At 69.4% G+C, this 57,466-nt stretch carries 48 protein-coding genes (2 of these 48 cut by a window edge); 20 read left to right on the top strand and 28 right to left on the bottom strand.

Going from position 1 to position 57,466, the window contains the following annotated elements; genetic code table 11:
• The 4 genes from MNOD_RS01420 to ruvC all read left to right on the top strand — a co-directional run.
• A protein-coding gene (locus tag MNOD_RS01420) for an AMP-binding protein (protein WP_015927044.1) crosses the window boundary here: on the top strand, positions 1-851 show its 3' portion. The gene continues 844 nt to the left of window position 1, outside the view; 851 of the gene's 1,695 nt are visible here — the last part of the coding sequence; its start codon lies off the left edge, out of view; it ends in the stop codon at positions 849-851.
• A 223-nt stretch (positions 852-1,074) separates the two neighbouring features.
• A complete protein-coding gene (locus MNOD_RS01415; protein ID WP_015927043.1) occupies positions 1,075-4,560 on the top strand; it encodes an indolepyruvate ferredoxin oxidoreductase family protein in 3,486 nt (1,161 codons plus the stop codon).
• 334 nt (positions 4,561-4,894) lie between these two features.
• Positions 4,895-7,255: an Orn/Lys/Arg family decarboxylase gene (locus MNOD_RS01410; protein WP_015927042.1), complete on the top strand. Its 2,361-nt coding sequence runs from the start codon at positions 4,895-4,897 to the stop codon at positions 7,253-7,255.
• A gap of 170 nt (positions 7,256-7,425) precedes the next feature.
• Positions 7,426-7,995, top strand: coding sequence for a crossover junction endodeoxyribonuclease RuvC (ruvC, locus tag MNOD_RS01405; RefSeq protein WP_015927041.1), 570 nt, complete (start codon positions 7,426-7,428; stop codon positions 7,993-7,995).
• A 302-nt stretch (positions 7,996-8,297) separates the two neighbouring features.
• Here the strand turns inward: ruvC and MNOD_RS01400 are convergent, their stop codons facing one another.
• The 3 genes from MNOD_RS01400 to MNOD_RS01390 form a co-directional block, all read right to left on the bottom strand.
• Complete coding sequence (locus MNOD_RS01400; RefSeq protein ID WP_015927040.1) at positions 8,298-8,618, bottom strand: hypothetical protein; 321 nt, start codon at positions 8,616-8,618, stop codon at positions 8,298-8,300.
• 76 nt (positions 8,619-8,694) lie between these two features.
• Positions 8,695-9,345 carry an acyl-homoserine-lactone synthase gene (locus MNOD_RS01395; protein ID WP_015927039.1) on the bottom strand — a complete coding sequence of 217 codons (651 nt, stop codon included), beginning with the start codon at positions 9,343-9,345 and terminating at the stop codon, positions 8,695-8,697.
• A 275-nt stretch (positions 9,346-9,620) separates the two neighbouring features.
• Positions 9,621-10,361 carry a helix-turn-helix transcriptional regulator gene (locus MNOD_RS01390; RefSeq protein ID WP_015927038.1) on the bottom strand — a complete coding sequence of 247 codons (741 nt, stop codon included), beginning with the start codon at positions 10,359-10,361 and terminating at the stop codon, positions 9,621-9,623.
• A 240-nt stretch (positions 10,362-10,601) separates the two neighbouring features.
• On the opposite strand from MNOD_RS01390, the gene MNOD_RS49840 reads away from it, so the two are divergent.
• Positions 10,602-12,662 (top strand): calcium-binding protein, encoded by a 2,061-nt coding sequence (locus tag MNOD_RS49840; protein ID WP_015927037.1) that lies wholly within the window; start codon positions 10,602-10,604, stop codon positions 12,660-12,662.
• Positions 12,663-12,770: 108 nt separating this feature from the next.
• Here MNOD_RS49840 and MNOD_RS01375 read toward each other — a convergent pair whose 3' ends face one another.
• Positions 12,771-13,001 (bottom strand): DUF1127 domain-containing protein, encoded by a 231-nt coding sequence (locus MNOD_RS01375; RefSeq protein WP_015927036.1) that lies wholly within the window; start codon positions 12,999-13,001, stop codon positions 12,771-12,773.
• Positions 13,002-13,109: 108 nt separating this feature from the next.
• Between MNOD_RS01375 and gcvA the strand changes: the two genes are divergently transcribed.
• The 3 genes from gcvA to MNOD_RS01360 are packed head-to-tail and all read left to right on the top strand — an operon-like array spanning position 13,110 to position 15,738.
• Positions 13,110-14,036, top strand: a complete 927-nt coding sequence (gcvA, locus tag MNOD_RS01370; RefSeq protein WP_015927035.1) for a transcriptional regulator GcvA — start codon at positions 13,110-13,112, stop codon at positions 14,034-14,036.
• A gap of 53 nt (positions 14,037-14,089) precedes the next feature.
• Entirely contained in the window at positions 14,090-14,734 is a 645-nt protein-coding gene (locus MNOD_RS01365) for a DUF1007 family protein (RefSeq protein WP_015927034.1), read from the top strand.
• Positions 14,725-15,738, top strand: coding sequence for a nickel/cobalt transporter (locus MNOD_RS01360; RefSeq protein ID WP_015927033.1), 1,014 nt, complete (start codon positions 14,725-14,727; stop codon positions 15,736-15,738). The genes MNOD_RS01365 and MNOD_RS01360 overlap by 10 nt, the downstream gene beginning before the upstream one ends.
• 130 nt (positions 15,739-15,868) lie before the next feature.
• On the opposite strand, the gene MNOD_RS01355 is transcribed toward MNOD_RS01360, so the two are convergent.
• From MNOD_RS01355 to MNOD_RS01340, 4 genes are all read right to left on the bottom strand, one after another.
• A complete protein-coding gene (locus tag MNOD_RS01355; protein WP_043747813.1) occupies positions 15,869-16,747 on the bottom strand; it encodes an MBL fold metallo-hydrolase in 879 nt (292 codons plus the stop codon).
• Positions 16,748-16,895: 148 nt separating this feature from the next.
• Positions 16,896-19,601, bottom strand: coding sequence for an ATP-binding cassette domain-containing protein (locus MNOD_RS01350; RefSeq protein ID WP_015927031.1), 2,706 nt, complete (start codon positions 19,599-19,601; stop codon positions 16,896-16,898).
• A gap of 78 nt (positions 19,602-19,679) precedes the next feature.
• The gene (locus MNOD_RS01345; RefSeq protein WP_015927030.1) at positions 19,680-20,645 is read right to left on the bottom strand and encodes a ferredoxin reductase domain-containing protein; all 966 of its coding nucleotides are present in this window, start codon (positions 20,643-20,645) and stop codon (positions 19,680-19,682) included.
• A 43-nt stretch (positions 20,646-20,688) separates the two neighbouring features.
• Entirely contained in the window at positions 20,689-21,030 is a 342-nt protein-coding gene (locus tag MNOD_RS01340; RefSeq protein ID WP_015927029.1) for a hypothetical protein, read from the bottom strand.
• Positions 21,031-21,284: 254 nt separating this feature from the next.
• Here MNOD_RS01340 and MNOD_RS01335 point away from each other — a divergent pair, with 254 nt between their 5' ends.
• Both MNOD_RS01335 and MNOD_RS01330 read left to right on the top strand, forming a co-directional pair.
• Positions 21,285-21,671, top strand: a complete 387-nt coding sequence (locus MNOD_RS01335) for a response regulator (RefSeq protein ID WP_015927028.1) — start codon at positions 21,285-21,287, stop codon at positions 21,669-21,671.
• A 550-nt stretch (positions 21,672-22,221) separates the two neighbouring features.
• On the top strand, positions 22,222-23,202 hold the full coding sequence (locus MNOD_RS01330; protein WP_012631021.1) for an IS110-like element ISMno29 family transposase: 981 nt from the start codon (positions 22,222-22,224) through the stop codon (positions 23,200-23,202).
• 204 nt (positions 23,203-23,406) lie between these two features.
• Here MNOD_RS01330 and MNOD_RS01325 read toward each other — a convergent pair whose 3' ends face one another.
• From MNOD_RS01325 to coxB, 11 genes are all read right to left on the bottom strand, one after another.
• Positions 23,407-26,286, bottom strand: a complete 2,880-nt coding sequence (locus MNOD_RS01325; protein WP_015927027.1) for a sensor domain-containing phosphodiesterase — start codon at positions 26,284-26,286, stop codon at positions 23,407-23,409.
• 234 nt (positions 26,287-26,520) lie between these two features.
• Positions 26,521-27,816, bottom strand: coding sequence for a M16 family metallopeptidase (locus tag MNOD_RS01320; RefSeq protein WP_015927026.1), 1,296 nt, complete (start codon positions 27,814-27,816; stop codon positions 26,521-26,523).
• Positions 27,813-29,228: a threonine synthase gene (gene thrC, locus MNOD_RS01315; RefSeq protein ID WP_015927025.1), complete on the bottom strand. Its 1,416-nt coding sequence runs from the start codon at positions 29,226-29,228 to the stop codon at positions 27,813-27,815. Before thrC ends, MNOD_RS01320 begins: the two co-directional genes overlap by 4 nt.
• A gap of 336 nt (positions 29,229-29,564) precedes the next feature.
• Positions 29,565-30,326, bottom strand: a complete 762-nt coding sequence (locus MNOD_RS01310; RefSeq protein ID WP_015927024.1) for an SURF1 family protein — start codon at positions 30,324-30,326, stop codon at positions 29,565-29,567.
• Positions 30,326-30,694 (bottom strand): DUF983 domain-containing protein, encoded by a 369-nt coding sequence (locus MNOD_RS01305; RefSeq protein ID WP_015927023.1) that lies wholly within the window; start codon positions 30,692-30,694, stop codon positions 30,326-30,328. The genes MNOD_RS01310 and MNOD_RS01305 overlap by 1 nt, the downstream gene beginning before the upstream one ends.
• Positions 30,695-30,978: 284 nt before the next feature.
• Entirely contained in the window at positions 30,979-31,845 is an 867-nt protein-coding gene (locus MNOD_RS01300) for a cytochrome c oxidase subunit 3 (RefSeq protein WP_015927022.1), read from the bottom strand.
• A gap of 160 nt (positions 31,846-32,005) precedes the next feature.
• Entirely contained in the window at positions 32,006-32,617 is a 612-nt protein-coding gene (locus MNOD_RS01295; protein ID WP_015927021.1) for a cytochrome c oxidase assembly protein, read from the bottom strand.
• Between the two features lie 16 nt (positions 32,618-32,633).
• Entirely contained in the window at positions 32,634-32,786 is a 153-nt protein-coding gene (locus tag MNOD_RS47870) for a hypothetical protein (RefSeq protein WP_015927020.1), read from the bottom strand.
• Entirely contained in the window at positions 32,783-33,736 is a 954-nt protein-coding gene (locus MNOD_RS01285; protein WP_015927019.1) for a heme o synthase, read from the bottom strand. The genes MNOD_RS47870 and MNOD_RS01285 overlap by 4 nt, the downstream gene beginning before the upstream one ends.
• Before the next feature lie 131 nt (positions 33,737-33,867).
• Positions 33,868-35,496 (bottom strand): cytochrome c oxidase subunit I, encoded by a 1,629-nt coding sequence (ctaD, locus tag MNOD_RS01280; RefSeq protein WP_015927018.1) that lies wholly within the window; start codon positions 35,494-35,496, stop codon positions 33,868-33,870.
• A gap of 70 nt (positions 35,497-35,566) precedes the next feature.
• Entirely contained in the window at positions 35,567-36,433 is an 867-nt protein-coding gene (coxB, locus tag MNOD_RS01275) for a cytochrome c oxidase subunit II (RefSeq protein ID WP_015927017.1), read from the bottom strand.
• A gap of 342 nt (positions 36,434-36,775) precedes the next feature.
• On the opposite strand from coxB, the gene MNOD_RS01270 reads away from it, so the two are divergent.
• Positions 36,776-37,684, top strand: a complete 909-nt coding sequence (locus MNOD_RS01270) for a LysR family transcriptional regulator (protein ID WP_015927016.1) — start codon at positions 36,776-36,778, stop codon at positions 37,682-37,684.
• A gap of 134 nt (positions 37,685-37,818) precedes the next feature.
• On the opposite strand, the gene MNOD_RS01265 is transcribed toward MNOD_RS01270, so the two are convergent.
• The gene (locus MNOD_RS01265) at positions 37,819-38,217 is read right to left on the bottom strand and encodes a GFA family protein (RefSeq protein ID WP_015927015.1); all 399 of its coding nucleotides are present in this window, start codon (positions 38,215-38,217) and stop codon (positions 37,819-37,821) included.
• 289 nt (positions 38,218-38,506) lie between these two features.
• Between MNOD_RS01265 and MNOD_RS01260 the strand changes: the two genes are divergently transcribed.
• Genes MNOD_RS01260 through MNOD_RS01240 form a run of 5 tightly spaced genes read left to right on the top strand, consistent with a single transcriptional unit; the run spans position 38,507 to position 44,488 of the window.
• On the top strand, positions 38,507-38,980 hold the full coding sequence (locus tag MNOD_RS01260; protein ID WP_015927014.1) for a formate dehydrogenase subunit gamma: 474 nt from the start codon (positions 38,507-38,509) through the stop codon (positions 38,978-38,980).
• Positions 38,977-40,536 (top strand): formate dehydrogenase beta subunit, encoded by a 1,560-nt coding sequence (locus MNOD_RS01255; RefSeq protein ID WP_015927013.1) that lies wholly within the window; start codon positions 38,977-38,979, stop codon positions 40,534-40,536. Before MNOD_RS01260 ends, MNOD_RS01255 begins: the two co-directional genes overlap by 4 nt.
• Positions 40,537-40,546: 10 nt before the next feature.
• Positions 40,547-43,405, top strand: coding sequence for a formate dehydrogenase subunit alpha (fdhF, locus tag MNOD_RS01250; protein ID WP_015927012.1), 2,859 nt, complete (start codon positions 40,547-40,549; stop codon positions 43,403-43,405).
• Positions 43,392-44,249 (top strand): formate dehydrogenase accessory sulfurtransferase FdhD, encoded by an 858-nt coding sequence (fdhD, locus tag MNOD_RS01245; RefSeq protein WP_043747809.1) that lies wholly within the window; start codon positions 43,392-43,394, stop codon positions 44,247-44,249. Before fdhF ends, fdhD begins: the two co-directional genes overlap by 14 nt.
• Positions 44,246-44,488 (top strand): formate dehydrogenase subunit delta, encoded by a 243-nt coding sequence (locus MNOD_RS01240; protein ID WP_015927010.1) that lies wholly within the window; start codon positions 44,246-44,248, stop codon positions 44,486-44,488. The genes fdhD and MNOD_RS01240 overlap by 4 nt, the downstream gene beginning before the upstream one ends.
• A 464-nt stretch (positions 44,489-44,952) precedes the next feature.
• Here the strand turns inward: MNOD_RS01240 and MNOD_RS01235 are convergent, their stop codons facing one another.
• Together MNOD_RS01235 and MNOD_RS01230 are read right to left on the bottom strand one after the other, a co-directional pair.
• The gene (locus MNOD_RS01235; RefSeq protein ID WP_015927009.1) at positions 44,953-45,495 is read right to left on the bottom strand and encodes a cytochrome b; all 543 of its coding nucleotides are present in this window, start codon (positions 45,493-45,495) and stop codon (positions 44,953-44,955) included.
• A 19-nt stretch (positions 45,496-45,514) separates the two neighbouring features.
• On the bottom strand, positions 45,515-46,141 hold the full coding sequence (locus tag MNOD_RS01230) for a RibD family protein (RefSeq protein WP_244424639.1): 627 nt from the start codon (positions 46,139-46,141) through the stop codon (positions 45,515-45,517).
• Positions 46,142-46,333: 192 nt separating this feature from the next.
• On the opposite strand from MNOD_RS01230, the gene ribA reads away from it, so the two are divergent.
• Positions 46,334-47,446: a GTP cyclohydrolase II RibA gene (ribA, locus tag MNOD_RS01225; RefSeq protein WP_015927007.1), complete on the top strand. Its 1,113-nt coding sequence runs from the start codon at positions 46,334-46,336 to the stop codon at positions 47,444-47,446.
• A 160-nt stretch (positions 47,447-47,606) separates the two neighbouring features.
• Here ribA and MNOD_RS01220 read toward each other — a convergent pair whose 3' ends face one another.
• Entirely contained in the window at positions 47,607-48,389 is a 783-nt protein-coding gene (locus MNOD_RS01220; RefSeq protein ID WP_015927006.1) for a class I SAM-dependent methyltransferase, read from the bottom strand.
• Between the two features lie 81 nt (positions 48,390-48,470).
• On the opposite strand from MNOD_RS01220, the gene MNOD_RS01215 reads away from it, so the two are divergent.
• Entirely contained in the window at positions 48,471-49,298 is an 828-nt protein-coding gene (locus MNOD_RS01215; protein ID WP_015927005.1) for an MmyB family transcriptional regulator, read from the top strand.
• 319 nt (positions 49,299-49,617) lie between these two features.
• Here the strand turns inward: MNOD_RS01215 and MNOD_RS01210 are convergent, their stop codons facing one another.
• Positions 49,618-50,586: a tyrosine recombinase XerC gene (locus MNOD_RS01210; RefSeq protein WP_015927004.1), complete on the bottom strand. Its 969-nt coding sequence runs from the start codon at positions 50,584-50,586 to the stop codon at positions 49,618-49,620.
• 138 nt (positions 50,587-50,724) lie between these two features.
• Positions 50,725-51,603, bottom strand: a complete 879-nt coding sequence (locus MNOD_RS01205; RefSeq protein ID WP_015927003.1) for an aldose 1-epimerase family protein — start codon at positions 51,601-51,603, stop codon at positions 50,725-50,727.
• Between the two features lie 363 nt (positions 51,604-51,966).
• Between MNOD_RS01205 and MNOD_RS01200 the strand changes: the two genes are divergently transcribed.
• Positions 51,967-53,133 (top strand): M20 aminoacylase family protein, encoded by a 1,167-nt coding sequence (locus MNOD_RS01200; protein ID WP_015927002.1) that lies wholly within the window; start codon positions 51,967-51,969, stop codon positions 53,131-53,133.
• A gap of 154 nt (positions 53,134-53,287) precedes the next feature.
• Here MNOD_RS01200 and MNOD_RS01195 read toward each other — a convergent pair whose 3' ends face one another.
• From MNOD_RS01195 to MNOD_RS01185, 3 genes are read right to left on the bottom strand one after another with little or no spacing between them, the layout of a single operon-like run.
• Complete coding sequence (locus tag MNOD_RS01195; RefSeq protein WP_015927000.1) at positions 53,288-55,333, bottom strand: hypothetical protein; 2,046 nt, start codon at positions 55,331-55,333, stop codon at positions 53,288-53,290.
• Positions 55,330-55,818, bottom strand: coding sequence for a hypothetical protein (locus tag MNOD_RS01190; RefSeq protein ID WP_015926999.1), 489 nt, complete (start codon positions 55,816-55,818; stop codon positions 55,330-55,332). The genes MNOD_RS01195 and MNOD_RS01190 overlap by 4 nt, the downstream gene beginning before the upstream one ends.
• A complete protein-coding gene (locus MNOD_RS01185) occupies positions 55,808-56,728 on the bottom strand; it encodes a hypothetical protein (RefSeq protein WP_015926998.1) in 921 nt (306 codons plus the stop codon). The genes MNOD_RS01190 and MNOD_RS01185 overlap by 11 nt, the downstream gene beginning before the upstream one ends.
• Positions 56,729-57,287: 559 nt before the next feature.
• Here MNOD_RS01185 and MNOD_RS01180 point away from each other — a divergent pair.
• On the top strand, positions 57,288-57,466 hold the 5' portion of the coding sequence (locus MNOD_RS01180) for an IS110-like element ISMno14 family transposase (RefSeq protein ID WP_015926997.1). 844 nt of this gene lie beyond the right edge of the window; 179 of the gene's 1,023 nt are visible here — the first part of the coding sequence; it begins with the start codon at positions 57,288-57,290; its stop codon lies off the right edge, out of view.

Genomic DNA, 57,466 nt, shown 5'->3' with positions numbered 1-57,466 from the left:
CCCTGGCGACGCTGCGCGCCGTCGAGGCAGAGCGCTGCACGGCGCTCTACGGCGTGCCGACCATGTTCCTCGCCGAGCTCGACCACCCGGATTTCGCGCGCTTCGACCTGTCGAGCCTGCGCACCGGCATCATGGCGGGCTCGCCCTGTCCGATCGCCGTGATGCAGCGGGCGGTCGACCGGATGCATCTCACGCAGCTGACGATCTGCTACGGCATGACCGAGACGAGCCCGGTGAGCTTCCAGAGCGCGGTGGACGATCCCCTGGAGCGGCGCGTCTCGACGGTGGGGCGCATCCACCCGCACACCGAGGTGAAGGTCGTCGACGCCGAGGGCCGCATCGTGCCGCGGGGCACGCCCGGGGAGCTGTGCACGCGGGGCTACAGCGTGATGCAGGGCTACTGGGGCGATCCCGAGAAGACGGCCGAGGTGCGCGACGCCGCCGGCTGGATGCATACGGGCGACCTCGCCACCCTCGACGAGGATGGCTTCTGCAACATCGTCGGGCGCATCAAGGATCTCGTCATCCGCGGCGGCGAGAACGTCTATCCGCGCGAGGTGGAGGAATTCCTCTACCGCCATCCGGCGATCCAGGAGGTGCAGGTCTTCGGCGTGCCCGATCCCCGCTACGGCGAGGAACTCTGCGCCTGGGTCAGGCTGCGCCCGGGCGCGGCGCTGACGGCGGAGGGCTTGCGCGCCCACTGCGCCGGCCAGATCGCCCATCAGAAGATCCCCCGCTACGTCGAGTTCGTGGAGGAGTTCCCCACGACCGTGACGGGCAAGATGCAGAAGTATCGGATGCGGCAGGCGATGGTGGAGAAGCTGGGACTGGTCGCGGAGAAGACGGCTTAGGAGAGCAGGCGTCACGGTGACCGCAAGCCTCGACGCGCCGCGGCACGAGGACGGGCGGGGGCCGGGGAGCGTCGCGATGACGGAGAACGGCGCCGCGATCCTCATTGACGGTTGTACCAAAGAATGTCAGCATTGCTGACATAATCGAAGGCTTGGGGTGGGGCAGGGCCGGACGAACCGGACCGCCGACGCCTCCGAGGGGGGAGTTTGTGGAGGAAGCCCGATGGGCAGGCAGTCGGCCGTCTCGTCCCTTCGACCCGTCAGCCTCGAGGACAAGTACGATCTGTCCCGTGAACAGGTCTTCATCACCGGCACCCAGGCGGTGATCCGGATGCTGCTGATGCAGCAGGCCCGCGACCGGGCCGCCGGGCTCAACACTGCAGGCTTCGTCTCGGGCTACCGCGGCTCGCCGATCGCCGGGCTCGACCTGAACCTGTACAAGGCCCGGAAGGTGCTGGAGGCGGCCAACATCGTCTTCCAGCCGGGGCTCAACGAGGAACTCGCCGCCACCGCGATCTGGGGCGCCCAGCAGGCCGAGATCCGCGGCGAGGGGCGCTACGACGGCGTGTTCGGCCTCTGGTACGGCAAGGGGCCGGGCGTCGACCGCGCGGGCGACGTCTTCCGTCACGCCAACACGGCCGGATCCTCCCGCTACGGCGGCGTGCTGGCGCTGATGGGCGACGACCATACCGCCGAATCCTCCACGCTCGCCCACCAGTCCGAGTTCCACTTCGTCGACGTGATGATGCCGATCCTGAACCCGGCCGGGGTGCAGGAGATCCTCGACTACGGCCTCTACGGCTACGCCATGAGCCGCTATTGCGGCACCTGGGTCGCCTTCAAATGCGTGAAGGACAACATCGAATCGACGGCGAGCGTCGATGCCCGGCTCGACCGCGTGAGGATCGTGCAGCCGGACGATTTCGCGATGCCGCCGGGCGGCCTCAACATCCGCACGCCGGACGTGATCCTGGAGCAGGAGGCCCGCCTCCAGGACTACAAGCGCGACGCGATGATGGCCTTCGTGCGGGCCAACAACCTCAACCGCATCATCCTGTCGGGCGGGCGCCAGCCGAAGATCGGCGTCATCACGGTCGGCAAGTCCTATCTCGATGTCCGCCAGGCCCTCGACGATCTCGGCCTCGACGAGGTGAAGGCGAACGACATGGGGCTTCGGCTCTACAAGGTCGCCTGCCCGTGGCCGCTCTCGCAGCGCGAACTCCTCGCCTTCGCGGAGGGGCTCGACCTGATCATGGTGGTCGAGGAGAAGCGCTCCCTCATCGAGGTGCAGGTCCGCGAGGAGCTCTACGGCACCGCCAACCAGCCGATCTGCGTCGGCAAGCGCGACGAGGCGGGGCGCTGGCTCTTCCCCGTCAAGGGAGCGCTCGACCCCAACGACATCGCGGTGGCGCTGGGCGAGCGCCTGCTGCGCTACCATCGCAACGACGATCTGGCGGGGCGCGTCGCCGCCCTCCGGCAGGCGCAGGAGATCCTCGCGGCCACGACCGACATCGCGGTCCGCACGCCCCATTTCTGCGCCGGCTGCCCGCACAACAGCTCGACCCGGATTCCCGAGGGAGCGCGGGCCTATGCGGGGATCGGCTGCCACTACATGGCCCAGTGGATGGAGCGCGGCACCGACGGCTGCACCCAGATGGGCGGCGAGGGCGCGAACTGGATCGGCGAGGCGCCGTTCTCGAAGCGCACCCACGTGTTCCAGAATCTCGGCGACGGCACCTACAACCATTCCGGCTCGCTGGCCCTGCGCTGGGCCGTCGATACCGGCACCACCATCACCTACAAGATCCTGTTCAACGATGCGGTGGCGATGACGGGCGGCCAGCCCCACGAGGGCGGCCTCACCGTCGACCGCATCGCCCAGCAGGTCCGCGCCGAGGGCGTCGAGCGGATCGCGCTCGTCACGGACGAGCCCCACAAGTACCCGTCCGGGATGCGCTGGCCGGAGGGTCTGACGATCCACCACCGGGACGACCTCGATACGGTCCAGCGCGACCTCGCGACGGTGCCGGGCGTCTCGGTGCTGATCTACGACCAGACCTGCGCTGCCGAGAAGCGGCGGCGCCGCAAGCGCGGCCGGTTCCCCGACCCCGACAAGCGGGTGATCATCAACGATCTCGTCTGCGAGGGCTGCGGCGACTGCTCGGTGCAGTCGAACTGCGTGGCGGTGCAGCCGCTGGAGACCGAGTTCGGCCGCAAGCGCCGCATCGACCAGTCGAGCTGCAACAAGGATTTTTCCTGCCTCAACGGCTTCTGCCCGTCCTTCGTCACCGTGCACGGGGGAAAACCGCGCACGCACCCGCTGGTGCCGCTCCCGGGCACGCCGGACGAGGGCCTGCCGGAGCCGGTCCTGCCCCCCATCGAGGGCACCTACAACATCATCGTGACGGGCGTCGGCGGCACCGGCGTGGTCACGGTCGGGGCGATCCTCGGCATGGCGGCCCATCTCGAAGGCAAGGGGCTCGGCATGATCGACATGGCGGGCCTCGCCCAGAAGGGCGGGGCGGTGTTCAGCCATGTCCGTTTGGCTCAAGCCCAGGACGACATCCATGCGATCCGGGTCACGGCGGGCGCCGCCGACCTGATCCTCGGCTGCGACCTCGTCGTGACCGGGACCCGCAAGGTGCTCGCCGCCGTGCGGCCCGGCCGCACCCATGTGGTCGTCAACACCGCCGAGATCATGCCGGGCGACTTCACCCGCCGGCCCGACTTCTCGCTCCCGGTGGAGCGCATCAAGCGGGTGATCCGCGAGAAGGCCGGCCCGGCCCATGCGGACCTCACCGATGCCACCGGGCTCGCGGTGGCGGCGCTCGGCAATGCCATCGCGGCCAACATGTTCATGCTGGGTTATGCGTGGCAGCGCGGTCGCGTGCCGCTGTCGCGGGCCGCGATCCTGAAGGCGATCGAGCTCAACCGCGAGGCGGTGCCGATGAACCTCGCGGCCTTCGCCTGGGGCCGGCGGGCCGCCGCCGCGCCCGAGACCCTGGGCGCGCTCAAGGCCGCGACGGCCTCGGATCTCTCAGCCGATCTCGACACGCTGATCGCCCGGCGCGTCGCCTTCCTGACCGACTACCAGGACGCGGCCTATGCGCAGCGCTATGCCCGCATCGTCGCCTCCGTGCGGGAGCGGGAGGCTGCGGTGCATCCGGGCGGAAGCCCGCTCACCGAGGCGGTGGCACGGTCCCTGTTCAAGCTGATGGCCTACAAGGACGAGTACGAGGTGGCCCGCCTCTATACGGACGGGCATTTCGAGGCGCAGATCCGCAACACCTTCGAGGGCGAGGGGCTGCGCTACGAGTTCCACCTCGCGCCGCCGCTCCTCGCGCGCACCGATCCCCGGACCGGGCGCCCGCGCAAGATGAGCTTCGGCCCCTGGGTGCTGCGCGTCTTCCGGATGCTCGCCCGGATGAAGCGGTTGCGCGGCACGGCCCTCGACCCGTTCGGCTACACGCAGGAGCGCCGGGAGGAGCGCCGCCTCATCGGCGAATTCGAGACGCTCGTCGCCGAGATCCTGCGCGACCTGACCCCGGCGAACCACGCGGTCGCGGTCGGCCTCGCGAACCTGCCCCTGACCATCCGGGGCTTCGGGCCGGTCAAGGCGAAGAGCCTCGCCGCCGCCAAGCAGGAGGAGGCGGTGCTGCTCACGCGGTTCCGCGCGCCGGAGGCGCCGCTGGCCGCGGCTGCGGAGTGACCCGGTTTCCAGTCGATCTGTTCCGGGACGAGTCCGCGCGGGGAACCCCTCTCCCGAGTGGGAGAGGGGCAGGGGTGAGGGTGGAGACGGTTCCGCAAGAAGACTGAACCGTCCCGCTGCCAGCGCGACGCTCAGTACCTTGTTCAGAAGCGTAGCACCCTCACCCCTACCCCTCTCCCACTCGGGAGAGGGGATCCCGCGCGTCCTCGTCTCGGAACAGATCGACCGGACGCCGTATGACCCGCCCGGATCGGGCGTGGCGCGGGTCGCATTGTCATCCACCCGTCACACCCGCACCGGAAAGGCTCGATCATTCCGACCGGAGTCCGAGCCCATGGATTTCCACCGCCGCTTCACCGTCCTGATGTGCGCGCCCGCCTTCGATCCCGACGATCTTGAGGGCGCGCGGGTCAACCAGATCGTGGCGGCCGTGGAGGCGCGCGGCTTCGAGGTGGTGCGGGCGCGGCGGGTCGAGGATGCGGCCATCGCAGTTCAGACCGATGCGGCGATCGGCTGCATGGTGGTGGATTGGGGCAAGCGCGGCCTCGACGGCAAGGCGGCGGCGCTCATCGACATGATGCGCCAGCGCGGCCTGGAGATGCCGATCGTCATCATGGTCCGCCGCAAGCGGCTGGAGGACATCCCCGTCGAGCTCCTCGATTTCATCGACGGCTACATCTTCCTCGCCGAGGAGACGCCCGAATTCATCGCCCGGGGCCTCGTCTCGCGTGTCACCCAATATGCCGAGACGCTGAAGACGCCGTTCTTCGGCGCCCTCGTCGACTATGCCGAGAAGGGCAACCAGCTATGGACCTGCCCCGGCCACAACGGCGGCATCTTCTACAACCGCTCGCCGATCGGCCGCATCTTCGTCGAGCATCTGGGCGAGGCGATCTTTCGCGATGACCTCGACAACTCGGTCCTCGATCTCGGCGACCTCCTCACCCACGAGGGGCCGGCCCTGAAGGCGCAGAAGGAGGCGGCAGCGATCTTCGGGGCGGAAAAAACCTATTTCGTGCTCAACGGCACGTCGGCCTCGAACAAGATCGTGCTCTCGGCGCTGGTGGCCGAGGACGACCTCGTGCTGTTCGACCGCAACAACCACAAGGCCGCCCATCACGGCGCCCTCTTCCTCGGCGGCGGCATCCCGATCTTCCTCGAGACCGACCGCAACGCCCATGGGCTGATCGGCCCGATCTACCACGAGGCCTTCGATGAGGCGGCGATCAGGGACAAGATCCGCCGCAACCCGCTCGTCCGGGACAGGCAAGCCTGGCGCAGGCAGCGCCCGTTCCGCGTCGCGGTGATCGAGCAATGCACCTATGACGGCACGATCTACGATGCGCGCGAGATCCTGGCGCGGATCGGGCATCTCTGCGACTACATCCTGTTCGACGAGGCCTGGGCGGGCTTCATGAAGTTCCACCCGCTCTATGCCGGCCGCTTCGCCATGGGGCTCGACGGGCTCGGGCCGGACTCGCCCGGCATCATCGCTACGCAATCGACCCACAAGCAGCTCGCGAGCTTCAGCCAAGCCTCGCAGATCCACACCAAGGACGGCCATATCCGCGGCCAGAGCCGGCGCGTCGAGCACCGGCGGCTCAACGAGAGCTTCCTCGTCCACGCCTCGACCTCGCCCTTCTACCCGCTCTTCGCCTCCCTCGATGTCGGCGCCCAGATGATGAAGGGCCGCTCCGGCATGATCCTGTGGGACGACACCATCCGGCTCGGGATCGAGTGGCGCAAGAAGGTGCGGGCGATCCGCAAGGAGTTCGAGGAGAACGAGGCCGATCCGCAGCGCCGCTGGTTCTTCGATCCCTTCGTCCCCGACCTGGTGGAGGGCCCGGACGGGACCGTTCTGCCCTGGGAGAGCCTGCCCACCGACCTCCTCGCCAGCGAGCCGCGCTACTGGGAGCTCGCGCCCGGCGCCCGCTGGCATGGCTTCACGAAGGTGGCGCCCGGTTACGCCATCACCGACCCCAACAAGCTCACGGTGCTGACGCCGGGCTTCGACCGCGAGACGGGTGAGTATGCGGAGCACGGCGTGCCGGCCCCGATCGTGGCGCAGTATCTGCGCGAGAACCGCATCGTGCCCGAGAAGAACGACCTGAACTCGCTCCTCTTCCTGCTCACGCCCGGCGTCGAATCCTCCAAGGCCGGCACGCTGATCTCGGGCCTCGTCGCCTTCAAGCGCCTGCACGACGACAACGTGCCGCTGGAGGAGGCCATGCCGGACTTCGTGCGGCGGCGGCCTCGGCGCTACCAGGGCGTGCGGCTGCGCGACCTCTGCGCCGAGTTTCACGCGTTCCATCGCGAGGCCGGCACCTCCACCCTGCAGCGCAAGCAATTCGCCCCCGAGCACCTGCCCGAGATGGCGATGCCCCCGAAGGCCGCCGCCCAGATGCTGACCCGCAACCAGGTCGACTTCGTGCCGATCGCCGAGGCGGCGGGACGCATCGCCACGACCCTGATGCTGGTCTATCCGCCGGGTATCGGCACGGTGCTGCCGGGCGAGCGCCTGGACGAGCGCGCCAAGCCCATGCTCGACTACTTCACGATGTTCGAGACCTCGGCGAACCTGTTCCCGGGCTTCGAGGCCGAGATCCAGGGCGTCTACCGGCAGGTGGAGCCGGACGGGCGGATCCGGTTCTACACCTATGTCCTGCGCGAGGGCGCGGGAACGACTGCGCGGTGAGAGGCGGCTCCGGCACCGTGCCGGTCACGCTTCGTCAAGGGTGAGGCGCTATGGCGCCTGAGGGGCGGCCCGGGTAAAGCCCGCCCGGGACCGCGCTGGTCCCCGGGGCGTTTTCGGGCGATGCTGGTCGCTGCCGCACGCCGATCCTGCCGACGCGCGAAGGGACCTTCATGGTGACGACCGAACCGGTCCGCATCCTCGGCATCGATCCGGGCCTTCGCCGCACCGGCTGGGGGCTCATCACGGTCACGGGCACGCGGCTCGCCTTCGTGTCCTGCGGGGTGCTGACCTCGGACGGCGACGACGATCTCGCCCTGCGCCTGCGCGACCTGCATGACGGCCTGTCGCGGGTCGTGGCGGCGATGCAGCCGGATGAGGTCGCGGTCGAGGAGACTTTCGTCAACAAGGACGCCCAGGCGACGCTCAAGCTCGGCCATGCCCGCGCCGTCGCGCTCCTGGTGCCGGCTCTCGCCGGGCTGCCGGTCGCCGAATACGCCGCCAACCTCGTGAAGAAGACCGTGGTGGGGGCGGGGCATGCCGAGAAGGGGCAGATCGCCGCCATGGTGCGCTTCCTGCTCCCCAAGGCCGATCCCGCCACCGCCGACGCGGCCGATGCGCTCGCCGTCGCGATCACCCATGCGCAGCATCGGGCCGCGCGGGCGCGGGAACTGGCCTGTGCGGCCCCGCGGGCGCGTCCGGCGCGGGTCGGGCGCGGCGCCTCGCTCCGCACGAGGGCGTGATCACACGGCCTCGACCGTCATGGTCTTCTGCATGGCGGGTCGGACGCCTGGAGCAGGATCCGTTCACGGTGGACCGGCTTCTGCTCCTGGCCTTTGAGTTTGCCGCATCGTCTGCGACGAACCGGCATCCATTTCGTCGGACAATGCTCTGAAGCGGCGATCCGGCGGTGCAGCGCGAGCCTGCCCTTTCGGCGTCGTCCAGGTGGAGAGATGGCGCGTTGCCTCCTCGCGGGCGGCGCGGCCCGCGCGGGGGGCAGGGCGGGCGCCATCGGCGCCCGCGGGATCGATCCGACCGCCTCGCCTCAATGGTGGATCGCGTCGTCGGCGCCGGGACCGCCCCGCCCGAGTTCCGCGAAGACCGCCCAGGCGGCATCAATCATCGCCTGCACCGCCGCCATCCGCTCGACCTGCGGTCCGACGGCCTTCTGGAGGTCGATCGCCGCGGCAGCAGCGCGCAGGATGCGCAGCTCCGCCCTCACGGCGTCGCTGAGGTCGACGTTGTCGGTCACCTCGACGACGATCGCATCGTCGCCGGCCCGCTCGCCGATCTCCGCCATCAGATTCCCGGCCCGTGAGGGCGGCTTGGCTTGCTCGTCCAGGGTGAGGTGGGAGCGCTTACGCATTGCGGTGTTCCTCGTGACTCTCGGCGATGGCCCGGCCTCGCGGACCTCCGGCTGATCCCGTCCGGGGATCTCGGGCTTAGGCATGAAGGGTCTGGCGCGGTGCGAGCCGTCCGGCGGAATGGGCCGGCGCCCAGAGGCAGGGATCGGCGACGCCGTAGAGCGCCCGGGTGGTGCGCAGGGCCATCGGCGTCATCGCGACCGTGAAGGCGCAGATCGACACGCCGTCGCGCTCGACCGGCAGGCCGAGCGGCCGGGGCTGCCAGCCGAGCTCCGAGGCGGTCGGTACCCAGAAGGTCTCGGTGACGACGTTCATCCGGGTGATGCCGCGGGCGAGACAATGCTCGACGAGGCCGACCGCGAGCACCCCGCTGACGTGGCAGCGTCGTCCGTCGCCGCGAAAGCGCGGCGCCACGACGAAGTGGGTCCACTCCCAGACCCCCGGGCCGCGCGCGGCATCGCGCATGTCCGCGAGATGCGGGAAGACGTCCCCGAGGAGCGTCGGCCCCTCCGTGGGCATGAGGCGTGTGCCGCCCGCGACCTGCCCGCAGGGGGCGAGCGCAACCAGATCGACACCCTGCCCCGCCACGGCGCCCGAATCATCGGATGCCGCTGCGAGGCTCCAGCAGCGCCCCGCGGCGGCAAGGCGCCGGCGCAGCCGGTCGTGCTGGCGGAGCACGTCCGCATAGCGCTCGCGGTTGCTGTGGTCGATGGCGTGAAGCCGGATCATTCCTGTCCCTCTGGGGCACGACCCCATTGGGACAGAGGAGTGGGGAGCCCGGTATCCCCGTTTTCGGGGAGGCGGCCAAACTTCTCATACGGCTCAGCAGGTTTCGTATCCCCGAAAGTCTCGGCGGGCGACTCTCGGCGGGCGACATGGCGGCTTGCCAATGCCGTCCTGCTCAGGCCCCTCGACCGGCCCCTGCCGCACAGCCCACCGGGTCGAAGCGCCCGCCGGGCGCTCCTGGCACTGGAGCCGAACCAGGGGACCGCGACCGGCTGCGGTCAGAGCGTGATCTCGCGCTTGCGCAGCGCCTCGACGACGGTCTGGGTCGTGTTGCGGGCCCCGATCTTGATGCGGGCGCTCTTGAGATGGGTCGCGACCGTCTCGTGAGACACGCCGAGGATGGTCGCGATCTCCTCGCGCGTCCGCCCCATCGCGGCCCAGGACAGCACGTCGCGCTCACGGGCGCTCAGCAGCCGCCCCGGCTCGCTGCGGCGGCGATCCTCCGTGGTCCGCGTCGCCGCGCCCCAGGCGTAGAGCCCCAGCATGTGCAGGCCCCGCCGGATCTTCGGGGAGAGGTCGATGCGCTCGCCCGCCAGCGACACGCCGCCCTGGAAGCCGAGCGCGTCGTGCACCGGGATGCAGAACCCGAAGCCTAAGCCGAACGCCGCGGCTTCGTCCATCACCCGGCGGGCGCGGTCCGGTTGGTCGGCGTCGAAGGGAACCTCCGACCACGCGAAGGGCTCGGTCGTCCGGTAGCATTGCCGGACCACGGGATCGAATCGGTAATGTCCGACGCGGTCATAATGCGTGAGCCAATCCTTCGGCCACATGTTGAACAGCATGTTCGGGCCCAGCCGGTCACTCGGCCGCGGCAGCCGCGTGATGGTGAACGAGGTAAAGCCCACGTGCTGGATGTGCTCGAAAATCCGCGTCTGCGCTTCGAACGGGTCCCGAACCTCGTCGAGCGCATCGATCAGCGCGAAGGTCTCGCGTAGAAAAAAGTCCTCCATGCCCGACATGCCGACCTCTACGCCCCGTGCGACGGTGCCCGATGTGGTCCATCACGCGCATCCAGCGCCAGAGTGCACGAAATCCTTGCCGCTTGGTAGCCGGGACTGAAGCTGGACTGCCAGAACGCAGCGATTAAGAGGCCGCGTCCGGCTCGCCGTGCGGCGCGGATATTTAGGCGGCTCCGTCATCCGAGTGTTGCTGAAGCGTCGCTATGGGCTCGTTGGAAACATTCCAACCAGGGGGCTTCCATGGCAGCCAACCAGACCGGACCGTCGACTACGCAATCGCCCTATCTCGTCCCGACCACCGACAAGGTCGCTTTCACCTCGATCCTGAGCGCGGGCGACACGGTCGCCGGTTCCGTCAAGAGCGACGGAACTCCGTGGCGCTTCGCGGGCATCCCGGACGGCATCGGCGCCTTCGACAACGGCAACGGCACCGCCACGGTGCTCGTGAACCACGAACTCCGTGAGACCACCGGCGCCACCCGCGCGCATGGCGCGATCGGTGCCTTCGTCGACCGGCTGATCATCGACAAGGCGACGCTCCAGGTGCGCTCCGCGAGCGATCTCGGCACCAGCACCTTCACGTTCAACCCCACCACCGGCACCTATGTGCAGGGCCCGACCACCATCTCGCGGCTCTGCTCGGCCGACCTGCCGGCGGTTTCGGCCTTCTACGACGCCACGACCGGCCTCGGCACCCAGACCCGCATCTTCATGAACGGCGAGGAAAGCGGCGCCGAGGGCCGGGCCTTCGCCTGGATCGTGAACGGCCCGGAGGCCGGCCGCGTCTACGAGCTTCCGCGCCTCGGCAACTTCTCCTTCGAGAACTCGGTGGCGAACCCGGGCTCCGGGGCCAAGACCGTCTCGATCGGCCTGGATGATTCGTCCGGCGGCCAGCTCTACGTCTATGCCGGCAACAAGCAGGCGACCGGCACCGAGATCGAGAAGGCCGGCCTCACCAACGGCAAGCTCTACGGCATCAAGGTCCCGGCCTTCGCCGCCGAGACCAACACCACCTCCGTGGCCGCGGCGGGCACCGCCTTCACGCTGCAGGAGATGGGGCCGAACGGCGACGTGTCGGCCGTGACCGGTGCCCAGCTGGAGGCCGAGAGCACCGCCGAGGGTGTGACCGCCTTCCTGCGTCCGGAGGACGGCGCCTGGGATCCGACGAACCCGAACCGCTTCTACTTCACCACCACCAACGCGATCACCAGCCCCTCGCGGCTCTGGGCGCTCGACTTCACCGACGTGACCCGTCCGGAACTCGGCGGCACGGTCAAGATGCTGCTGGACGGCACCGAAGGCCAGGTGATGTTCGACAACCTGACGGTGACGGCCGAGGGCCGGGTCATCCTGCAGGAGGATCCGGGCAACAACGCGCGCCTTGCCAAGATGTGGCAGTACGATCCGGCGACGGACGCCCTGACCCAGCTCGGTGAGCACGATCCGGCGCGCTTCTCGGGGCTGACGCCGCCCTTCACCCAGGACGAGGAATCCTCCGGCGTCCTCGACGTCAGCACGATCTTCGGCGGTCCGGGCCGGCAGGCCTTCCTCCTCGACACCCAGGCGCACTACGCCTTCGGCTCGTCCGAGATCGTCGAGGGCGGCCAGCTCCAGATGATGTATGTCGACCGGACCATCAACGGCACGGCCGGCAATGACAGCCTCGTGGGCAGCCAGATCGCCGACCTGATCTGGGGCAACGACGGCGACGACACCATCCGGGGCGCGGCCGGCGACGATTACCTGTCGGGTCTTGCGGGCAACGATTCGATTGACGGTGGCGCAGGCAACGACACGCTCTTCGGCGATGCGGGTGACGACCGGGTCGACGGCGGTGAGGGCGACGACGTGGTGCGCGGCTGGTACGGGAACGACACGCTGTTCGGCAGCGGCGGCAACGATGCCGTGTTCGGCGAGGACGGACACGACTTCATCGGCGCGGGCAGCGGGAACGACTACGTGTCGGGCGGCGCCGGCAACGACGCGCTCTACGGCGAGGCGGGCAACGACCTGCTGTTTGGCAATGCCGGCAACGACGAGCTCGTGGGCGGCACCGGCTCCGACACCTTCGGGTTCGGCCGCGGCGACGGCCAGGATCTCATCCGCGACTTCACGGTCGGCGGTGCGGAGCGCGATGTGATCGCCTTCAACGGCGGTGCCTTCGCGTCCTTCGCCGCCGTCCAGGCGGCGACTCAGCAGGTTGGCGCCGACGCGGTGATCTCTTACGGCGCGGGCGACACGATCCGGCTGCAGAACACGCAGCTGGCGAGCCTCACGGCCGACAACTTCACCTTCGCCTGAACGCGCGCTTGATGCGCCGGGCCGGCCGCTTCACGCGAGCCGGCCCGGCTCCATCGATCCTGCGGCCTCCGAGTCCTGCTCGGAGGCCGCAAGTTTACTCGGACAAGGCTATCCCCTCCAGAACGGCTTGTCCGCTTCACGGGCGACGTCGGCGCGGGACAGGCCGATATCGTCGAGCGTCCGCTCCGATAATGTCTGCAACTCCCGCCGCTGCCTGTGCCGCTGCGCCCAGAGTTCGAGCCGCTCGATCACCGACACCGCCCGCGTCGGACGAGGCGGGCGCAGGCTGACGGAGGGAACAAGACGCAGATTTCCTCGGTCTGTGACGAGCACCGTCATGGCTCTCTCCTCTAGGCGCTCACGGGTATTGTGTGAGGAAATCTTGCCGTGGACCGGGGCTTGGGGCAAACCAGAAGCTCTAGGTCGCCGGCATAGGAAAACTACGGCATGGGATCGCGACGCCTGCCGCCGCTCAACGCCGTCCGGGCCTTCGAGGCGGCGGCCCGCCACGCCACGTTCCAGGCGGCGGGCGATGAACTCGGCGTCAGCGCAGGCGCGGTGGCGCAGCAGGTCAAGGCGCTGGAGGCATGGTTCGGCCTGCCGTTGTTTCGTCGCCTGCCGAGCCGCGGGGTCGTGCTGACTCCGGCGGGCGCCCGTTTCGCCGATGCCGCGGCAAGCCTGCTCGACGGGGTGGCTGCGGCGGCCCTGGCCCTGCGCCGTCGGAGCGACGACACCGCGCTCACCATCAACACGACCCATTCCTTCGCGGCGCTCTGGCTGATTCCGCGGATCGGGAGCTTCCGGGAGGCCAATCCCGACCTCCACGTGCGGATCGTCGCCAACAACCAGGTGATCGACTTCACCCGGGAGGCCGCCGATTGCGCCATCCGCCACGGCAAGGGCGGCTACGCAGGGGTGCGCACGGAGCTGCTGCTACGCGACGCGGTGTTTCCCGTGTGCAGCCCGCGCCTGCGGGACGGGGTGCCGCCCCTGCGCAGGCTTCAGGATCTCGCGAGCCACACCCTGCTGCATGACGACGATCCGCTCGACGCGGGCATGATCGGCTGGATCGGCTGGCGGGAATGGCTCGCGGCGGTCGGCATGCCGGACCTCGTCGCCAAGCGCGGCCCGACCTTCACCCATACCTTCATGGTGCTGCAGGCGGCGACCGCCGGTCAGGGCGTCGCCCTCGCGACCCGCGTCCTCGGCGGCGACCTGCTGGAGCCCGGCGGCCTCGTGCGCCCTTTTGCCGAGGAGGTGCCGAGCCCCTATTCGTTCTTCATCGTCACGCCAGACGAACCCGATCCGCCCAAGGTGGCGCATTTCCGGGCCTGGCTTCGCGCGCAAGCCGACGCCCCGCTTTCGCCGCAGTGACGCGGGAGCACTCGTTCCGGGCTTTCACCATCGCTTAACCAACGAGCGCGAGCGTGCCGGGCGTGACCAAGCCGATTCGATTGCGCGTCCCCGCCCTGGCCGGGGTCCTGCTTGCCGCGAGCCTCAGCGCGGCCCATGCCCACCCGCATGTCTGGGTCACGACCCGGGCCGAGTTCGTCTTCGCCCCCGATGGCCGCGTCACGGCGATCCGCCATGCCTGGACCTTCGACCCGTCCTACTCGGCCTTCACGGTGCAGGGATTGGGGCAGGGGATCCCGAATGCCGAGGCGTTGGCGGCGCTCGCCCGCGACAATGTCGAGGCGCTCGGCGACTCCGGCTATTTCACCAGCCTGAAGGTCGACGGACGCCGGCAGGACTTCTCGGGGCCCGAGGCGCCCGCCATGACCTACGCGGACGGGCAGCTCACCCTGCATTTCACGCTGCCGCTGAAGGCCCCGGCCCGGGGCGCGCTCGCCCTCGAAGTCTACGACCCGACCTATTTCGTCGCCTTCAGCCTCGCCGAGGGCGATGCGGTCGCGGCGCTGAAGGGGGCGCCTTCCGGCTGCAAGGCCGTCGCGCATCGCCCGAAGAGCGCGCCGCCGCAGACGGGCATGTCGGAATCGTTCTTCGCCGCACTCACCGACGCGGCGAATTACGGGGTGCAGTTCGCCAACCGGATCATCGTCTCGTGCTCGTGAGATCCGCCTCTCTCCCGCTTGTGCCGGCCCGAGGGGCCATCCTGCGCGTGGGGCTTGCCCTCGCGGCCGTGGCCGCGGCGGCCTTCCTCCTCGCGGGGCTCGTCGCGCTCCTGGCGCCGGGCTTCGCGCCGCCGCCGCGCTCGCCCTTCGGCATGGGATTTCGCGAGGCGGCCCCCTCCGGAGCGGGGAGTCTCGGCGCGTGGCTGCTCGCCATGCAGGCGGCCTTCTCGCGCAGCCTCCAGGCTGCCGTCTCGGCCGTCAGGACAGGGCAGGGGGGCTACGGTCTCCTCGCCGGCCTCGGCTTCGCCTACGGCATCTTCCATGCCGCCGGCCCGGGGCACGGGAAGGCGGTGATCGCGGGCTACATCGTGGCCGGAGAGCGGGCGCTCGCCCGGGGGGTGACGTTGAGTGCCGCGGCGGCCTTGCTGCAGGCCATGGTGGCGCTCGCGCTCGTCGGCGGCGGCGCGGCGCTGCTGCGCCTCACCGCGGCCGGGCTGACCGAGGCCGGCCGCTGGATCGAGACTGCGGGTTTCGCCTGCGTGGCGCTCCTCGGCCTCGCCGTGACTTGGCGCAAGGCGGGCGCGCTGGCCGCCCGCCTGCAGGGGGGGAGCGCCGCACCCTGCGGTCCGGAATGCGGCCACGCGGTTCTGGCGGATGCGCGGCGGATCGAGCGGCTCGGCACCTGGCGGGAGCAGGCGGGCGTCGTCATCGCGGCGGGCACCCGCCCCTGCGCCGGGGCGATCCTCGTCCTGGTCTTCGCGCTGTCCCAGGGCGTCTTTCTCGCCGGGGTACTCGCCACGCTGGCGATGGCGCTCGGCACCGCCCTCACCACCTCGGCCCTCGCCGCGCTCGCTGTCTTCGCCAAGGCGCTGGCGCTGCGCCTCGCGGGCGGACGCGGGGAGGCAGGTGCCGTCGCGGTCGGGACGCTCGAACTCCTGGCAGCGGCCTTCGTGCTCGTGCTCGGCACCGCCCTTCTCGCCGGCTACGCGGCGGCGATCGTCTGAGCCCGTCACGGCTCCGCCGCTCTGATCTGCGGGCGGTGTGGCCCCCTCAGGAGGAGGACGAATCCGGCACGATCGACCGGATGACGGCGGTCGCCCCGCCTGTCGGTCTTTCAAGAACGGCGACGGTCCATCAGGCGAGTTCGGGCACCCTGACCTCGGCCGGCAGCACGATCTTCTGCCGCTCGCGGCAGATGAAGGCGGTCGGCATCGCGGCCTGCATGGCCTGCTCCATGTCCCGCAGCATCGCGTCGCCGTGCTGGGGATAGAGGTGAATGATGCCGAGTCGGCCGACCTTCGCGGCCCGGCACAATTCCACGCCCTTCTCCCAGGTGGAGTGGCCCCAGCCGCGGCAGGACGGATACTCGCCCTCGGTGAACATGCCGTCGTAGAGGATGAGGTCGGCCCCCTCCACGAAGTGCAGCAGGTTCCGTTCGGGCCAGGGCTCGCTGTGCTCGATGTCGCTGATGTAGCAGGCGGTGCGGCCCGCATGGCGGAAGCGGTAGCCGGTGGCGCCCTGCGGATGCTGCAGCGGCAGCGTGTCGACTTCCATCCCGTCCGGGAAGGTCAGGGTCTCGCCCGCGCGAAAGCCGTGATGGACGAAGCGTGCCGGCAGGGCGTCGAGGGTGATCGGGAAGAGCGGCGGCGAGAACAGGCGGTTCAGCGGCTCCTCGGCGCTCTGCCCGTCGAGATTGCCGCAATAGGTGTGGATCTCGCGATTCTTGTCGAGCACCGCGGGTTTAAGGAAGGCGAGCCCGGTGACGTGGTCGAGATGCAGGTGGCTGAACAGCAGGTCGATGCGCTGAGGCAGGTCGGCCCCGTGATGGGCGCCCAACGCATTGAGGCCCGTGCCCGCATCAATGACGAACAGACGCTCGCCGCAGCGGATCTCGACGCATGGCGTGTGCCCCCCGAACTCCACGAAGTTCGGGCCGGACGCGCAGATCGACCCCCGCACGCCCCAGAAGCGAAGCGTCAGGTCACCCGGCGCAGTGAGACCCTCTTGTGTCATGCGCGGATGGTGATCCGCTTCGTCGCAAAAGAATGTGCGGCTTCGCACAGGACGTCCCTCGCCATCACGCCGCGCAGTATCCCTGCCCTTGCACCGGGCAGAACGGCCACTCCGGGCGATGGCCGGTCGCGTCGTTGCGGAACCTCGGTCATCTCCACGCGGTCACTCCATCACGAACGGCTGTCTCGTCCGCGAAGTTCCCCGGATCCGCGGCGCGGCGCAAGAGGGTGGACTCGTTCGGCGGCCCGGAGGGTGCAAGGAGCAGCGCTGTGTTGCGCTCGGCGCGGATCACCGCGTCGAAGGGGGCGTCCGGCGACAGGCTCGCCTCGTCCGGCAGGCAGACGACGAGACCCCGCCCCGCCCGCGCCGCGCGCAGCCGCGCGAGGCCCGCGCGGATCTCCCCCGGGCTGCGCTCGTCGAGGGCCAGCCCCACGACGAGGATGTCGGGCTGGCGCACGAGGCAGCGGGCGAGGTCGATCGCGCTGCGCTCGGCCGGCGTCAGGACCCCGTCCCGGGCGCCGAGGCTGCTCTCGGCGGCGCGGGGATCGACCCGGGCGGAGAGACCGAGGCGGAAGACGGTCCGTTCGAGGCCGCGCTCGGCCAGCACCCGCTGCATGACGGCGCGCACCCGCGTCCCGGCTCCGGCCTCGGCGCCCGCGATGCGGCCGAACAGCAGGTTCTCCTCCAGGCTCGCCGCCACCGTGACCTTGCCGGGGTCGTAGAACTCCACCGCCGGGCGTAAGGAGGCCGGCAGCAGGGCCGCGAAGGTGTGGCGGGCGGCGACCAGCCGCTCCTCGAAGGCGGCGTCGATGAGGCCGAAGCGGTGCCGCGTCTCGCTGTAGCGCAACGCGAGCCCGATCAGCCGGGCGCGGTCGCGCTGCCCGGCCGGCCCCCGCCGCCAGCCCGTCGCCTCCGGCTGGCGCGCCACCAGATCCTCGAAGAAGCCGCGCTCGGCGGCCGGAAACAGCGAGAACGCGTCGAAGAGCGGGTGGTCGTCGGGGAGATCGGAAAAAATCTCGACGGTCGCCCGGGCGATGGAAAGGCCCATCTCGATCATCGGACGGGTGAGCCCCTCGGCCTCCAGCACCGCGCGGGTGAAGGGATGGCTCGCGAGCCGCCCCTCGGAGAAGGCGCTGCCGACCGGCTTGCCGAACAGGATGTTCTCGCCGACCGTCGCCTGGGCGTTGTAGCGGTGCGGATCGAAGGGCTCGATCAGGTGAGCGGCGTTCTCCGCCGCGAGGGCGGCGCGCAGCGCCCCGCGCGTCTCCACGATCGCGGCCGCAGTGGCCGGGTCGATGGTGCGCGACACGAGGCTGGCAAGCCCGCGCGCGGTGACCAGGGCATCGAGACCGGTCACGGCGAGAGCCTCGACGAGCCGCTCCTCCAGGTGCGGCGCATGGGCGGCCGGCGCCTCCGGATCGGGCGCCGAACCGTCCACGAAGGCGAGGTCGCCGTAGAGGAGGTTCTGCAGCAGGCTGCCGGCCATCAGCACCGGCTCGTCGCCCGCGAAGGCGATGCGGCGCGCCCGCTCCGACGAATCGAGCGCCCGCAGGTCGATGCCCGCATAGGTCACGCGGCCGACCGTGGGTTCGAGCTGGCCGGCGATCAGGGCGGCCAGCACGCGCCCGCCGCTGCCGCGCCCTCCGAGAATGGCCACGTGGCTCGGCATCGGCAGGACGAGGTCGAGCCCGGTCAGGCGCTCGCCCGAGGCGGGATCGTAGGCGGCGACGCCCGCCAGCGCCACGGCGCCGGAGGCAGGAAACCGGGCGGCCGGGCCGTGGCGTCGGACGGCCCGGGCCCGTGCCTCCAGGGAGGCCACGATACGGCTGATCTCCCGGAAGGCCGGAAGGGCCGCACGGCGGCGCTCGGTCTGGCGCAGGAACAGGGCGAGCAGGCTCGCGGCGAGCGCCAGCGCCCCGAAGGCGGCGGCCAGCGCCCCCGCGGTGACCGGGCGCGGCGGGCCCTCGCCCTGCCAGAGCGCGGTCGCCAGCACGATGGCCGGCAGCAGGACGAAGAGCGCCAGGGCCGGGGCCCGTGCCCGGGCGAGGGACGCCTCCGCCCGGGCGAGTCCGCGCCGGGCCGAATGGGCCGCGTGGCCGAGCCGGGCGCGCTCGAAGGCCGCCGTGCCATGCGCCCGCACGGCGGGAAGCCGCCGCACCAGATCGGCGAGGGCGCGCTCCAGGGCTGAGCTCTCCTCCCGCCGCTGCTCGCTCTGGCGGTTCGCACGGATGTTGAGCAGCGCGCGGGCGAGCGCCGCCGCCACCACGCTCACCGCCACGGCCGGAACCAGGCGCGGAGCCGCTGCCGCCGCGACGAGGAGCGCCAGGAGCACCGCACCCGCCGTCAGCGCCGGCACGAGGAGGCCGACGGCGAGGAGCGCGTCGACCGCCCGGAGAGCCTCGCCGACCTGATGGCCGAGCGCCCGCGCCTCCTCCCGGCCGGCGGGGCCGGACCGCAGGATCGCCTCGGCAGCCCGGTGCCGCAGCCGCTCGATGGCGGCCCCCTGCGCCGCGAAGCAGAGCCGGGCCGTCAGCCAGCCGAGGGCGGCGAGGGCGAGCGCGACGGCCGCGAGCCCGCCGACCGCCCAGAGCGTCATCTCCGCCGCATCGACCGGCCAGCCGGGCAAAAGGGTGATCGTCCCGCCGAGTCGTTCGGGCAGCGGCAGCGACACGCGCAGGAGGAGCAGAAGGGGCCCGGCCGGGTCGGCGACGGCAAGGAGCTCGTCCACGAGGTCGCGCATCAGGGCGAGGCCGAGCGCCACCACGGGCGTGCCGAGGCCCACCGCGACGGCAATGGCCGCCGTATGCTGGCGCGGGGCGCTGCGCCACGCGAACGCGATCGGATCCCGCTCCATCCTCGACCCTGTTCGTCCGCCACGCCCCGCGGCCGATAGTGGGTGTCCGGCACCGGCGCGGCAATACTGCGGCCGGCCTCACCGCCTGTGCGTCGCGTCCGGCTCTCCGGGCGTGACGAGGCTGCGCGCGCGGCTCAGTTGGGGAAGGAAGGGGATCGCCGCGCAGGACGCGCCGGCTTCCGCCGCCAGCCGCTCGACCGCCCGGACGACGTCCGGTGCGCCCGCCGCGTGGACGCAGTCGCTGGTGAGGAGCGGCGGAAGATGCGCGGCGATCGGGCCGGGACGCACGTCGGGCACACCGATGCGGTTGACCGCCGCCACGAGGGTGATCCGCGTGACGCCGGTCCCGCGCAGCCAGGCCAGGGCCGGGCGCATGTAGAGGTCGGCCGCGTCGCGGGCGCCGGCGATCAGCACCATCTCGCGCTCCGGCTCCAGGTGGCGCGCGGCGCGCGCGATGGCCCAGATCGGCGCGAAGCCGGTCTCGGCGGAGACGAGCACGAGCCGTCCGGTCCCGGGCCGATAGGACGCCGGGCCCACCGGGCCCCGGAGGCGCACCGCATGGCCGGGGCCGACCGCCTCGCCGAGGGCGCTGCCGAGATGGGTGTCCCGGCGCAGGTGGAAGACGAGTTCGTTGAGTTCCGTCGCGCCGTCGAGCCGCTGGGTCGGGCAGAGGGGCCGGGCCGGGAAGCCCGAGAAGGCGACCTCCATCGCCTGCCCCGGCTGGATGTCCAGGGGCCGCGAGACGGTGACGACCACCTCGCGGACGGCGTCCGACAGGGGCGTGACGGACAGAACGGTGCCGGCGCGCTTGGCGGCGCGCAGAGCCGCCAGAGGGGAGGGGGCCGGCCCCTGGCGGGTGGCGCCGTCGCCGAGCCGCGGGCGGGTGCGGCTGGTCTTGGGCAGGCGCGGGATCGCATCCTGGACGATCCCGTCATGGCCGGCGGCGACGCCGGCCGTGAGCGCCGCCTCCAGGGGCGTGTCGCCCGTCGCGACGCGGACGGTCTTGCCGTTGAGGACGAGCGAGCAGCGCGGGCGGGACGCCATCGGAAGGGCCGGATCTCAACGCGGCGCGACGGGGCGGGCCGCGTCAGCGGCCGGCAAAGAGCAGCCGCTCGACGAGCGTTGCCCAGCGATCACGGTCGGCGCGAAGGTCGTCTGCGGTCTCCGTCTCGCTCAGGGATTCCAGTTGGGCCCGCAGCTCCGCGGCTTCCGCGCGCTCGGATTTCAGGGCCGCCTTGATGACGAGGTTCTCGGCTTCGAGCCGCGAGAGGGCCTCCTCCAGATCCTCCTCATCGATGATGTCTTCCACCCCGGCGTCGAGGGGAGGCGCGGGGAGGCGCGGGACGGGGCGCAGCAGCAATCGCCGCAGAAGGCTCGACGAGTCCGGGGCCCGATCCTGCCACGCCTCGTCCCGTGCCGCCTCGCCCATGGCTCGTCCCTCATCCGGTGCGGCGGGCCCGTGCTCCGGGCGCCGCGTCCATAAGGCCGACCATGGCTCCGTTAAGGTTAAGGAGCACTTAAGTCCGATGGTTAAGATCTGATTGATTGACCCCGGGCCGGCGCCGAACAAGTCTGGAAGACGGCGATTCGGTGCTCTTGCAGCGAGGCTGGCCTCCCCCCGGCGACACTGCTCCTCCGACCCATCACCAGCCGGCTCCCACGGGAGCCTGCGGAGATTCCCCAATGCTGACTGGCCGGCGCATCCTGATCGTCGAGGACGAGATGCTGATCGCTCTGGAACTGTCCGACGTCGTCGCGGATGCGCAGGGCTGCCCGATCGGACCAGTGCGGTCGAACCGGGAGGCCCTGGTGCTCCTCGACCGGGAGCCTGTCGACGTCGCGATCCTCGACCTCAACCTTGCGGATGGCGAGGCGACGCCGACGGCCGAGCGGCTGATCGGCAGCGGGATTCCCGTGCTGGTCTGCACGGGCGGCGTTCTGCCCCGCGCCATGCGCCTGATGTGGCCCGACCTGCCGGTCCACCGCAAGCCGGTGAGCGCCGACCGGCTGATCCGGACCCTCGAGGCCCTGTGCGGCGCCCCGCAAGCCGCCGGAGACGCGCATGCCTGAATGGAAGTCGGCTCTGCGGGTGACTCTGCGGGTGAGATGGAGTCTGCGACGCCGAGTGCTCGCTCTGTCGAAATCGAACCCGACGTGCTGGAAGCCGCCCTGCTCCTCATGCCAAGTGACGGCGTTCTTCGATCGCACCGGCAGCCGGCCAGAGGCTGCGGCACTGCCGTAGCCCCTCGGCATGAGTTCACCCCTGGCGGCGCCCCCCTGACGGATCAAACCTCAGGATGATCCATACGGATCCGCGCACCCCAAGATGGTGTGTTGTCGATTGAGACCGCGTCGGCCCACGCAACGACCTCCGTCTGACGCAGCCGGAGACGATCGATGACCGACGATCGTCTCGCTCGGCCTACTGTCGCCCGCTCCCTCTTGCATGTTTGACGGGCCGACCAGCGCACCAAGCTGTGAGGTGCGTCGCGGCCGGTGGCCACCGGCCGCGACGCGGGCGGCCGGGATCGATCTCCCTCTAGGATTGGCACCGTGGGAAAGCAGGATCCGGCCGCCCTCTGGCTCTTGTCCTGAACAGATGCTGGGGAGCAAGTCCCGTATGCAAGGCAAGGAAGTGTCCAAACAAGAGACCGCGGGCAAGTCTAGCGTGGGGATCGACGTCAGCAAGAGCTGGCTCGACGTCCACGTCCTCCCCTCCGGCCAAGCCCAGCGGTTCGCCAATACCGAGGTCGGCATCCGGCAGCTCAAGCGCTGGCTTGGGCGCTTTGCTCTGGGGCTGGTCGTGGTCGAGGCCACCGGCAAGTGGCACCGCCAGACCCGCCGCAGCCTGCATGCCTCGGGCCTGCCGGTCGCCGTCGTCGATCCGTTTCGGGTGCGCATGTTCGCCAAGGCGCAAGGCATCTGGGCCAAGACCGATCGGCTCGATGCCCGCGTGCTGGCGCAGTTTGCCGCGGTGATGGCCCCCCCGCAGCGCCCGCCGGCCTCGGACGCGCTCGAAGCGCTCCAGGAACTGGTCGCGGCCCGCGACAGCGCCGTGGCCGAACAAACCGCCCTCAAGAACCAGCTGGCCGCGGCCGCAAGCCCGTTCCTGATCCGCCAGTTCCAGGACCGTCTGGCCAGGATCGCCGCGGACATCGAGGCCCTTGCCGGCGAGATCCGCCGGCTCATCGCGGCCGATCCCGGACTGGCCCGGCGGCATGCCATCCTGGTCTCGATCCCCTCGATCGGGGACACGATCGCGGCCACCCTGGTGGCCAGCCTGGCCGAGCTGGGCACCTGCAGCAGCCGGCAGATCGGCCTGCTGGCGGGCCTGGCGCCGGTCGCCGACGATTCCGGCGCGCGCCAGGGCGTGCGGGTCATCTGGGGCGGCCGCCCGCCCGTGCGCCGCGTCCTCTACCTCGCGGCGCTCTCGGCCGCCCGCCACAACGCCGGCCTGAAAGCCTTCCACGAACGCCTGATCGCCAACGGCAAGAAGCCAAAGTGCGCCATCATCGCCGTGGCCCGCAAGCTCGCCGTGCTGGCCAACAGCCTCATCGCTCAGGACCGCCTCTGGACGCCAAATCAGCCCCAACAGGCTTGACGCCAAACACAGATGCTTTCCCGGGTCGCATTCCGCTGACGCTGCAGTCGTGCAGGCCCGAACGGGCCCGGAAAGAGGGAGCGCGAAGGGGCGGAGAATCATCCACCTGAGCGAGCCGACATCCGCATGGCGAAGCCGTCCCGTATGGCGGAGCCATCGACCGGATGCCGGACGACGGCGCCGGCGTCGCCGCGCGGGCCGGCCTCACGCGGCGGCCGGCGCCGCTCCCACGAGCTGGCGGGCCTGATGGACCGACATCGGCTCGCCGAAGGCGAAGCCCTGCGCGTAATCGCACCCGATCTCCGCCAGCGCCCGCGCATCCGCCTCGGTCTCGGCACCCTCGGCCACGATCTCGAGCCCCAGCTCCTGCGCCATCCGCACGATCGAGCGCAGGATCACCGAGCGGCCGTTCGCCATCTGGCGCACGAAGGATTGGTCGATCTTGATCGTGTCGAACGGGAAGCGCTGGAGATAGGCCAGCGCCGAGTAGCCGGTGCCGAAATCGTCGAGGGAGAGGCCGGCGCCGAGTTCGGCGATGCGGGCGAGCATCTGCGCGGCGTATTCCGGGTTCTCCATCACCAGGCTCTCGGTGAGTTCGAGCTTGAGCGACCCGGGGGCGACGCCGGTGCGGGCGAGCACCGTCTTCACGTCGTGCAGGAGGTCGTGGCGCAGGAGCTGGCGCGAGGAGACGTTGACGGAGGCAAAGAGCGGCGGCTCGACCACCAGCGCCTGCTGCCAGGCGGCGAGCTCCGCCGCCGTGCGCTCCAGCGCGAAGACGCCGAGATCGACGATGAGGCCGGATTCCTCCGCGATCGGGATGAAGGTCTGGGGGGGGATGCGCCCGTGCTTGGGATGGTCCCAGCGCAACAGCGCCTCGAACCCCGCGACCGTGCGGTCCTCCAGCCGGACGATCGGCTGGAACAGCACCTTGATCTCGTTGCGTTCGAGCGCCTGGCGCAGGTCGCTCTCCAGCATCAGCCGGTCGCCGCGGTCCGAGCGCATGGTCGGCCGGTAGACCTCGATCCGGTCACCGCCCTGGCGCTTGGCCTGGATCATGGCGATCTCGGCATTCTTGAAGATCTGGTCGCGCTTCGGATTGCTGCCCGCCTCGTGCAGCACCACCCCGATCGAGGGCGTCAGGAAGATCTCGCGGTCCGCGTAGGTGATCGGCGTGGTGATGGCGCGCCGGATCATGTCCGCGAAGGCGATGATGCGGTCGGGGTCGCGCTCGGAGACCAGGATCACCGCGAGCTCGTCGCCGGCGATCCGCGCCAGCGTGTCCTGCGGGCGCAGCAGCCGGCCGAGGCGGCGCGACAGGGTGAGCAGGATCGAATCGCCCGCCGAGAGCCCGATCGCGTCGTTCACCTGCTTGAAGCGGTCGATATCGAGGACGAAGACCGTGGGCTTGAGCCGCGGATCCTGCGCCGCGAGCGTCAGGGCGGCGTCGAGCCGGTCGTTGAACAATTCGCGGTTCGGCAGGCCCGTGAGGTTGTCGTGCACCGCATCGTGGAGCAGGCGCTCCTCGGCGATCTTCACCTCCGTCACGTCCGCGATGGTGCCGACGATGCGGATCACCTCGCCATCCGCCCCGATCACCGGCCGGGCCTTGAGCCGGAACCAGTAATAAGGGCCGGCGGCGGCACGCAGGCGGAAATCCTGGCAGATGCGCCCGCGGCGCTCCTCGATCACCGTGTCGAGGGCCGCCGAGTAGCGGTCGACGTCGAAGGGGTGGAGCAGCGCCAGCCAGTTCGCGGCCGGTCCTTCGAGGGCGCCGCGCTTGAGGCCGAGCTGGCTCTCGATCTCCGGACCGGCGAAGACCCGGTCGCCGGGCACGTCCCAGTCGAACACCACGTCGCCCGCACCCGTCAGCGCCAGCGCCCGCCGCTCGGTGTCCGAGACCACGGCCGTGCCGATGCCCCCGCCCGCGAAGGCATGCTGGAGCACCGTGAAGCCGATCAGCATCACGATGAGCACGAGGCCGCCGATCAGCGCCGGCTGGACGAGGTCGTTGCGCAGCTGCCCGGTGATCGCGAAACCCGCCGCCACCACCCAGGCGGTCAGGAGAAGCCAGGTCGGGATCAGCAGGATCGCCCGGTCGTAGCCGTTATGGGCTGCCAGATACACGACGAGGAGGAGGCCGACGCCCGCCACGGTCGCGATCGAGATGCGCGCCACGCCCGCCGCCACCGGCGGGTCGACGACGGCGAGTGCCACGAGGCCCGCGAGGAAGATCAGCCACAGGAGCGCCACGTGGCTGTAGCGCACGTGCCAGCGGGCGAGGTTGAGGTAGGCGAACAGGAAGACGAGCAGCGTCGCGCCGAGCACCGCCTCCGCGGAGGCGCGGTAGACCCGCTCGGCCGCCTCCGTGACCGGGAAGATCCGCTGGAAGAAGCCGAAATCGATGCAGGTATAGGCCAGCACCGACCAGGCCAGCGCCGCCGCGGCGGGAAAGATGATCGCGCCCTTCACCACGAACACGACGGTGAGGAAGAGCGCGAGGAGCCCCGCGATGCCGATGATGATGCCCTTGTAGAGGGTGAGCCCGGTTGCCTTCTTGCGGTAGGCGTCCTGGTCCCAGAGGTAGAGCTGCGGCACGTTGGGGGTGCGCAGCTCCGCCACGAAGGTGACGGTCGTGCCGGGATCGAGCGTGACGGTGAACTGGTCCGCATCCGGGCTCTCGTCGCGCTCGGGCCGGATGCCCTGGCTCGCGGTGATCGCCGCGATGCGCGAGCCGCCGAGATCCGGCCAGATGATGCCCGAGCCGACGAGACGGAAATGCGGCGCGACGAGAAGCCGGTCGATCTGCTCGTCGGTGTCGTTGGTGAGCGCGAAGACGATCCAGTCCGGCCGCGCCCCGGTCTCGCGCGCCTTCACGGCGATGCGCCGGACGATGCCGTCCTTGCCGGGCGCCGTCGAGATCTGGATCAGGTCGCCGTCGGAGCGGTAGCGCTCGATGGCGGGCGTGAGGTCGATCGCCTGGGCGTCGAGCCCGACCCGCACCGCCTCCAGCGCGCGCGCCGCGGACGGCAGGAGCGCCCCCGCGAGGGCGACGAGGAGGGCGAGGGCAAGGGAGGCGTGGCGCAACGCTTTAGAACGTCTTCAAGACCGGGGAGGGGAGGCGGGCCGTCGAGGAGCCGCCGAACCGTATCGATGCCCAAGCGTGGGAGCAAGGCGCGAGGACCCGGTCTCCCCCGCGGCCTGCCTTTCGTCTCCCGGTCCGGCGATGGAATTGGTTGGTCCCGCTTTGCGGCCAAATCAAGTTGCCGCGGGGCGAGGCAGGGTGGGACCCCCGGCGCCGGCCCCTTCGGCGACCGACGCTCAGGCAGCCTTGAGGGCGTTTCCGACCGCGTCGAGGCTCGGGAGCTTGCGGATCGGCCCGATCGCCGCGAGGGTCGGGGCGCCCGCCATCACGGCGCGCCCCGCGGCGCGCACCTGTTCGGGCGTCACCGCATCGACCTTGGCGATGATCTCCTCGGCCGGGATCACCCGGCCCCAGGCGAGGATCTGGCGGGCGATGCGCTCGATTCGCCCGCCGGGCGTCTCCAGGGCCGAGAGCAGCGAGACCTTGAGCTGCGCCTTGGCGCGGGCGAGCTCCGTCTCCTCGATCGAGGCGGCGGCATTGCCCAGGCACGCGACCGTGACCTCGACCAGGGCCGGCAGATCGGCGCCGGCCGTGCCCGCGCCGATCCCGAACAGGCCGCAATCCGAGAAGGGCCAATGGAAGGCATGGATCTCGTAGGCGAGGCCGCGGGTCTCGCGCACCTCGTGCCAGAGCCGGGAGGTCAGGCCCCCGCCGAGCACCTGCGCGAAGAGGTGGAGCGCGTAATAGCCCTCGTCCCGGAAAGAGAGGCCGGGCAGGCCGAGGACGAGGTTCGCCTGTTCGAGCTTGCGCAGCATCCGCCGCTCGCCGCCGAGATACAGGCCCGCTTCCGCGTCGGGCGCCGTGCGGGCCGGCAGGGCTCCGAAATGGCGCTCGGCCGCCTCGACGATCGCCTCGTGCTCCACGGCGCCGGCCGCTGCCAGCACCATGCGGTCGGGCGTGTATTCGCGGGCGAGATAGACCTCGATCGCCCGCCGGTCGAAGCTCTGGATCGTCTCGGGCCGGCCGAGGATCGGGCGGCCGATCGGCTGGTCGGGGAAGGCCGCCTCGGTGAAGGCATCGTAGACCACGTCGTCCGGCGTGTCCTCGACGGCGGCGTATTCCTGCAGGATCACGCCCTTCTCGCGGGCGAGCTCGCCCGCGTCGAAGACCGAGTTCGTCAGGATGTCGCCGATCACGTCGAGGGCGACCCCGATATCCTCGCCGAGCACCCGGGCGGTGTAGCTCGTCTGCTCGGCGCTGGTGGCGGCGTTGATGTCGCCGCCCACATTCTCGATGTCCTCGGCGATGGCCCGGGCGCTGCGCCGGCACGTGCCCTTGAAGGCCATGTGCTCGATGAGGTGGCTGAGCCCGTGCTCCTGCGGCCGCTCATGGCGCGATCCCGCCCCGACCCAGACGCCGAGCGTCGCGGTGGCGACGCCCGGCATCGGCTCGGTCGCGACCGTGAGACCGTTCGGCAGGCGCGTGATGCGCAAGGAGGGCGAGGCGCCGAAGGTCGCGAAATGCTCGTTCACGCGGCGGCTCCGCGCAGGATGCGCGCCCGCTCGCGGATGAAGCGCTCGACCGCGCCCTCGTCGTTGGGCAGCACGGCGAAGCGCTCGCGCCGGGTCATCAGGTCGGCGAGATGGGGCGGCAGGGCAGGGCGCTGCCCCGTCGCGGCCTCGACCGCATCCGGGAACTTCGCCGCATGCGCGGTCGCGAGCGCCACGACCGGCGTCGCCGGATCGGCATCGAGGAGCCGGCGGCCGGCCCGCACGCCGATGGCGCTGTGCGGATCGAGCACATAGCCCGTGCTCCGGTAGGTCTCGCGGATCTCGGCCGCGACCTCCGGCTCCTGGACCGCCGCCGCGTCGAACTCCGCCCGCACCCGCTCCAGCACCGCGGGCGGGAGCGAGAAGGCGCCCGATTGCTTGAGGCTCGCCATCAGGCGGTTGAGCCCTTCGGGCTCCCGGTCGAGGGCCTCGAAGAGCAGGCGCTCGAAGTTCGAGGAGACCTGGATGTCCATCGAGGGCGAGGTGGTGGGGGCAACGCCGCGCACCTCGTAGGCGCCGCTCGCCAGCGTGCGGGCCAGGATGTCGTTGGCGTTCGTCGCGATCATCAGCCGGCCGACCGGCAGGCCCATCCGCTTGGCGACCCAACCGGCCAGGATGTCGCCGAAATTGCCGGTCGGCACCGAGAAGGAGACCGGGCGATGCGGGGAGCCGAGCGCCACGGCGCTGGTGAAGTAGTAGACGGCCTGCGCGGCGACCCGCGCCCAGTTGATCGAGTTGACGCCCGACAGCCGCACCTCCTCGGCAAAGCGCGGGTGCTGGAACAGCGCCTTCACGATCGCCTGGCAATCGTCGAAGGTGCCCTCGACCGCGACGGCGTGGACGTTGGCCGAATCCACCGTCGTCATCTGGCGCCGCTGCACCTCCGACACGCGGCCGTGCGGGAACAGGATGAAGACGTCGACCTGATCGAGGCCGCGGAAGGCCTCGACGGCGGCGCTGCCCGTATCGCCGGAGGTGGCACCCACGATGGTGGCGCGGCTGCCGCGGGCCTTCAGCACGTGATCCATCAGCCGCCCGAGGAGCTGCATCGCCACGTCCTTGAACGCGAGCGTCGGGCCGTGGTGGAGTTCGAGCAGGAAGAGGTTGTCGCCGAGTTGCACCAGCGGGCAGACGGCCGGGTGCCGGAAGGTGGCATAGGCCCCCTCGATCATCCGGTCGAGGTCGCCCTGCGGGATCTCGCCGTCGACGAGGGGCGACAGCACGGTCTTGGCTGCGGCCGCGTAGGGACGCCCGGCAAGGCCCGCGATGGCCGCCGGATCGAGGGCGGGCCAGCGCTCGGGGAGGTAGAGGCCGCCGTCGCGGGCAAGGCCGGCGAGGAGCGCATCGGTGAAGGTCAGCTTTGCGGCGGCGCCGCGGGTCGAGACATGAAGCACGGGGAACGTCCTGAAGCTGCGGACGCCCTACACGAATTGTCCGGCGGCGTCAGCCGGAAGCGCATCGCAGCGGGATGCCCGCCGGATGGGGCAAAATAGAACCTGACCTACGTGGAAGCCGCCCCGCTCCTCATGCTGAGGTGCTCCGAAGGAGCCTCGAAGCACGCCTGACCGCTGATCCCACCCACCAGAGCCTTGGACCAACGTTCAGGCGTGCTTCGAGGCTGCGGCTGCGCCGCGCGACCGGTTTCATCCGTCAGGGTCGGCGCAGCCGGTGGCGAACTCATATCGAGATGGGTCAACGGCCCGCTGCGTCAGCAGCCCGGGCCGTTGGGATCAAGCCACCTCGCGAAGCCGCTTCCAGGCATAGGCCGAGAACACGCCGACGAGGCACAGCGCGATGCCGTACCACGTGAAGGCGTATTGCAGGTGGTTGTTCGGCAGATCGACCCGGAGCTGTCCGCCCCGGGGCCAGCCGCCGGGATTGGGCGTCGCGTCGGCCTCGATCAGGTAGGGCGCGACCTCCGTGAGGCCACGGGCGGCGGCGATGCCCGGAATGTCGCGATTGAACCATTCGCCCCGCTGCGGATCGGGCGCGGGAACGAACAGGCCCCGCTCCTCGCTCGCCCGCAGTATCCCGGTGACCGTGACCGGACCCGCGACCTCGCCGGCCGCGCGGTCGCGCGGGTTCCTGAGCTCGGTCGGGACGAAGCCGCGGTTGATCAGGATCGGCGGGCCGTCCTCCCGCACGAGCGGCGTCAGCACGTAGTAGCCCTGGAGGGCGCGGCCCGGAGCCTCGCCCGGCGCGAGGCCGTGGACCAGTGTCTCCCTGTCGTTGAGGAGGCGGCCGGTGATGCGCACCCGCTTGAACTCGTCGGCGGCGGGGTCCCAGGTTCCGGCGGCGGGGGGCGCGAGCGGCGGATCGATCCGCGAGCGCTCCACCACCTGTCGGATCACGCCCTCCTTCCAGGCCTTGCGCTGCAGTTGCCAAGTGCCGAGTGCGAGGAGGATCGCGAGGCAGACGAGCGTCGCGAGGCCCGGCGCGAGGAGGTCGCGCCAGGGAGGGGAGCGCCGGACCGGTTCTGCCGCCGCATCCATCAGCGGAAACGCCCCTGCTCGGCCCTATTGGAGAATTGTAGGGCCGCCATCAGGCCCTTGAGGGGACGCACTAGGACCAGGCTCAGCACGATGGCGAGCGGTGCCCACAGCACGGCGTGAACCCAGAGCGGCGGCTCGTAGGCGAACTCGACCCACATGGCGAGGGCCACGACGATGAGCCCGACGATCGACATCACGAAGAAGGCCGGCCCGTCGGCCGAGTCGATGAACTTGAAGTCGAGGCCGCAGACCTCGCAGCGGGGGCGGAAGCTCAGGAATCCCTTGAACAGATGGCCCTCGCCGCAGCGCGGGCAGCGCCCGCGCAGGCCGGCCGTTGCCGGCGATGAGGTTGCGCGGATGTCGTCCACCTCTACATGCTCCTCGCTGATGCGGGCCGCGATCCTTCGGGGCGCCGCCGGTCGCCGGATCCCGTTTGCGAGGGCCGGTCAACCGGGACCGGCCTAAGCAGACTTGGCGGAGCGTGCCACCGCTTCGTCCGCTTAGGCTTTCGATGTGTCGCAGGTTTTGACGGAAAACCGCAACGCACTGTTCCGAAACCTGCTTAGCCCACCATCGATATGGGGGTTGGGCGGGCATCCCGCCACGAAAAAAGGGCGGCTCGCGCCGCCCTCTTCGCATCCTTTTCGAAGCGCTACGATCCGGCCGCCGCCGCGTGGCCGAAGCCCGAGCCCCAGACATAGATCGCGGAGAAGAGGAACAGCCAGACCACGTCGACGAAGTGCCAGTACCAGGCGGCGAACTCGAAGCCGAGATGCTGGCGGGGCGTGAAATGGCCGAGATAGGCCCGGTAGAGGCAGACCGACAGGAAGATCGTGCCGATGATCACGTGGGCGCCGTGGAAGCCGGTCGCCATGAAGAAGGTGGCCGAGTAGATGCTGCCCGAGAAGCCGAAATGGGCGTGGGCATACTCGTAGCCCTGGACGCAGCTGAACAGCACGCCGAGGATGATGGTGAGCCACAGGCCGTATTTGAGGCCCTTGCGGTCGTTGTTCAGCAGGGCGTGATGCGCCCAGGTGATGGTGGTGCCGGAGGTGAGCAGGATCAGGGTGTTGAGGAGCGGCAGGTGCCAGGGATCGAACGCCTCGACGCCCTTCGGGGGCCAGGTCCCGCCGGTGAATTCCAGACGCGAGGCCTGGATCGGCTCGGCCGCGTAGAGCGCCGCGTCGAAATAGGCCCAGAACCATGCGACGAAGAACATCACCTCGGAGGCGATGAACATCATCATGCCGTAGCGGTGGTGAAGCTGCACCACGCGGGTGTGGTCGCCGGTATTGGCCTCGTGCACGACGTCCCGCCACCAGCTCAGCATGGTGTAGAGCACACCGATGACGCCGGCGAAGAAGAGATAGGGGCCGATCGCGAGCTTCGCGAGGGTGAGGCTCTTCATCCAGAAGACGGCGCCCGACGTCGTCATGAGGGCACTGAGCGAGCCGATGAGCGGCCAGGGACTCGGATTGACGAGGTGGTAGTCGTGGTGCTTCGCGTGCGCCTCGGCCATCGTGTTCGATCTCCTCGCCTTGATCTTAAGACCGGGCGCGCACCGCGCCGGGCATCGCGCCGGTCTTGGCCATCTCGTGTGCCGGTGCCCCTCGTCCCCGGGCGGCTCGGCCGGCTCACGCTTTAAGATGCGGCCCTAAGCCTGTCACCGGGCCTTAGGGTCAATTCGGCCGCGGATTGCCCGCGCCCGTTGTCGCAAGTGCGGCCGTCGGCTGGCCGTTCCGCGACGGGAAATAGGTGTAGGAGAGCGTCATCTCCGTGTAGTCGCGGGTGTTCGAGTCAGTCCGCACCGCCGGATCGACGTAGAACACCACGGGCACGTCGATCGTCTCGCCCGGCTGCAGCGTCTGCTCGTTGAAGCAGAAGCACTGGATCTTGACGAAGTAGCCGCCCATCAGCCCGGGCTGGACGTTAAAGGTGGCGACCCCGGTGGTCGGCACGCTGGCCGTGTTGGTCACGCGGAAGAACACCGTCTGGGTCTCGCCGAGCTTGGCCTCGACCCGCGGCGCTTCCGCCTGGAAGCGCCAGGGCAGGCTCGGGGAGACGTTGGTGTCGAAATGGACCGTCATGGTCGCGTCGGACACCGTGGCCGAGGGGCCACGGCCGACGAGCGGGGTGCCGTCGTAGCCGGTCGCCTTGCAGAACAGGTCGTAGAGGGGGACCGACGCATAGGCGAGGGCGGTCATGCCGACCACGACGCCGACGCAGGCCAGGAGCGTCGTGCGGATGCCGTTGCGGCCCGCCGTGCCGGCGTGAGGTCGGGGGAGAGTCATCGGGGCACCTCGCGCGTCAGAGCGGCCGGTTGAGGACCTGAGGCCCGAGCTTGGCGATGGTCAGGACGTAAAAGATGGCGACCAGGGCGGTGAGGGTCAGCGCGATCGCGATGGAGCGCTTGCGCCGACGGCGCACCTCCTCCGGGGTCAGGGTCGGGAGATCAGTCATCCGAGCAACACGGGAATCGGCCGCATCAGGCCGAGGCCCTGCTCCGCGAGCAGCGCCGAGAACAGGAGGAAGAGATAGAGGATCGAGAAGCCGAACAGGCTCATGGCGGCCTTGTCGGCGCTCTCGCCCTCGCGGCGGCGGTGGACCTGCAGGCTCAGCACCAGCATGGCGAGGCCGCCGAGGAGGGCCACGAGGCCGTAGATCAGGCCGCCGAAGCCGAGCGCCACGGGCGCGAGGCCGAGCGGTGCGAGGAGGAGCGTGTAGCCGACGATCTGGCGCCGGGTCGAATCCGGGCCGGCCACGTTCGGCATCATCGGGATGCCGGCCTTGGCGTAGTCGGCGGACTTGACGAGGGCGAGCGCCCAGAAATGCGGCGGCGTCCAGATGAAGATGATGAGGAACAGGATGATGCCCTCGATGCCGACGCTGCCGGTCACCACGGCCTGGCCGATCATCGGGGGAAGCGCTCCGGCCGCGCCGCCGATCACGATGTTCTGCGCCGTCGCACGCTTGAGCCACATCGAGTAGATCACGGTGTAGAAGACGATCGTGAAGGCGAGCAGCCCCGCCGCCAGCCAGTTCGCCGCGAGGCCCAGCATCAGCACCGAGCCCACCGCGAGCACGAGGCCGAAGGTCAGCGCCTCCTCCGGGCGGATCCGGCCCGCCGGGATCGGGCGCGAGCGGGTGCGGGTCATCACCGCGTCGATATCCGCATCCCACCACATGTTGAGGCAGCCCGAGGCGCCCGCCCCGACCGCGATCATCAGCAGCGACACGGCCCCGATCACCGGGTTCACGTGGCTCGGCGACACGGTCATGCCGACAAGCGCCGTGAAGACCACCAGCGCCATCACCCGCGGCTTCAGCAGGGCGAAGAAATCCGCGACGTCGCCGTTGGAGGCGGGCGCCAGGGTCTGTGCGGGGTTCAGGCTGTTCGTCAGACTCGTCATGGCCACCAGCACGAAAGCGAGGGGCGGGGAGGGGGTGTCTCGCTCCTCGCCGGAATTCTGGCCGGAATCCTGCCGGGCAGCATTCGGGGGAAGAGCGAGGGCCGCCCGAGGGCGGCCCTGCCTAAGGTCGGTCAGTGCGCGTGCGACGGCTCGTCGACGATCACCGGAAGGGTCTCGTACTGGTGGAAGGGCGGCGGCGAGGAGAGGGTCCATTCCAGGGTCGTGGCGCCCTCGCCCCACGGATTGTCCGCCGCGCGCTCCTTCGAGCGGAAGGCCAGCACCACGCCGATCACGAACACCACCATGCCGAGCGCAAAGACGTGCCCGCCCATGGTCGCCACGTAGTGCCAGCCCGCGAAGGCGTCCGGGTAATCCGCGTAGCGCCGCGGCATGCCGGCGAGGCCGAGGAAGTGCATCGGGAAGAACAGCACGTTGGCGCCGATGAAGGCGAGCCAGAAGTGCAGCTTGCCCGCCCATTCCGGGATCATCCGGCCGGTCATCTTCGGGAACCAGTAGTAGACGCCCGCGAAGATGATGAAGACTGCGCCGAGCGACAGCACGTAGTGGAAGTGTGCGACGACGTAGTACGTGTCGTGCAGGTAGCGGTCGACGGCCGCGTTGGCCAGGATCACGCCGGTGACGCCGCCGACCGTGAACAGGAAGACGAAGCCGACGGCCCAATGCATGGCGGCCGTGAAGCGGATCGAGCCGCCCCACATGGTGGCGATCCAGGAGAAGATCTTCACGCCGGTGGGCACCGCGATGACCATCGTGGCGAAGACGAAGTAGGACTGCGTCTGCAGCGTCAGGCCGACCGTGTACATGTGGTGGGCCCAGACCACGAAGCCGACCACGCCGATCGCCACCATCGCGTAGGCCATCGCCAGATAGCCGAAGATCGGCTTTCTCGAGAAGGTCGAGATGATGTGCGAGACGATGCCGAAGGCCGGCAGGATCATGATGTAGACTTCGGGGTGACCGAAGAACCAGAACAGGTGCTGGTAGAGGATCGGGTCGCCGCCGCCGGACGGGCTGAAGAAGGTGGTGCCGAAGTTGCGGTCGGTGAGCAGCATGGTGATCGCGCCGGCGAGCACCGGGAGCGACAGCAGCAGCAGGAAGGCCGTCACCAGCATCGACCACGCGAACAGCGGCATCTTGTGCAGGGTCATGCCCGGCGCGCGCATGTTCAGGATGGTGGTGATGAAGTTGATGGCGCCCAGGATCGAGCCCGCGCCCGAGAGGTGCAGGGCGAAGATGCCGAAATCGACCGCCGGGCCGGGATGGCCGTCGGTGGAGAGCGGCGGATAGACCGTCCAGCCGGTGCCGGGGCCGGTCGCGCCCGGCGCGCCCTCGACGAAGAGGGAGCAGACGAGGCTGAGGAAGCCCGCCACCGTGAGCCAGAACGAGATGTTGTTCATGCGCGGGAACGCCATATCGGGCGCCCCGATCATCAGCGGCACGAACCAGTTGCCGAAGCCGCCGATCAGCGCCGGCATCACCATGAAGAACACCATGATGAGGCCGTGGCCGGTCACGAAGACGTTGTAGGTCTGCGGGTTGGAGAAGTACTGCAGCCCGGGCTGCTCCATCTCCATGCGGATGCCGAAGGACAGGAAGGCGCCCACGATGCCCGCCGAGAAGGCGAAGAGCAGGTAGAGCGTGCCGATATCCTTGTGGTTCGTGGAATTGAACCAGCGCTGGAAGAACGGTGGGGTGTGATCGTGGGCCTCAGCGTGCCCGGCCGATGCGGCGGTTGCCATGAAAGGAACCTCTTCGCGGGGTTTCGCGTCGTGAGGGTGACGGCCGGGCGCGACGCCCGGCCGGATGGGGTCAGCGGGCGGAGGCGAACTTGGCCCCGCTGGTGTCGATGCGGGCGAACTTGGTCTTCGCCTCGGCGGTCCAGGCCTGGAAGGCCTCGTCGCTCACCACGCGCACGGTGATGGGCATGTAGGCGTGGCGCTGGCCGCAGAGTTCGGAGCACTGGCCATGATAGGTACCCTCGCGCTCAGCCTTGAACCAGAACTGGTTCAGGCGGCCCGGGATCGCGTCGATCTTGAACCCGAAGGACGGCATCGCCCAGGAATGCATCACGTCCGCGGCGGTGACCTGGATCTTCACGATCTTGTTCACCGGCACGACCATCTCGTTGTCGGTGGCGAGCAGCTTGGGCTGGCCTGACTTCTCCTGGTCTTCGCCCTCGAGCAGGTTGGCGTCGAACTTGAAGCCGCCGACCTCCTGCGGGTACTCGTAGGACCAGTACCAGGCGTGGCCGATGACCTTGACCATCAGGTCGGCCTTCGGGTCGGAGAGCTGCGTGCGCAGCACCCGGAAGGACGGGATCGCGATCGCCACCAGGATCAGCACCGGGACGACCGTCCAGGCCACCTCCAGGATGGTGTTGTGCGTGGTGCGCGACGGGTTCGGCTGCGACCGCTCATTGAAGCGGAAGATCACCAGCAGCAGCAGCACCAGCACCAGCAGGACGATGCCCACCATGATGACGTTGAGCAGGTGGTGGAAGTTGTAGATCTCGGTGGCCACCTCCGTGACGGGCTTCTGGAGGTCCATCTGCCACGGCTCGGGCTGGCCGGTGCCCGCCGCGAAGGCCGCGGTCCCGGTCAGGAGTGCGGCCGCGATCGCGGCGCCTCCCACGAACGATCGGCCGAATCGCCGATGCTGCGCCCTCGCCATCCCCATATCGCCCTCGGTGCTCCCGGTTTAAGTCGGTCTGACGGCGACCGGGCACCTGCAGCGCGAGGCGGCCGGCCGCCGATCGCGGCGCCGGCCGGCCGCGTGGACCGGCACCAGCCGACGATCGTTCAGTGGGCGTCTCACACCACAATGCCGGGGCGAGCGCAACGGCATTGGCGTCGCATCCGGGGCCTTGGATCCGCCGCAGGCCCCAGACCTTCGTACGGTTTTTCCACTGGGCGACCAGTTGACCAGCGTGTTTCCGGCCGCCGTGCCGGTTGTGCTGCGGGTGCGGCCTCATGCAGGCTCCGGCGGGAGGGCGCCGTCGCGCCCGCGCTCCGCCACGTCATGATCGACCGACTGGAATTCATCCTCGCGCTGGCGCGAGAACAGCATTTCGGGCGCGCCGCCCAGGCCTGCGGCGTCTCCCAGCAGACCCTCTCGGCCGGCGTGAAGCAGCTGGAGGAGCGGCTGGGCGTGATGCTGGTGCAGCGCGGCTCGCGCTTCCAGGGCTTCACGCCCGAGGGCGAGCGCGTGCTCGAATGGGCCCGGCGCATCGTCGGCGACGCGCGCGCCATGCGCCAGGAGGTGGCGGCCCTGCGTCGGGGCCTGTCGGGCACGCTGCGGATGGCGGCGGTGCCGACCGCGACCCCCGTGGTGGCGGCCCTGACGACGCCGTTCCGGGCGCGCCACCCGGCGGTGCGCTTCAGCGTGCAATCGGCGACCTCCCACGAGATCATCCGCCAGATCGCCAATCTCGAGCTCGATGCGGGCCTGACCTACCTGGAGAACGAGCCCCTCGGCCGCGTCACCATGGTGCCGCTCTACCGGGAGCAGTACCGGCTGCTCACCGCGGCGGACGGCATCTATGGCGGGCGCGACAGCGTGACCTGGGCGGAGGTGGCGCATATCCCGCTCTGCCTGCTCACGCCCAACATGCAGAACCGGCGCATCATCGACCGGCAGCTCCGCGCTGTCGGGGCCGAGCCGGCCCCGATCCTCGAATCGAACTCGATGATCGTGCTCGTCACCCATGTGCGCACGGCGAAATGGGCGAGCATCATGCCGGCGGCGCTCGCCGAGACCTTCAGGCTGACCGAACGCGTCCGGGCGGTGCCGATCACCGACCCGGATGTCAGCCACACGATCGGCCTCGTGGTGCCGGATCGCGACCCCATGACGCCGCTGGTCGCCGCCTTTCTGGCCGAGGCGCGCGCCATCGCGCCCCATCTCGAAAACGATCTCGCGGCCCTCTGAGCGGCTTCGCGACGCGGCGAATACGACGATGGGGAAGCGCTCAGCGGTGGCGGTTGAGGCGCGGGACCCCCTCTCCCGCTCGGGAGAGGGGGTCCGCGTGGTGTCATCAACCCACAGCTCGTCCCTGTGCGGGACTACCGCCCGGGACGGGTCCGGGGATGAACCGGCAGGCCGTCGGCGAGGGAGGTCCAGCGCAGGCGCTCGGCCGCCTGGGTGTGGTCTTTCGGCGGCACCGCGTCGGGATCGTCGAGGCTTGCGATCGTCAGGTCGAGCTCGTCCGGATAGGCCTCGGCCTCGTAGGTGAGCGACGTGCCGCAGGTGCCGCAGAAGCTGCGGGTGACGCCCGGGCTCGACCGGAACCGGATGGGCTCTCCCGCAGTCAGCCGGAACGATGCCCGCTTCACGCTGAGCCACGCCACGGAGGCGGCTCCGACCGCCCGGCGGCAGGAGGCGCAGTGGCAGACCGTCTCGTGGAAGGCCGGCGCATCGGCCGCAAAGCGCACCCGCCCGCAATAGCATCCGCCCGTCAGCATCGGCTCGCTCCTCCTGGCTCCTCCTGCTTGCGCAGGCCCATCCGTCGGCCCCGGTCCCGGGCGTTCCGGGACGGCGACGGGCCTCCTCAACGCCTTCTGCCGCAAGCCGAAACCGGTCCTTGCCGAGCCAGGGCGGCGACGGCCGGATGGCGCTCTCGCACGACCAAAATGGTGATAAAGGCGGGTTTCAACAAAAATTCCCTGTCGTGCCACCGAACCGCGCGATTGATTCAGCCCGGCCGTTCCCACACCCTCACCTTAGAACGACAACGAACTCGGGAAGGGGACGATGCCGGGATACGAGCCCTGGAGCGGCGCGCGCGCCGCCAGGATCATCGCCGAACACACCCATCTGGAAGGTGCCACGCTGCCGATCCTGCACGCCCTGCAGGAGACCTTCGGCTACGTGGACAACGAGGCGATCCCGCTCATCGCCGATGCCCTGAACCTCTCGAAGGCCGAGGTTCATGGCTGCATCACCTTCTATCACGATTTCCGGGCCAAGCCCGCCGGCCGGCACGTGGTGAAGCTCTGCCGGGCCGAGGCCTGCCAGGCGGTCGGGGCCGATGCGCTCCACGCCGAGGTGCTGCGCCGTCTCGAAGTCGACTGGCACGGCACCACCCGCGACGGCGCAGTGACGGTGGAGCCGGTCTTCTGCCTCGGCCTCTGCGCCTGCGGCCCGGCCGCCCTCATCGACGGCGAGCCCGTCGCCCGGCTCGATGCCGACGGCCTGCAGGCCGCCCTGACGGAGGTTGCGGCGTGAGCGTCACGATCTTCGTTCCCCGCGACGCCGTCGCGGTCGGCCTCGGCGCCGAGCGCGTCGTCACGGCCCTGACCCGCGGCGCGGCTTCGCGCAACCTCGACATCCGCATCGTCCGCACCGGCTCGCGCGGGATGGTCTGGCTGGAGCCGATGGTGGAGGTGGCGACGCCAGAGGGCCGCATCGCCTACGGTCCGGTGCGGCCGGGCGATGTCGAGTCGCTGCTCGATGCCGGGCTCGCCGAGGGCGGCGCCCATCGCCTGCGCATCGGCCGGCCGGAGGAACATCCCTTTCTCGCCCGCCAGCAGCGCCTGACCTTCCATCGCTGCGGCGTGGTCGATCCGGTCTCGGTGGCGGATTACCGGGCGCATGGCGGCTATCGCGGCCTCGCGCGCGCCCTGGAGATCGGCCCTGCCGACACGGTCGATGCGGTGAAGGTCTCCGGCCTGCGCGGCCGCGGCGGGGCGGGCTTCCCGACCGGCATCAAGTGGAACACCGTGATGCTGGCCGAGGCCGACCAAAAATACGTGGTCTGCAACGCCGACGAGGGCGATTCCGGCACCTTCGCCGATCGCATGTTGATGGAGGGCGATCCCTTCACGCTGATCGAGGGCATGACGATCGCGGGCGTCGCGGTCGGCGCCACGCGCGGCTACATCTATCTGCGCTCCGAATACCCGAACGCTTATCAGATCCTGAAAACCGCCATCGCGGCGGGTGAGCGGGCGGGCGTGCTCGGCCGCAACATCTTAGGCTCGGGCAAGGACTTCTTCCTCGAAGTCCGGCTCGGCGCGGGCGCCTATATCTGCGGCGAGGAGACCTCGCTCCTCGAAAGCCTGGAGGGCAAGCGCGGCATCGTGCGGGCGAAGCCCCCGATCCCGGCGCTGAAGGGCCTGTTCGGGCGTCCGACCCTCGTCAACAACGTGCTCTCCTTCGCGGCGGTGCCGTGGATCCTGGAGCATGGCGGCGAGGCCTACGCGAATTACGGCATGGGCCGCTCGCGCGGGACGCTGCCGATCCAGCTCGCCGGCAACGTGAAGTATGGCGGCCTGATCGAGACCGCCTTCGGCATCACCTTGCGCGCGGTGATCGAGGATTTCGGCGGCGGCTCGCTCTCGGGCCGGCCGGTGCGCGCCGCGCAGGTGGGCGGCCCGCTCGGCGCCTATTTCCCCGATGTGCTGTTCGACACGCCGATGGACTACGAGGCCTTCGCGGCCAGGAAGGGCCTGGTCGGCCATGGCGGCGTGGTGGTGTTCGACGATACCGTCGACATGGCGCGCCAGGCCCGCTTCGCCTTCGAGTTCTGTGCCGTCGAATCCTGCGGCAAGTGCACGCCCTGCCGGATCGGCGCGGTGCGCGGGCGCGAGACTATGGAGCGGCTCCTCGCAGGCGAGGCTCCGGCCGAGCCCCTGCGGCTGATCGAGGACCTCTGCGAGGTCATGACCGACGGCTCGCTCTGCGCCATGGGCGGCCTCACGCCCGTGCCGGTGATGAGCGCCATCACCCACTTCCCGGAAGATTTCGACCGCAGCTCCCGGCTGCCGCTGGCGGCCGAGTGAGGAGGCGTCCATGGCCCTGATCAAGGAAATCGACTACGGCACCCCGATCCGCGTCGCCGAGAAGACGGTGACGCTGACGATCGATGGCGAGAGCGTGACCGTGCCGGCCGGCACCTCCGTGATGGCCGCCGCCATGACGGCCGGCACGCAGATCCCCAAGCTCTGCGCCACCGACAGCCTCGAACCCTTCGGCTCCTGCCGTCTCTGCCTCGTCGAGATCGAGGGGCGGCGCGGCACCCCGGCCTCCTGCACCACCCCGGCCGAGGACGGCATGGTGGTGCACACCCAGACCGACAGGCTCGCCAAGCTGCGCAAGGGGGTGATGGAGCTCTACATCTCCGACCACCCGCTCGACTGCCTGACCTGTGCGGCGAACGGCGATTGCGAGCTGCAGGACATGGCGGGCGCCGTGGGCCTGCGCGAGGTGCGCTACGAGGAGGGGGCGGATCACTTCAAGAAATCCTCGGACCTCTACCTGCCGAAGGACGAATCGAACCCCTACTTCACCTACGACCCGGCGAAGTGCATCGTCTGCAACCGCTGCGTCCGGGCCTGCGAGGAGGTGCAGGGCACCTTCGCGCTCACCATCGCGGGCCGCGGCTTCGACTCCCGCGTGGCCGCCGGTCCCACCAACTTCTTCGAATCCGAGTGCGTCTCCTGCGGCGCCTGCGTGCAGGCCTGCCCGACCGCGACGCTCCAGGAGAAGTCGATCATCGCGCACGGCCAGCCCGAGCACTCGGCGGTGACGACCTGCGCCTATTGCGGCGTCGGCTGCGCCTTCAAGGCCGAGATGCAGGGCACCCGAGTGGTGCGGATGGTCCCCTACAAGGATGGCAAGGCCAACGAGGGCCATTCCTGCGTCAAGGGCCGCTTCGCCTACGGCTACGCCGCCCACAAGGACCGCATCACCAAGCCGATGATCCGGAAAAAAATCACGGATCCCTGGCGCGAGGTGTCGTGGGAGGAGGCCATTGCCTACGCGGCCTCCGAGTTCAAGCGCATCCAGGACAGCTTTGGCCGCGACGCGGTCGGCGGCATCACCTCCTCGCGCTGCACCAACGAGGAGGCCTACCTCGTCCAGAAGCTCGTGCGCGCCGCCTTCGGCAACAACAACGTCGATACCTGCGCGCGCGTCTGCCACTCGCCCACGGGCTACGGCCTCAAGACCACGCTCGGCACCTCCGCCGGCACCCAGGACTTCAAGTCGGTGGATGAGGCCGACGTGATCCTGGTGGTCGGCGCCAACCCGACGGACGGCCACCCGGTCTTCGGCTCGCGGATGAAGAAGCGCCTGCGCCAGGGCGCCAAGCTGATCGTGGCCGATCCGCGCCGGATCGACCTCGTGAAGTCGCCCCACATCAAGGCCGACTACCACCTGCCGCTCAAGCCCGGCTCCAACGTCGCCTTCGTGAACGCGATGGCGCATGTCATCGTCACCGAGGGGCTGGTCGACGAGGCCTATGTGCGCGAGCGCTGCGACCTCGCCGATTTCGAGGTCTGGGCCCGCTTCGTGGCCGATGAGCGCCACGCGCCCGAAATGGTCGGCCCGATGATCGGCGTCGATCCGGCGGATCTGCGCGCCGCCGCCCGGCTCTACGCCACGGGCGGAGCCGCGGCGATCTATTACGGGCTCGGCGTCACCGAGCACAGCCAGGGCTCGACCATGGTGATGGGCCTTGCGAATCTCGCGATGGCCACCGGCAACATCGGCAAGCCCGGCGCCGGCGTGAACCCGCTGCGCGGCCAGAACAACGTCCAGGGCTCCTGCGACATGGGCTCGTTCCCGCACGAGCTCTCGGGCTACCGACACGTCTCGGACGACGCCACCCGCGAGACCTTCGAGTCGCTCTGGGGCGCGACGCTCTCGGCCGAGCCGGGGCTTCGCATCACCAACATGCTCGACGAGGCGGTGGGCGGCGGCTTCAAGGGGCTGTACATCCAGGGCGAGGACATCGCCCAGTCGGACCCCGACACGCACCACGTCACGGCGGGCCTCAGGGCGATGGAATGCATCGTCATCCAGGACCTGTTCCTGAACGAGACCGCGAAATACGCCCATGTCTTCCTGCCGGGCGCCTCGTTCCTGGAGAAGGACGGCACCTTCACCAATGCCGAGCGGCGCATCAGCCGCGTGCGCAAGGTGATGCCGCCGCTCGGCGGCTACGCCGACTGGGAGGGCACCATGCTGCTCTCCAACGCGCTCGGCTACCCGATGCACTACACGCACCCGTCGGAGATCATGGACGAGATCGCGCAGCTCACCCCGAGCTTCGCGGGCGTGTCCTATGCCCGGCTGGACGAGCTCGGCTCGATCCAGTGGCCGTGCAACGCGGAGGCCCCCGAGGGCACGCCGATGATGCATGTCGACCGCTTCGTGCGGGGCCTCGGCAAGTTCATGATCACCGAGTACGTGCCCACCGACGAGCGCACTACGGCCAAGTATCCGCTGATCCTCACCACCGGGCGCATCCTGTCCCAGTACAATGTCGGCGCGCAGACCCGGCGCACCCACAATTCGCGCTGGCATGAGGAGGATGTGCTGGAGATCCATCCCTTCGATGCCGAGAGCCGCGGCATCGTGGACGGGGACCTCGTCGCGCTGGAGAGCCGGTCGGGCGACATCGCGCTCAAGGCCCGCGTCACCGAGCGGATGCAGCCGGGGATCGTCTACACCACCTTCCACCACGCCAAGACGGGCGCCAACGTCATCACCACCGACTATTCGGACTGGGCGACCAACTGCCCCGAATACAAGGTGACGGCGGTGCAGGTCCGGCGTACCAACCGGCCTTCCGATTGGCAGGCCCGGTTCTATGAGGAAGACGTCTCCCTCACCCGCATCGCCCAACGGCTCGATGCCGCCGAGTAGCGGCGGCGAGGCAGCGGCGGACACCGCGATCCGCGTCCCGACGCAGGTGGTCGCCTATGGCGATCCGCAGGCGCGGGCGGACACCCGTCCGCTCGCCGTCGAGATGCCCGTCAACGTGATCTACGGCAGCGTGCCCTACGCCGTCATGATGACCACGCCCGCTGACCTCGTGGACTTCGCCTACGGCTTCAGCCTGACCGAGGGCATCGTGCGGGGGGCCGACGAGATCCGCGGCGCCGCCGTCGAGCCGGGGGAGGGGGGCTTGCGGCTCGTCGTCGACCTCGCGCCCGGGCGGTTGCGCGAGCACCTCGCCCGCAAGCGGGCGATGAGCGGGCGCACCGGCTGCGGCGTCTGCGGCATCGACGACCTTGCCGACATCCCCAAGGCCGAGACCCGGCCCGATGCCGGGGTGCGGGTGACGATGGCGGCGGTCGAGCGGGCGCTTTCGGCCCTCTACGACCTCCAGATTCTCAACCGCGAGACGCGTGCGGTGCATGCCGCCGCCTGGGCGGATCTCGACGGCCGGATTCTTGCCGTGCGCGAGGATGTCGGCCGCCACAACGCCCTGGACAAGCTGATCGGCGCGCTCCTGCGCGCCGGCACCGATCCGGCGCAGGGCTTCCTCGTCATCACCAGCCGCTGCTCCTTCGAGATGGCGGAGAAGGCGGCGAGCTTCGGCGCCTCCGTGCTCGTCGCGATCTCGGCGCCGACCTCGCTTGCCGTCGAGCGGGCGAAGGCGCACGGCCTCACCCTGGCGGCGATTGCCCGCAGCGACACCGTCACGGTCTTCACGGGGGCCGAGCGCCTCCTCCTCGCCCCCGACCATCCGGAGGAAACCCCATGAGCGCCGCCGACCACACCGCCAAGCTGATCCGCATGGCCAATCAGATCGCGACCTTCTTCCATCCCTATCCGGAGGAGGAGGCGGTCGCGAGCGTCGCCACGCACATCCGGGATTTCTGGACCCCGAAGATGCGCGAAGCGCTCGCCGCCTATTGCACGGATGACGGCAAGGGCGTGGATCCGCTGGTGCTGAAGGCCGTCGAGGCCGAGCGGGGACGGGCAGAGCCGCAGGCTGCGTGACGCTGCCGGATCGACAGGCGTTTTGGCAACCCCATCGATCCTCATGCTGAGGTGCTGCGGCGCAGCCGCAGCCTCGAAGCACCCCGGACCGATGTTCCCGGCCACCGAAGCCCCGGACCAGCGTTTCAGGTGTGCTTCGAGGCAGCCTCCGACTGCACCTCAGCATGAGACCTCAGCATGAGGGCCGGTGGGTATGCCATCGGGCCTCGAAACTGTCTCATACGGTTACGGTTTTCAGTTGTTTCCTTCCGAGACGGGTATGCGCGGGGAACCCCTCTCCCGAGTGGGAGAGGGGCAGGGGTGAGGGTGCACGGGTTCAGAACAATGCACTGAGCGTCGCGCTGACAGCGGCACGGTTCAGAATCCTTGCTGCACCGTCTCCACCCTCACCCCTACCCCTCTCCCACTCGGGAGAGGGGTTCCCCGCGCGGACTCGTCTCCGAACAGATCAACCGAAAACCGCCTCACACCTCGCTGCGCCCCGGCAGCATGCGCCGCAGCGTGGCGTCGCGGCGGATGACGTGGTGGTGCAATGCGGCGCCGATATGAATGAACACCAGAAGCACCAGCAGGGACGCCACCGCCATGTGAACCTTCAGGATGGCCTCGCCGACCGGCATGCCGCCCGAGATCGGCAGGGTCAGCGAAAACAGCCCGAACCATTTCACGGGCGCGCAGCAGGCCGAGGTCCCCGCCCAGCCGAGCACCGGCACCAGCACGATCAGCCCGTAGAGGGCGTAGTGCGAGGCACGCGCCGCCTTCCGCTGCCATGCGGGCAGGCCCGCGACGAGGGCCGGCGCGCCCCGGGCCGCCCGCACCAGGATGCGGGCGAGCGCGAGCGCCAGCACCGTCAGCCCAGTCGACTTGTGCAGCTCGAACAGCCGGTTCTGCAACTCGCCCTCGCCGATATTCGTCATCGTGATCGCCACCGGAACGAGGCCGAAGATCAGGAGGGCGATGGTCCAGTGCAGGAATTTCTGGACGGACGAGTAGCGGGTCGGCGTCATCGGCTCCTCCTCATCCTCCTCACGGCTCGGCGCAGCGGCGCAGGTCGCAATCGAACAGGACGTCGCCGTCGCAGAGCGGGTAGCAGCGGGTGAGCGGGCGCATCGCCTCGTGCAAGGCCGCGATGGGGCGCAGGTCGAGGCCGTGGCGGCCCGAGCCGAGCAGGAGCGGGGCCACCATCAGGTGCAGCCGGTCGATCGCCCCGGCATCGATGAAGCCCGAGATCGTCCGCGCCCCGCCCTCGATCAGGATCCGGCGGAAGCCGAGGCGGCCGAGCGCCGACACCAGGGCCTGCGGCGGAAAAGCCTCCGGCGCCTCGATCCGCAGAGCCTCGGCGCAAGCGGGAATCCGGGTGTCCGGCCGGCAGACGACGATCCGCCGCACGCCGTCCTCCCGCAGGCATTGGGCCTGCGCCGGGATCCGCCCGGCCGGGTCGATGACGATTCGGGCCGGGCTGCGTCCGGCCACCCGGCGCACCGTGAGCCGGGGATCGTCGGCGAGCACCGTGCCGATGCCGACGACGATGGCATCGACATGCGCGCGCAGCCGGTGGAGATGATCGAGCGCGGCCCCGCGGTTGATGTATTTCGAATCACCCGACAGGGTGGCGATTCGCCCGTCCAGGGATTGACCAAGCTGGGCAATCACGAAAGGTTGATCGCAGGAACCGTCCGCCAGGGGCGCGAAAAGCGTGGCGGAGTTCCCATCTGTCGCAACGTCCGCGCTGTGCCCTGGCCAGGGCTGCGCGGGTGTCCATCCCTCTGTCGCGTAATCCACCCCGGCCTTCATCACGATCTCCCGACGCGGTTCGGTCCCGGGCGGCACGTCCACGAGTTGCTCATGTCTCTGACGGTCACGAACGTAGACGAGCGGTTGCGCCGCGAACAGGTGCAGGTCGAACGCGCCATCGCCGAGATGCGCGCCGGGCGGGCCGTCGCGATCCTGGGCGAGGAGCCGGCCCTGGCCGTATCGGCCGAAAGCGTCGATGCGCGCCTTGCGGCCGATTGGGAGCGCCTCGGCACGGCGGTGCGCCTCGTGTTGCCGGCGCCCCGCCTGCGCCGCATCGGGCTCGCCAACCGGTTCGAGGCCGGCGCAGTGGCCCTGCCGGTCGTCGATCCGGCGCGGATCACCGCGCTCGCCCTCAAGGTCGACGGGCGCATCGACGCGCCGGTCGCCTGTGCCAGGCGGGTGGATGCGGTCGCTCTCGAACTCGCGCGGCTGGCGCAGGTGATCCCGGCCATGGTGGTCGCGCCGGTCTCGGGCGTTCCGGAGGACGCCCTCACGGTCGACCCCGCCGCGGTCGAGCTCTTCCGCACGCGGCAGGCGGCTGCGCTCCGCATCGTCAGCCGGGCGCCGGTGCCCCTCGACGGCGCGCCCGAGACCGAGTTCGTGGTCTTCCGCGGCGGCGAGGGCTTGCGCGACCAGGTGGCGGTGGTGGTCGGGCGTCCGAACCTCGCCGAACCCGTGGCCGTGCGGGTCCATTCCGCCTGCCTCACCGGCGACCTGTTCGGCTCGCTCAAGTGCGATTGCGGCGATCAGCTGCGCGGGACGGCCCGCTGGATGGCCGGGAATGGCGGAGGCATCATCCTCTATCTCGACCAGGAGGGACGGGGCAACGGGCTCGCCAACAAGATCCGGGCCTACGACCTGCAGGCGAAGGGCTTCGACACCTACGCGGCCGACGCGGCTCTCGGATTCGGGCTGGACCAGCGCCGCTTCGACTTCGCCGCCGCGATGCTGCGCTGCCTCGGCGTCGGCGCCGTGCGGGTGCTCAGCAACAACCCCGAGAAGATCGCCGCCCTGGCGGAGGCGGGCCTGACCGTGGTCGGCGCCCAGCGGGCGCCCGGCCGGGTGACGCCGGAGAACGCGCGCTATCTCGCCGCCAAGCGCGACATCGCCGGCCATGTCCTCGAACTCGGCGGCTTCTCCTGCGCGGAGGTGTCGGGAGGCTGAGCCTCTGGTCCCGAGTCTTTCGGCCGACACCCCCTGGAGCCGTCGGATCGATTGATGCGCTCTCAACGATCCTGCCGAACCCCAATCCCTGACGCGCGGGATCCTCTCTCCCGACCGGGAGAGAGGATCCCGCGCCAAGTCATCGTCCCCAACGCCGGGATCAGGCGGCGCGCGCCTCGACCATCAGCACGTCGAGCAGGAAGGACCCGTCCGGCTCGATGGCGAAATGCGCCCGCACCGGCTCGGAGGCCAGGGTCTGAAGTGCCCGGATCGCCCGCACATGCGTCTCGGGCGTCTGCATGCGGGCGATCCAGGAGGAGAACTCCATCCTCACGCGCCAGGTGAGGCAGGCCTCGATGACGAAGCCGCACCGGGCGAGCGCTCCGGTCCACTCCGAGGCCGAGTAGTCGCGGACGTGCGAGGGGTCGCGCAGCAGTTCCACGGCCTGCAGATGGGTGTCGAGGAGGGGGGATCCCGGCGAGCAGCCGTCGATGAAGACGGCCGGAGCCCCTGTCTGGGCGACGCGACGCGCCTCGCGCAGGCCGCCCTCGACGTCGCGCCAGTGATGGGCGGAGAAGCGGCTGGCGATGAAATCGAAGCTCGCATCCGCGAAGGGCAGGCGCTCGGCCGCGGCCTCCACGGTCTCGATGGCGGTGAGGCCCCTGGCCTGCGCGGTCGCGGCCACCGCGGCCAGCATCTCGGCCGAGAGGTCGCTGGCCGTCACGGCCTGCGCGTGCCGAGCCAGCCGATAGGCAACGTGCCCGCCGCCGCAGCCGAGATCGAGGGCACGCCGGGGGGCGGCCCGCGCGACGATGGCGTCGAGGGCGGCGAGATCCTCCCCCGACGCGTGGACCGCGCTTTCCACATAGGCCGCGGCCCGCGGGCCGAACTGCGCGGTGACGAGGGTCTCGTGCGAGACCGGGGTCTCGTGCGATCTGTCCATGGTGAGTCTCCTTGACGGCGCCATCCTGCCCACCTTTCAGCCTGGTACAAGCTGAGCGCTTATCCTGGTATAAAAGCTGCCATGCTCGGGCCGGACCAGCGACGCGACCTCGGGGCCTTCGTGCGCTCGCACCGCGAGCGGCTGCGGCCCGACCTGCCCACGGGCCGGCGGCGGACGCCCGGTCTGCGCCGCGAGGAACTCGCCGCCCGCGCCGGCATCAGCGCGACCTGGTGCGCCTGGATCGAGCAGGGACGGGATGTCCAGGTCTCGGCCCAGGCCCTCGACCGCCTCGCCGCGGCGCTCGCTCTCACGCGCGCCGAGCGCGCCTACCTGTTCGAGCTCGCCGGCCGGCGCGACCCGCAAGCCGCCCGGCCCGAGCCGGTCGCCGACGCCCCCGCCTCGCTGCGGGACGCGGTGGCGGCGCTCGATCATCCGGCCTATGGCCTCGACCGTCTCTGGAATGCCTGCTGCTGGAATGCGGCCGCCGCGCGCCTGTTCCGCGGCTGGCTCGACGGGGAGGGTGAGCGCAACCTCCTGCGCTTCGTCTTCCTCGACCCCGCGGCGCGCCGCCTGATCCCGGCCTGGGAGGAGCGTGCCCGGCGGGTGATCGCGGAGTTCCGGGCCGATTACGGCCACAGCCGCGCCGATCCGCGCGCCCGCGCGCTGGTGGAGGAACTGCGGCGCGCCAGTCCACGCTTCGCGGCGATCTGGGACGAGCAGGATGTCCGCGACCGCACCGGAGGCCTGCGCCGCTTCCTCCATCCGGAGGACGGGCCCGTAGCCTATATCCAGCACAGCTTCGCGGCTACGGACCGGCCGGACTACAAGCTCATCCTGCTGGTGCCGGTGGGCCGCGACGACACCGGAGCCCGCTCGGGCGAGAACCGGCTTGCACTCGATGAGCCCTGAAGGGCGTCGGCGCCGGATGCCGTGGCGCATCTTTGCTGATGGTCACGCCGCGCCTCGACGGCTGCCCCTCCTCAATCCCGCAAGACGGTCCTGGAGACCCCAGCGCCCCTCATGCTGAGGCGCTCCTGGCGATCAAAGATCGCACGGAGCCTCTGGCCGGCATCAGCCAGCACGCACGCCTGATCGCTTGTCCAAGATCCGGGTGGCTGGGAGCACCGCTCAGGGGTGCTTCGAGGCAACCTGCGCGATCTTCGATCGCCCGCACCTCAGCATGAGGGCGGTTGAGGGTGCCAGAGGCGGGGGTGCTCATGCGCCTCCTTCATCCGCCAGGGCGCCCGGCCCGCGGATGCGCCGCGTCGAAGGCGCTGAGCAGCCGGGCAGAATCCACCTTCGTGTAGACCTGCGTGGTGGCGAGCGAGGCGTGCCCGAGCAGGTCCTGGATCGCCCGCAGGTCTCCCTGGCGCGCCAGCAGATGCGTGGCGAAGGAGTGGCGCAGCGCGTGGGGCGTTGCGCTGTCGGGCAGGCCGAGGGCGCCGCGCAGCGAGGCTACCGCGAGCTGGACGATGCGCGGCGACAGGGGACCGCCCTTCTGCCCGACGAAGAGCGGGCCGTCGGGCGGGAGCGGGTGGGGGCAGACCGCGAGGTAGTCGGCCACCGCAGCCTGGACCGGTGCGATTACCGGGACCATCCGGGTCTTCTGCCCCTTTCCGAGGATGGTGAGCGTGTCGATGTCCCCGACCGGCGCATCCTTGCGCCGGATGCCGAGCGCCTCGCCGATGCGCAGGCCGGCGCCGTAGAGCAGTGCCAACACGGCGGCGTCCCGGGCAAGGACCCAGTCCGGCCGGTCCTCGCCCGCGCGGATGTCGGGGCTCGCCATCGCCACCGCTGCCGCGACGGGAAGCGGCCGGGGCAGGCGCCGCTCCACCTTGGGGGAGCGCACGGCGGAGAGGGCCGAGACCGTGCCGTGGCCCTCGCGGTCGAGATGCCGGGCGAAGGAGCGCAGGGCCGCGAGCGCCCGCATCAGGCTGCGTCCGCTGACGCCTTCCGCGCGGCGCGCCGCCATGAAGGCGCGTAGGTCCCGCGGCTTGAGGGCGACGAGGGCCGGGATGTCCGGGGCGGCGCCGGAGCGGGCGAGGTGGGCGAGGAACTGGCGCAGGTCGCGCCCATAGGCCTCGACGGTGTTCTCGGAGAAGCGCCGCTCGGTCTTCAGGACGGCGAGCCAGGCCGCCGCCGCCTCGCGCAGGTCGGGCGCGCCGAGGAGGAGATCGGGAGGCGTGGTCTGCAGCACGGGCGGCTCCGTCGCGAGAGGCAGCCTTCCAGGGTTGCGACGGGAACCCCCTCCCGTGCGGGAGAGGGGATCCCGCCTAAGCGGAAGGAAGCATGGCGACCAATCCAATCCGATGCCGGTTTCCGCCCGGTTGACGGGTCAGGCCGCCTCGAAGGCCAGCACCACACCGTGCCGGGCGCTCGTTCCCGGCGCGAGCAGCCGCTGCGAATCGCGTTCGGCCAGATCGCCGGAGAACTCGGCCCAGTCCGCGTGCCCCGTCCAGCATTCGAGCGACAGGAAGGGCGCGGTCGGCTTCGTCCACACCGCAAGGTGCGGAAAATCCTCCGCCTCCAGGCGGATCGCGGCGCCGGAGGGCGCGGTGAAGCGTAAGGAGCGGCTCTGCGCATTCAGGAAGACGAGCGCCTCGGTGAACAGGGCCGGGTCGAGCGGCAGCGTGTCGCCGTCGAGAGGCACGGACCGTTCCGTGCGCAGGAGCAGGCCACCCGGCCCGACTTCCGGCGCGGCGGGCCGCTCCGCCTGCGCGAAGCGCACCGCGTAGCCACCGCCCGCCCGCCGCTCCCCGCCCGCGAAGGGCCAGGGGAAGGCCGGGTGAAAGCCGAGCGCGTAGGGGAGGGGCGCCGTATCGGTATTCGCGACCTCGCAGGCGAAGGCGAGGCGCCCCGCCTCCACCCGCGCCGCGATGTCGAGCCGGAACCGGAAGGGGAAGCGGGTCAGCGTCTCGGGCGTCTCGGTGAGCCGCAGCCGCACCCGGTCGGGCGCCTGCTCCACCACCGTGAAGCGGCTGTCGCGCGCAAAGCCGTGCTGCGGCATCGGATGGCGGCGGCCCGCCACAAAGACCTCGCCGCCCGCCGAGGCGCCGACCACCGGGAAGAGCCAGGGGGCATGCCGGTTCCAGTGCGCCGGATCGCCGCTCCAGAGATACTCGTTGCCCTCCACCTGCCAGGAGACCGGCTCGGCTCCGTGCAGCGCGATGGCCGCGCGCGTGCTCCCGCTGCGGATCTCGATCGTTTCGCTCATGGATTCATCCTCAGGCGGCGGGTGCCGCGATCTCCGGCGTCAGCCGTCCCGGAGCGGCGGCACCTCGGCCCGGCAGCGATCATTGGCGACGGGGCCGCCGGGCCAACGGCACGGCCAAGCCTACAGCTAGACCGGGGGCGCGGGCGAGGTCCAGCCTCGCGCCCGCGCCCGCGCCCGCGCCCGCGCCCGTGCGCGCCGCGCTCGAGCAAGGTGGCGGCCATCAGCGGGGCCGTGGCGATGCATGGGCACAGCGCCGCCCATGCACGGTGCGCCACCCTCCCCGAGTTGACCTCCGTCCTGGCCTGCGGCTTGCTGGTGACCTTGACTTCTCGTCGCACCACCCATCAAGACCCCGAGCGTCTCATGCCCGTCATCAACCGCGTCGCCGCTCTCACGGACGAAATCACGGCCTGGCGGCGCGACTTCCATCAGCATCCCGAATTGCTCTTCGCGGTCGACCGCACCGCCGGCCTCGTCGCCGAGCGCCTGCGCGCCTTCGGCTGCGACGAGGTCGTGACGGGACTGGGCCGGACCGGCGTCGTCGGCGTGATCCGCGGCCGGAGAGGCGGATCCGGCCGCACCATCGGCCTGCGGGCCGACATGGACGCGCTGCCGATTGAGGAGGCGACGGAGGTTCCCTACCGCTCGGCCATACCGGGCAAGATGCACGCCTGCGGGCATGACGGCCACACGGCGATGCTGCTCGGCGCCGCCAAGTACCTCGCCGAGACCCGAAACTTCGACGGCACGGCGGTCGTGATCTTCCAGCCGGCCGAGGAGGGCGGCGGGGGCGGCGACGCCATGGTGAAGGACGGCCTGATGGAGCGCTTCGGCATCCAGGAGGTCTACGGGCTCCACAACAAGCCCGGCCTGCCGCTCGGGCATTTCGCGATCCGCCCGGGGCCCATCATGGCGGCCGTCGACCGCTTCACGATCACCATCGAGGGAAGGGGCGGCCATGCGGCCCAGCCGCAGGAATGCGTCGACACGGTGCTGATCTCCGCCCATGTCATCACCGCCCTGCAATCGATCGTGGCGCGCAATGCCGACCCGGTCGCCTCGGCGGTCGTCTCCGTGACCACGATGCGGGCGGGCGAGGCCTTCAACGTGCTGCCGCAGACGGCCGTGCTGAACGGAACGGTGCGCAGCCTGACGGAGCCGGTGCGCAGGCTCTGCGAGGAGCGCATCGGCGCGCTTGCCGCCGGCATCGCTTCGGCCTTCGGCGCCACGGCGCAGACCAGCTACAGCCGCGGCTATCCGGTGACGGACAACCATCCGGACCAGGCGGCCTTCATGGCCGACGTCGCCGCCGAGGTGGCAGGCGAGGAGGGCGTCGACCGCGCCGTCGATCCGATGATGGGGGCGGAGGATTTCTCCTACATGCTGGAGCAGCGGCCGGGGGCCTACATCTTCCTCGGAACGGGCGACGGCCCCGGCCTGCATCACCCGGCTTATGACTTCAACGACGCGGCGACCCCCTACGGCGTGTCGCTGTGGGCGCGGCTGATCGAGCGGGCGATGCCGGCTTGAGATGGCCGGCGCCGGTCCGCCCCCTCGATCGATTTAGGGTCAAAGCTCAGTTAGCTTGGCGGCTGGAGGATTGCTGTGGGCGGATTGCTGCCGTTCGTGCTGCTCATCGGAATGAGCGAGGAGCGCCATCTGCGGACTTTCGGCGGCGCGCTATTCAGTGGACACTACCTGTCACAGAAACGGGCTTAATGACGTAGCCCGGAATGATCGTGTCCTTGCACGTAATACGCGAGAGAATTTCCTTGAGCATCTCAAGATCCTCACTGGTGGAGATGATGATCTGCTGATCGACGCGCTGATGAGTTGCAGCCCGCTCGAGCAGGCTTCCAAAGCTGACTCGCGACGACGACTGCTGGCGGGGTTCGTCGAGCAGCAACATGCCCGGATGATGAGTTGGATGCCGGTGACTCAACTCCAAGAGTCCAAGCTGATAAGCCCACTTTAGCCGAATTGCGTCACTCGCTGACGTCTCGAACCCGATCTCGTAGCCTTCTTTTTGTGGCCGATAGGTGTCCTCGTCGATTGTCAGTTCGCTTGCATCGAATGTCGAGAAGCCAAATTCCCGGGCTAGCTGTCGCAGGAGCGCAGTAAGCGTGTCGAACTTGCTTCGATCCAGGGGGCTCATTTTGTCCTTGGGCAAATCCGCCACGGCCAGGAGCAGGTCGCCAAAGGCGCTTGCCAATGTCTGCATCCGCGCGACCGTATCATCGAAAGTCGCCTGGATTGTCTCCAACTCGCGGATTCGTGCCTCGGTCCTCACCCGCTCTTCAATAGCGACAGCGGATGGATTGCCCGTCGGGGCGATAAGATCGGTGCGAACGGTTCTAATGCGGCTGTAAAGTTCGTTGAGATCGCGATCGACTTGCGCAGTCCGAATCTCGATCTTGGACATCTCCTCCTGCTCACGCTTCAAAATGTCGTCGAACATTTTCATCTGCGAGCGAATGTACTCAATATTGTCCTCGATCGGCATAATCGCCGTCAGGACTTTTTGGGACATTAGGGAATCGACTAGCGCTTGCTCACAGGTTGGACAGTAATCGGGCGTCAGCGATCTGGCAGTGCCAGAATAACGCTGGAACTTCTGGACGTCTTGATTTTTTTGCATGTCGTCAGCCAAGGATCGGATCCGGCGCTCCAATGAGCCGATGTCCGCCTCCTTCAACTGCTTGGCTTTGTGGACCTCAATGCGAGCACGGTTGACGCCCTCGACCTCCTTTCCGAGGGCCTCCAGTTGGCGCTCTAGATGGTCGACCGAAGTCCCGACGGCCGGCACCGGCACCCCGTTAAGTTCGGCGACGCGCCCCCGCAGTTGCGCCAACATATCCTTCAGCGAAACCCACGATCCCTTTTCCGCAATCAGCACATGCCCTTTTGCGAGTTCGTTCGGCACGATGGTCGGCCGTTGAGGCAGCGCATCGGTCTTACCGCCGCTGCGACGCGCGTAGCGGTCTATCTCGTCCCAGAGATTTCGCCAGTCTCTCGCATTTTGGTCGATGCGCTCTTGCAGGCGTTGTCGCTCGAGTTCGAGCTTATGGATGTTGAGATCCATGATGAATTCGACGGCCCGCTTCTGGACCTCCCGGATTCTCAAATAAGTTGGGATAGCGGCTGGGATAGAGGACCATCCGGCCTTCTGTTCCACCCAGAAAAGCGGGAAGATCGTTTCGAGATAGAGCTTACCTTCAGGGCTGTCGTAGCGCCGAACAATTGGCAGCTGCCACCCAAGGAAATCCTCCAGGAAGCGGTGGAATCCGTCTTCCCGTTGCGCAGCCCCTGCGTCCAGAACGAAAAAATCGCGTCGCTCCGGACGCGCCTCAGGATCCGTAAGAGTCGGGCCAAAATCCACGCTAATCAGTCGATTATCGACACCGGCCTTCTTAACGGGGCGATGGACGGTAACGATGGTGCCGGCCCCATTTTGGATTTCCAGCGACACGCCCGATTCTAAGATCGTCGCGGTCGTTTCGTCGTCGTTCCTCAAAAAGGAGGTCATGGCATGAGGCAATGGCACTTCACGACGCGGACTGAGCATCTTTTCCAGCCCCAAGGCATAGAGCATCCCCTGCATGCAGGTGGATTTTCCCTTGGTGTTGTCGGCCCAGATTACGTTCAGACCTAGCTCAAAGCCAATGTCCGTCCCGTAAAGTCCTGCGGAGGTCATCGCGCGCATGCGCAAATGCCGAAGGCGCAGCGTCACAATAGATCCTCCATTCGCCAGATCTTTGTCAGTTGAGCTTCTGTGAGCTTCTTGGTGACTTCAGCCAGAAAAGCACGCTCTTCCTTGAACACGCTCTTGTCAGCATCGAGCGCCGCCGCCACCTCTCTGCCCTTCTCGGTCAGCCCAACCGACTTGCCCTTAGTGACGTCGACAAATCCAAGACCGTGGGCGTAGGAGACTGCCCGGTTCAGCCACGGCTCGACCCGCACCGAGATATCTGTGGTGCGTAGACGTCCAGCCATCAGCGCGCGGACGTCTTCCCGCCCTTCCTGGGTTCGTATCGCATGCGCCAAGAACTGCAGCTTTGGGAAACTTCCCTTTTTGCCGCGGGCATAGAAAAGGCTGAGCAGCAGAACACCAATCCCCCACGACATCCTGAGGTCGCCCGCGACCGGCTCTGGCCTCGCGGTGAAGGAGAACGTCGCCCCTTCGATCGCCTGACGGAAGAAATTGTCAGCTGCCATTGGACGGGAAATCCAGCGGACAGCGCATGATCCAGTCCGACAAAGTTCCGAGCGCGATGTCCTCCGCGTTCGCTTGAGATAGCGTGGGTGCAGCGTCCTTGATCGCGTTGATTAGAGTATTGAGCTCGGTGTTCATGATGTTGTTTGGAGCCGGGCCGCCTTGCGGTCCGACATAGCTTAGGCGCCGGGCGCGCCCAGAGATGGCAGCAACGACCTTTTCATGGAGATCGGGCGCGCTTGAGCGCAAGGCGTCGACGAGCGCGTTGCCCTTCAAGAAAAGCTCCACCCCGCTGACTACGGCATCCTGGACGCCTCCCGGGGCTGTGCGTTTGGAGAGCTTCTTAGTGGCATTGGCCAGGAGGTTCGGGGATCCCGCCTGCCACTCTTCCAGTTCCTTTTGGGTCGGCGCTTGGACGCTCAGGGACAGGTTGGTCAGGGCGGAAATGGCGGCGCTCAAGGCCGCTCCTGGAAAGGCACCCTGATCGTGAACACACACCTCAAAATCGGTGTCGAGGTGCGCAAGCTGCAGCGCCCTCGTATCCGTCGTCTTCTTTGCACAGTGAAGATTGACGTCTTTGCTATCGTGCAGGGGAACAAGAAGAATCCATTTTTTCACGGGTACGCCGAGGAACAGCTGTGATACCTCGACTGCGCCATCCACCAATTTCCTCAGGTCCGTGGTGATCTTGTTCTTTTGCCGAGTGGCACGAGCAACAACGTCGACGGGTTCCTCAACCGCGAAGCATTGGTAGATGACGGATGCTGCGGTGCAGTAGAAATCGATGCCGAAATCACCCCGATGGGTGGCGGGCACTTTCTGAACATTCAAAATGCCATGGCGCACCTGCAACAGGCTTAGCGCAAAGGACTCCCAGTCGTCGGGATTCCATTGCTGCACAACATTGACCACGCCCCCTCCGCACGGTCACCCCAGGTTAAGCTTCCACTTATGCACGAAATTGACGCGCTTTCAACATGGCCGGAAGCGGTCGCCGGCACGCCTGGCGACAAAGTCTGATCCTTCCTGAGTTGTTGATCGCAGCGGTCTGCTCCGAAGCCGCGTCGCGTGAACGAGGGGATGGTCTGGGGAGTGAGCTGCCGGAAAGCGGACCATTCGCGCGGCAGCAATGGGTCAAGGCTTCCCTTCAAACTCTACAGCGGAAGGGCAGGAACGGGTCGAGACTGTGTGAAAACGACCGACGCCCGTGCGCCTGTAGAAGGATTTCCTATACATGGAGTGATGGCATGGGCCGAGATCATGCGCCCATCTACGCACGGGCCATCTCGGGGAAAATCCTACTGTGCTGTCCAGGCGAAATGCCGTTTTCACACATGGGGTAATCGCGGGAGCGTTCCCCCTCGGGCCGGAGTGACGCGGCCTACAATGGAAGCGGTGGTTGTTCCCCGGCAGGATGAAGTTGCGGGCTCACGACTGGACGCCGGGCCCATGCATCGAGCGGAGAACAACCATGGGTGAGTATATCGGTCTCGACGTGTCCCTGAAAGAGACGGCGCTCAGCGTGCGGCGGGACGGCAAGCGTGTTTGGCGCGGCAGGTGCGCTTCCGATCCTGCCGTCATTGCCAGGGTGCTGCGCAAGCATGCGCCCGAAGCCCAACGGATCGTATTTGAGACGGGTCCTTTGTCAGT

The sequence above is a fragment of the Methylobacterium nodulans ORS 2060 genome (assembly GCF_000022085.1).
GTDB lineage: Bacteria > Pseudomonadota > Alphaproteobacteria > Rhizobiales > Beijerinckiaceae > Methylobacterium > Methylobacterium nodulans.
Note: the sequence above shows the minus strand (reverse complement) of the source record. Positions and strands in the feature narration are given on the sequence as shown.

Coding starts and splice junctions, on each gene's coding strand:
- MNOD_RS01415 (WP_015927043.1), top strand. CDS start 1,075: ATGGGCAGGCAGTCGGCCGTCTCGTCCCTTCGACCCGTCAGCCTCGAG.
- MNOD_RS01410 (WP_015927042.1), top strand. CDS start 4,895: ATGGATTTCCACCGCCGCTTCACCGTCCTGATGTGCGCGCCCGCCTTC.
- ruvC (WP_015927041.1), top strand. CDS start 7,426: ATGGTGACGACCGAACCGGTCCGCATCCTCGGCATCGATCCGGGCCTT.
- MNOD_RS01400 (WP_015927040.1), bottom strand. CDS start 8,618: ATGCGTAAGCGCTCCCACCTCACCCTGGACGAGCAAGCCAAGCCGCCC.
- MNOD_RS01395 (WP_015927039.1), bottom strand. CDS start 9,345: ATGATCCGGCTTCACGCCATCGACCACAGCAACCGCGAGCGCTATGCG.
- MNOD_RS01390 (WP_015927038.1), bottom strand. CDS start 10,361: ATGTCGGGCATGGAGGACTTTTTTCTACGCGAGACCTTCGCGCTGATC.
- MNOD_RS49840 (WP_015927037.1), top strand. CDS start 10,602: ATGGCAGCCAACCAGACCGGACCGTCGACTACGCAATCGCCCTATCTC.
- MNOD_RS01375 (WP_015927036.1), bottom strand. CDS start 13,001: ATGACGGTGCTCGTCACAGACCGAGGAAATCTGCGTCTTGTTCCCTCC.
- gcvA (WP_015927035.1), top strand. CDS start 13,110: ATGGGATCGCGACGCCTGCCGCCGCTCAACGCCGTCCGGGCCTTCGAG.
- MNOD_RS01355 (WP_043747813.1), bottom strand. CDS start 16,747: ATGACACAAGAGGGTCTCACTGCGCCGGGTGACCTGACGCTTCGCTTC.
- MNOD_RS01350 (WP_015927031.1), bottom strand. CDS start 19,601: ATGGAGCGGGATCCGATCGCGTTCGCGTGGCGCAGCGCCCCGCGCCAG.
- MNOD_RS01345 (WP_015927030.1), bottom strand. CDS start 20,645: ATGGCGTCCCGCCCGCGCTGCTCGCTCGTCCTCAACGGCAAGACCGTC.
- MNOD_RS01340 (WP_015927029.1), bottom strand. CDS start 21,030: ATGGGCGAGGCGGCACGGGACGAGGCGTGGCAGGATCGGGCCCCGGAC.
- MNOD_RS01335 (WP_015927028.1), top strand. CDS start 21,285: ATGCTGACTGGCCGGCGCATCCTGATCGTCGAGGACGAGATGCTGATC.
- MNOD_RS01330 (WP_012631021.1), top strand. CDS start 22,222: ATGCAAGGCAAGGAAGTGTCCAAACAAGAGACCGCGGGCAAGTCTAGC.
- MNOD_RS01310 (WP_015927024.1), bottom strand. CDS start 30,326: ATGGATGCGGCGGCAGAACCGGTCCGGCGCTCCCCTCCCTGGCGCGAC.
- MNOD_RS01300 (WP_015927022.1), bottom strand. CDS start 31,845: ATGGCCGAGGCGCACGCGAAGCACCACGACTACCACCTCGTCAATCCG.
- MNOD_RS01295 (WP_015927021.1), bottom strand. CDS start 32,617: ATGACTCTCCCCCGACCTCACGCCGGCACGGCGGGCCGCAACGGCATC.
- MNOD_RS47870 (WP_015927020.1), bottom strand. CDS start 32,786: ATGACTGATCTCCCGACCCTGACCCCGGAGGAGGTGCGCCGTCGGCGC.
- MNOD_RS01285 (WP_015927019.1), bottom strand. CDS start 33,736: ATGACGAGTCTGACGAACAGCCTGAACCCCGCACAGACCCTGGCGCCC.
- ctaD (WP_015927018.1), bottom strand. CDS start 35,496: ATGGCAACCGCCGCATCGGCCGGGCACGCTGAGGCCCACGATCACACC.
- coxB (WP_015927017.1), bottom strand. CDS start 36,433: ATGGGGATGGCGAGGGCGCAGCATCGGCGATTCGGCCGATCGTTCGTG.
- MNOD_RS01270 (WP_015927016.1), top strand. CDS start 36,776: ATGATCGACCGACTGGAATTCATCCTCGCGCTGGCGCGAGAACAGCAT.
- MNOD_RS01265 (WP_015927015.1), bottom strand. CDS start 38,217: ATGCTGACGGGCGGATGCTATTGCGGGCGGGTGCGCTTTGCGGCCGAT.
- MNOD_RS01260 (WP_015927014.1), top strand. CDS start 38,507: ATGCCGGGATACGAGCCCTGGAGCGGCGCGCGCGCCGCCAGGATCATC.
- fdhF (WP_015927012.1), top strand. CDS start 40,547: ATGGCCCTGATCAAGGAAATCGACTACGGCACCCCGATCCGCGTCGCC.
- fdhD (WP_043747809.1), top strand. CDS start 43,392: ATGCCGCCGAGTAGCGGCGGCGAGGCAGCGGCGGACACCGCGATCCGC.
- MNOD_RS01240 (WP_015927010.1), top strand. CDS start 44,246: ATGAGCGCCGCCGACCACACCGCCAAGCTGATCCGCATGGCCAATCAG.
- MNOD_RS01235 (WP_015927009.1), bottom strand. CDS start 45,495: ATGACGCCGACCCGCTACTCGTCCGTCCAGAAATTCCTGCACTGGACC.
- ribA (WP_015927007.1), top strand. CDS start 46,334: ATGTCTCTGACGGTCACGAACGTAGACGAGCGGTTGCGCCGCGAACAG.
- MNOD_RS01220 (WP_015927006.1), bottom strand. CDS start 48,389: ATGGACAGATCGCACGAGACCCCGGTCTCGCACGAGACCCTCGTCACC.
- MNOD_RS01215 (WP_015927005.1), top strand. CDS start 48,471: ATGCTCGGGCCGGACCAGCGACGCGACCTCGGGGCCTTCGTGCGCTCG.
- MNOD_RS01205 (WP_015927003.1), bottom strand. CDS start 51,603: ATGAGCGAAACGATCGAGATCCGCAGCGGGAGCACGCGCGCGGCCATC.
- MNOD_RS01200 (WP_015927002.1), top strand. CDS start 51,967: ATGCCCGTCATCAACCGCGTCGCCGCTCTCACGGACGAAATCACGGCC.
- MNOD_RS01190 (WP_015926999.1), bottom strand. CDS start 55,818: ATGGCAGCTGACAATTTCTTCCGTCAGGCGATCGAAGGGGCGACGTTC.